Here is a 53,932-nt window from a genome sequence, read left to right as displayed (position 1 = left end):
AGCGGGTTGCTGTCGGCGCCGGGCAGGCCCGAGCCTCGGCGCGTCGCCTCCATCTGCATCAGGCCGCCGATGGCGACGATGTGGCCGTCGGGGATGCGCACGACGGTGTCGCTCTCGTTGACGCTGGCGCTGGCCAGCGGCAGGCGGAAGTTGCCGACCGAACCGAGGTCGACCTGCTTGACCTTCTCGGTCACGTTGGAGACCGAGGGGTGGACGTGCAGCGTGATCATGTCGGCTGCGTCGATCTGCGGCGTCACGTCCAGCGCGACGCCGCTGAAGAATGGCGTCAGCGTCAAGGTCGGGATCTGGTTGACCACGCCGTTGGTGCCGGTGCTGTTTGTGCTGCTGTTGCTGTTGCTGCCGCTGATGCCGGTGATGAAGTAGTCGTCGGTGCCGACCTTGAGCACGGCCTTCTGGTTGTTCAGCGTGGCGATGCGCGGGCTGGACAGGATCTGCGTGTCGCCGTGGCTCTCGATGAAGCTCAGCAGTGCCTGGAAGCCGCCGCGGGACAGCGCCAGGCCGAAGCTGCCACCGCCCGCCGAGGGCAGGGGGATGAGGTCGGGCCAGGCGGGGCTCTGCGTGCCGGTGGACAGCACCGGCAGGCCGCGCGTGTTGCTGACCAGCGGGTTGATGATGGTGCTGACGCCGGTGGGGATGGAGGGGTTGACGCTGGTCTGGCCGATGGCGCCGCGGTCGCCGACGCGCGACCAGTCGATGCCGCTCTGGTAGCCCTCGCGCAGCTCGACCTCGACGATCTTGGCCTCCAGCATGACCTGGCGCTCGACGGACAGTCGCGTCGCCTTCAGCCAGGCCTCGACATGGCGCAACTCCTCAGGCATGGCGCGCACGGCAACCGTGCCGGTCTGCGGGCTCGTGATGACGGTGCGGCCTTCGCCGGCGCCGACCAGAGCCTTCAGCGCATTGCTCGTCTCGCTCCAGAAGTCGGCCATGACCTTGGTGCTGAGCTGGCTGCTTTCCTGCTGCAGCACGGTGTTGGTGCTGCCGGAGACGCCCGCGGCCGTGTTGCCGGTGGAGCCAGCCGGCGCGGCGCCGGAGGAGACGCGCACCTCGCTGCGGCCACTGCGCTGCTGGGCCAGCGCGTTGATCGTGAAGACGCGGGTCTGCAGCGTCGGCGGAAAGACGGTGATGCGGCGGCCGTCGATGGAATAGTCGAAGCCGTAGACCTCGCGGATGGCGTCCAGCGACTCGCGCAGCGTGACACCCTTGAGCGTGACCGACAGCGGACCTGCCACTGCCGGGTGCACCAGCATGCTGTAGCGCGTGTCGCTGACCAGCGACAGGAAGACGTCGCGGGCCGGCGCACCGTTGACGATGAGGTCGAAGCGTGGCTCCGGTGGCAGGGCGGGCGCGGGGGGCGGCGCAGGCTGGGACGGCGCGGCAGGGACGGAGGCCGCCAGCGCGGGCGGGACCGTGCGTTGGGCCTGCAGCTCCTCGCGCAACGCCTGGCTGGGCTGGGCCACGCGCAGCGGCTTGTCCGCGCAACCCGCCAGCAGCACGGCGGCGCTGAGCAGCAAGAGACGGGGGGCGGGGGCCTTCATGGCTTCTCCTTGGATTTCCTGGCGGCGGCGGCCGACGCGGCCGGGGGCGGCGGCGCGGGCGGGCGCTTCTCGACGCCGCCGTACAGCGGCTCGCGGCGCAGTTGGCCGGCCTCGCGCAGCCAGACAGCCTGCTCGGTGATGCGCTCGATGCGCGCGCCGTCGAGTCGCTCGCCGACGCCATGGCGGCGGCCACGCTGCACGACGTAGCCGCGACCTTCGGCGAAGACAACCTGGCGGATGGCCCTGTCGTCCTCGGCGCCGGAGGCGGCCGACGCCGGCACGGCGGCGGCCAGCGCGCTGCGCAGCGCTGGCGGCCAGGCGGTCGGGTCGCGGGTGGGCTCGTCGGCGCGGGCTGGCACGAGCGCCAGCAGCAGCAGCAGCAGCGGCAACAGCGCGGGGGCTCTCATGGATGCACCTTCAGCAGGAAAAGCTCGGCCTGCAGGCGCGACGCTTCGTTGCCGCCGCCCGCGCTCAGGCGCATCTGGCCCCAGCGCAGGCCGGGCAGCTCGCGCTCCAGCGCCTGCAGATAACGCTGGACGTCGTGATAGCCGCCCTGCACCTGCAGCTCCACGCCCTGCCAGCTCAGGCCATCAAGCGCCGGCTGATGCTCGCCGGCGACGGGCGCATCGTCCAGCAGTCGCAAGCGCTCCAGCACGAGGCCCGGCTGCTGCGCCAGCAGGCGCTGCAGCACGACGGCCAGCCCCTCGCCGGCGCTGGCCGAGCCGGCGCGGCGCAAGGCCTCGTCCAGGCGCGCGCGCTCGGTACGGGCGCCGTCGAGCTGGCGACGCAGCCGGGCGACAGGGTCGCTGCTCCCCTGGCTGGCGGCGACGAACTGATCACGCATCTGGCCCAACTCGGCGGCGTGCCGCGCGGCCTCTTCGCGGCGCTGTGCGGTTCGCGCGGCATGCGGCGACAGTACCAGCGTATCGAACAGCGCGGCCAGCACGGCAAGCAGGCTCAGGAAGAGGAAGCTGCGCTCGCGCAGGCTCAGCGCATCGATGCGCTGAGCCTGGCGCTCCCAGGCGGCCCGCAAGCGGCGCAGCAGGGCCTGGTCGGTCTGTGCCTTCATCGTGCACCTCCCGAAGCAGCGCTGGCCGCAGCCGCCGGCGCACTGACGACCCGGAAGGCCCAGACCGGCAGGGGGCTCTGGGCCAGCAGGCCGCCGTGCTCCAGCAGGGGGTGGCTGCCGACGGCGCCCTCCGCCGCACCCCTGCGCTCGACGCGCAGCGCCGAAAGCTCCTGCCCGACCAGCAGCGGGTGCGCGCCGAGCTGGCCCAGCCACGGCCGCAGCACGCTGGTGTCCAGCGTGCCGCCGATGAGCTCGACCCGGCCAGGCGCGTAGTGCAGCTCGCTGAGCCAGGCGGACTCCGGCAGGCTGCGGGCGATGAGGGCGAGCAGGTCGGAATGGCGCTGGCCGGCCATGCGGCCGCCTTCGCTGCCCAGGCTGGCGAGCAGGGCCCGGCGCTGGGCGTTGCCGGCCTCCAGCGGCTGCAGCTGCTGCTGCAGGCTGTTGACGTCCTGCGGCGCGGGCAGCGTCGCATGCGCCACGCTCAGCTGCTGGCGCTCGGCGGCGTAGCGGGCCAGCAAGGCCTGATGGTCGAGCGCGGCCTGCCGGTCGCGCTGTTGCATCCACGCTGCCGCCGCCAGGCCGGCTGCGACCAGCAGCCCGGTGGCCTGCAGCAGCGTCAGCGCCGAAAAGTAGCGCTTCGGGGCCAGCAGGATGGGCGTGAGGAGGTTGATCTGCTGCGGCATCAGAGCTGCCTGGTCTCGGTGCGCAGGGCGGCGCCCAGCAGGGGAATGCAGGCGGCCAGGGCCTGGGCGGCGTCGCCCTCGGGCTCAGGGTGGCCGGCGGCGAAGGCAGCGAGCGGGTCCAGGGCCACGGTGCGCAGGCCCAGCTCGCGCTGGATCAGCGCAGCGACCTCGGGGCCGTTCGAGGCCGAGACGGCGTACAGGCGCGCCAGCGGTAGCTCGGGCCAGCTGCGCTCCCAGACGTCGATGGAGCGCTGCAGCTCGACGACCAGCGGCGACTCCCGGGCGGTGCCGCCTTCGAAGTCACCGCCGGGCTGGTACTCGAAGCCCAGCGGCAGCTCGGGGGCGGGGCCATCGGCCTGCTCGCCACGCGCCCGGGCCAGCAGGGCGGGGTCGGCCTCGATGCGTCGGGTGTAGAAGAGCTCGTCGCCGGCGCAGACGACCAGCAGGCATTGCCCCTCTTCGATGAGAACGGCCGCACAGGCGCGCGCGGCGAGGTCGTCGGCCCGGGCCCGAAGGGCCAGCAGGTTGCGCAACGCCGTCTCCCAGATGTCCACGATGGAAACCTGGTCGGTCAGGCCGGCGGCGCCGTCGGTCAAGGCCTTGATGGCACTGTTGCGCGCCGCGACGACGAAGAGCTGGCGCTGCGCCCGCTGGATGTCGCCGCCGACATGCATGACGTCCAGCGTCAGCTCGGCGACATCCACATCCACCAGCTCTTTGATCTGCCAGCGCGCCGCGGCCTTGAGCTCCTCCTGCGGCACGTTGGGCGTGTCGACCTTGAGGATGCTGTAGTCTGCCGGGTCCAGCAGCGCGATGGCCTCGCCAGCTGGGACGGGCCTTGCCGCGTCGACGAGGCCCCAGCGCAGCAGCCGCACCGGGGCCTCGCCCGGCGCGCCATCGGTCAGCACGAAGGCCTGCCGGCCGCCCGCCAGGCGCAGCAGCAGGCGCTGGGAGCTGCTGCGCGGGGACCAGGGCCAGCGCATCAGAAGTTCTCCCGCTGGTAGAGGACGCCGTCGCTGCCGCGGTACAGCCCCCAGCTCGCTCGGGCGCCGGGGTCGTTGCTGGCGCCGCACCAGTTGCCGCGCAGGCTCGCCAGGTTGGCGCCCTGCGTTGCCGGCGTCGTGGGGGCCCAGCCCGCCTTGGCGAGGCAGGACTGGTCGGGCGGCGGCGAGGCGGCGTCCAGGGCGATGGCGACGTCGACGCTGAGGCGCGCGCCACTGCTCTGAGTCAGCGTGATGAAGCTGCCGTTGACGGGGTCCACGGTGACACTGGCCGGGTTCATGCTGACGCCCAGCGGCTTCGGTCGGAAATTGCCGAAGCTCAGGTTTGCGGCGCTGACGCTGGTGCAGGAATCCAAGGTGTTGGTTCTGTAGGCGGCGAGACCGCTGTCCCAGTACTGGGCCGTCAGCGGCAGGGTCAGCGCGCGGTTGGGGGCACTCATGCCATTTTGCAAGCGCAGGCGGCCGTATCGCAGCCGGACTTGCCCCAGCAGGCTGCGGTCGACGGTGGTCGAGGGCGGGCTGGTGGCCAGGTTCAGCGCCAGCATGCCGACGCCGTCGCCATCCACGGGCGCGATGCCGAACTGGGCCGTGTCGAAGGGGCCGCCGGGGCTGGTGCCGCGGACCGCGTTGGCTGTCAGACGCACGTTGGCCACGCCGCTGCTCCAGCTGCCGCTGCCGGCCGAGGTGGGGAGCCCTGCGCCCTTGAACGACGTCGCGCCGGCGACGCCGGCCAGGTTGAGGTTGACCGGCGTCGCGACGGCCAGCTTGGCGAAGCTGCCCGTGTAGTTCTGCGTGGTCGCGCCGGCCGTGTTCAGCGCAGTCAGCGTGAAGGCCACGACGAAGTTCTCGCCCAGGTAGCTGAAGTCGGAGGCTGGTTTGCAGCCGAGATCGCTGCGCTGCGTGACGGCGAAGCCGCTGGTCACGAAGCCGGCCGGCACGAAGCGGCCGACATTGGCGCTGGGCGTGCCCGTCACGCTGCCGCTGCCCAGGTAGCCGGCGCTGCTGGCCGTGGAGGCCGTGATCTGCATGATGCCCACCTCGCTGTAGCTGAGATTGGCGACGCTGGCGCTGCCGCCGCTGAACTGCCCGCCGGCCAGCGTGGCGTTGCCTAGCGTGCCGGTCGCACCTCCGGCCGGCTGCACCAGGCCGGGCGTCAGCAGCACGCCCTCGGGCGTGTTCTCGCGGCCAAAGTTGGGCGTCGCGACGCCGCCCGATGTGACGGCCGTGATACGGGCTCCGAAGGGCGCGCCGGCCTGCGTGAAGACGGCGTCACCAGGGCCCGCGGCGGCCGGGTTGGGCGCGGCAGCGGCGTTGCTGACGCTGTCGACCGTGAAGCCGCCGGGCCGCGTGACGAAGGCGTTGCTGGCGCCGCTGAGCGGGTCGCCGTTGATGGTGGTGTTGAAGTACAGGGTCGTGCGACCCACGTCGGCGAAGTTGAGCGTGAACGGCGCATTGCCGTTGGCATCGAACGTCATCGCCACGGCCGAGTAGGCCAGCGCCGCGGCGGCGGCGTTGCGCTGGACGGTGGTGGGCAGGCCGGCGTTGACGCTCATCAGGTTGCCGCCGCTGCAGGTCGACGGGTCGTTGCACTGATAGGCCCAGTTCACGCTGCGACTGCCGCTGAGCGCGGGCTCGCAGGCCTGGGTCGTCGTGTTGCTGCGCACGGCGCGCAGGAAGAGGCCGCTGGACGCTGTACCGGCCGTTTGCGTGGGCAGGCTGGCGACGCCGCCGCCGGCACTTGCCGAGATGATGAAGCCGGCCCGGTTGAAGGTGGTGGTGCAGCTGTTGGCGGCGCTGCAGCTGCCGCCGTTGGGACAGCATTGCCGGCCGTTGGCGGCAGGCACGGTCTCCCCGCTCAGCGTCACGGCCACGGCCGTGCCGTCCGCGCCCGCCGGCAGGCTCAGCGTGGTCGTCGCGACGCCGTTGCTGAAGCTGACGACACTGCCGGCCAGCGTGCCGGCGCTGCTGCTCAACCCCGCGCTGCCGTTGACCGTCGTGTCGACGCTGGTGCAGGGGCTGCTGGCGTTGGCACAGGCCTTGACGGTCAGCGTCGTGGGCAGGCAGGTGAGGCTGCTGGTGGGCAGGGACAGCTCATAGTGGTCGGTGCTGCTCGAGGGGCCGCCGCTGCGCAGCGCCACCAGCACCCCAAGGCTGGCCAGCACCGCGTTGCCGCTGGACTGCTTGCTGCCCGACGCCCCGGCGCCGGCCTGGGCGGCATACGAGGTGCCCAGCACCAGGCCGTTGGGGCCGGCGCTGGTGCCGATGTTGACCGCCTGGGTCATGCCGCTGGGGGTGGCGACGCTGCCATTGCCGTTCACGGCCGTGTGGACGGCCACGAGGAGGGCGCTGGCCGTGCTCGTCAGGACGGAGGGCGCCGTGTAGGTGGCGGAGGCGGCGTTGGACTGCGAGGCGCTGGCGTCTATGGGCGTCGTCGTGTCCACGCCGCGGAAGGCCAGCGCGGCGCCCGCGGCGCGGCCCGTGGAGCCCAGCTTCCAGTCGTAGCTGGCCGGCTCCGAGGCGGTGGCCTGCTTGCGGTAGATGGACAGGCCGATGGAGTTGTTGATGCCGTCGTCCTGGCTGCGCACCAGCACCCAGCCGGTGGGCACGCTGATCATGTTCTGGTCCAGCGGCACGCTGCCGGTACGCTGCACCAGCACGGCCAGCATCATGTCGCCCGCGGCCAGGCCGGGAGGCGGGGTCAGCGAGATCAGGTTGGTCGGCGACGACTGGGCCTGGGTGCTGGCGCCGACATAGCTGGGCGCAGCGCGGCTCAGCGTCGCCACCAGCAGCAGGCCGAGGAAGACGAGGAGGGCGGAGCTCTTCATCGGGACAGCGTCCGCAGCAGTTGCCGCTCGACGTAGGTGGGCTCTGCCGTCGCCCCGTTGGGGCAGGCGCCGCCGGCCGGCAGGTTGCAGGCGGTCGCCTGCAGCGCGTAGAAGGCCAGATTCTGGTCGCCGTCGCTGACGGTGCCGCTGGACGGCGTGCGCGTGCAGCTGACGGTGACCGCGAAGCCGGCAAGCTGGTCGGCCAGGGCAATGCTCTTGGTGGCGAAGCAGGCCGGCTGGGGCGTGCCGGCCGGGCCGCTCAAGACTTGCCAACTACCCCATTCCAGCCCCGCCAGCGCGGCCTGGTAGGCCCGCGCGGCCGCCAGCTCACCCGCCGAGCCGAGCTGCTGGCGCTGGCTCAGCGAGGCCAGCGCGGCCCCCAGGGCCGCCAGCGCCACCAGGATGAACAGCATCGTCATTGCCGTGAAGCCGCGCGCCGTGGTCATGGCAGGTTGTCCGCGTGGACGGCATGGTAGAGGCTGACCGTCTCGCCCCTGCGGCTCAGCGAGATCTGCAGCGTGACCAGGGCGTAGCGGGCGGCAACGGCACCGGGGTCGTAGCCGAAGAGGCAGGCTGTCACGTCGCGGGCCAGCACGGCGCTGCTGCCGCCGGAAGGCGGGTCGGGCTGGACGGCGTTGAAGCCGTAGCCGCTGTAGCGCGTCAGCGTGCCGGCCGCCAGGTCGCAGCGGTAGCTGACGGGCGGCTCTATGGCGTAGACACGGAACGGCGGCGCCTGCAGCGGGTTGGGCAGCGGCGCGCCGGTGATGCCGACGCTGCTGGCGTTGCCGGCGGCGCTGGTCGAGGTGCGCACGTTGCTGAGGGTGTAGGCATCGGCGTCGGGGGTGCCGGCGCCGAGGTTGTACCAGGCCAGTTGCTGGCTGGCGTGGCTGAGCGTGAGCGGCGGTCCGACGATGTCGAAGCCCGCGTCGACGACGCCGAACTTCAGCGGGTTGCCTGACTCCGTCGCATAGCGCGCTGCGCCGCTGACCGGGATCAGCTCCACGCTCAGCGCGCTGGCTGAAACGCGGACGCTGTTGGGCAGGGCCCGGCTCAGGTCACGGCCGATGCGGCGCAGTGCGGTGTCGGCCTCGTCGCCGAGCTGGGCGCGCGCTGAGCTCGAGAAATAGGCCGTCGTCGCGGGCGCGATGAAGACGGCCACGATGGCAATCACGACACCGGTGATGGCGATGACCATCACCGACTCGATCAGCGTGAAGCCGCGTTCTGCCCTCATGCTCAGTCCGGCGCGTTGGGCGCGTAGCGGGTGCGCCAGCCCTGCAAGCTCAGGCTGCTGCCGTCCGGCGCGGTGACGGTGACGGTGATCTTCAGTGCCGCGCCGGCGGCGACGTTGTCCAGCGCGGCCGCGGTGACGTCCACCGCGGCGCCGTAGCCGCCCAGGCCGGCGACGGCCGCGTTCGTCACGTCGCGGATGCCGCTCATGGAGAAGCCGGCGTAGTCGTTGACGTTGTTGAAGAAATTGGACGGACCGTAGCGGGTCTGGCCGGCCTCGGGGCCGCTGGCTTCCGGGAGCGTCGCGCAGTCCGCCGCGGAGCCGGCCGTCGCGACCTTCGTGTCGGTCGGGTCGCACCAGGTGAAGGGCATCAGCTCGACCTCGCGCAGCAGCGACTCGGCAATGGCGAGCTGCTGGCGACGGATCATGGGGTCGGCGCTGGCCTGGGTGGCAGCGACGAAGACCTGCAGCAGCGCGCTCAGGGCGACGCCGACCACGACGACGAAGAGCAGCAGTTCGATCAGGGTCAGGCCGCGCGGGCGTCGCCTGAGGTGCATGGCCGGCATGCGCGAAATGCTAGCCGAGCCGGGCACCTTCGAAACCTCAAGGCGTTGGATAAATCAGACCCGTGTCCGTCTCGATGCGGTAGGCCTGGCTGTAGCTCCCATAGGCGACGGTGGCGCTCATCGCCGCGCCCGTGCCGGTGGCCGTCGCGCCGCTGTTGCCGCTGTTGAAGGTCACCGAGCGGCTGCCGCCCTCGGCGATGCAGGGGCTCTCGGTCGCCGGGCAGGGCAGGGTGTCGATGACGGCGCCGCCGGCGTAGGCCCAGCTGACGCCGCTGCCGGTGAGGGTGGCCACGATGGGCCGGCGCTGCTGCAGGGCCAGGCGCAGCATGGCCTGGTGACGGGCCTGCAGGTCGTCGCCAAACGAGCGCAGCCGCCACAGCGTCGTGTCCACCACCTTGGGGAGGGCGAACACTGCCAGGGCGGCCGTGATCACGACGACGAGGATGAGCTCGATCAGCGTGAAGCCACGCGGGTTGCGTGGCATGTGCTCAGGAGATACCGGTGGCGGTGAAGGTTGTGGTCGCCGTGTTGCCGTTGATTGATTGCGTCAGAGTGCACGACACGGTGTTGTCCGCGGTGATGGCGGCCGCGGTGATCGTGTAGCTGCTGCTGGGCAGGCCGGTGCCAGGCGTGCCGTTGTAGCTTTGCATGGTCTTCTCGACGTCGCTGCAGTTGGCCACCGCGACGCCCTTGGTGTTGTTGGCCTTGCGGGAAGCGTAGTTGACCGCGGACCCGGAGCTCAGCGCGCCGGCCACGCCATTGAGGGCGGCCGCCCGCGCATCGGCATCCACGCTGACGAACTTGGGCAGCGCGACGGCCGCCAACACGCCGAGGATGACGATGACCATCACCAGCTCGATCAGGGTGAAGCCGGCTTGCTGAGACTTGTTCATGGGTGCCTTCCTGCGCGGCGCGCTGTGGTCCGGGGGTGGCGGGAATATCGGCTAACGGGTCAGCAATGAGAAGTGAAAAGCGCACAAATTGTGTGGACGCCCCCTGTCGCCTGGAAAACCGTTGCAGGCTTCACGGCCGCGGTCAGCGCCCCATGGCGGCCCGGCTGAGGTTCCACAGCGGCAGGAAGACGCCCAGCGCCAGCATCAGCACCAGCAAGCCGATGACGACCAGCAGTATGGGCTCGATGGCGGCGGACAGTCCCTTGACGGCGTAGTCGGTCTCGCGCTCGTACATCTGCGCGATCTCGGTCATCAACGCGTCCAGCTCACCGGTTTCCTCGCCCACCGCGATCATCTGCAGCACGATGGGCGTGAAGACGCCAGTGGCGGTCGCGCAGCGCGAGATGCTCTCGCCGCGCTCGACGCCGTCGCGCATCTGCTCGATGCGGGCGCCGATGTAGGCGTTGTCCACCGTCTGGGCGACGACGGTCAGGGCCTGGCTGATGGGCACGCCCGCACTGCTGGCCAGCGCGAAGCTGCGCGCGAAGCGGGCCAGCGTGGCCTTGAGGACGATGTCTCCGACGATGGGCAGGCGCAGCTTGAAGCGATCCCAGGCGTAGCGGCCGCCGGTGGTGGCGACCCCGTTGCGCCAGGCCAGTGCCAGCGCGATGCCGCCGGCGGCGACCAGGGGCCACCATTTCACCGTCCAGCCCGAGAAGCCGAGCAGGAGGCGCGTCATCAGCGGCAGCTCGCTCTTGAAGTGCGCGAAGACGTCGGCAAACTTGGGCAGCACGACGAGGTTGATGATGATCAGCGCAACGCCCATCGCGACGACGACCATCAGCGGGTAGCGCAGGGCCTGCTTGATGCGGGCGCGGGTGTCGAGCTCGAACTCCAGGTGCTGGGCCAGGCGCAGGAAGACCTCGGTCAGCCGGCCCGTCAGCTCGCCGACGCGGGTCATCGCGACGTAGAAACTGCTGAACACGTTCGGATGGCGGGCGAAGGCCGTGGCCAGCTCGCGCCCCTGGTCCAGGCTGGCATGCACGTCCCGCAGCAGGCTGACGATGCCGGCATGGCTGGTGGACGCCTCCAGGCCGGCGAGGGAGCGCAGGATGGGCACGCCAGCCTTCTGCAGCGTGTAGAGCTGGCGCGTCAGCACCAGCGTGTCCTCCTGCGTGACAGGCTTGGCGAGCAGCGCCTGCAGCCAGCCGCCGCCCCCCGCGACGCCGACGGCCTCCGGCGTCGCCTCGATGCTGACGGGCACGACGCCGCCGGCCATCAGCTGGGCGGCGACGGCGTCGCTGCTGGCCGCGTCGACGATGCCTTCCACCAGCTCGCCGCGGGTGTTGCGCCCCTTGAACGTGAAGTTGCTCATCCGGCGCTCAGTCGGCATCCACGCTGATGCGCACCGCCTCGGCCAGCGAGGTCTGGCCCTCGCGCACCAGGGCCAGACTGCGGTCGGCCAGCGTCTTGCCCTTGAGGGCACGGCGCGCCGCGGCGAGGAAGGCGCCGGCATCGCTCTTCTGGATGGCCAGGGCCATGTCGGGGTCGATTTCCAGCATCTCGTAGATGCCACGCCGTCCCTGGGTACCGGTGCCGTTGCATTCGGAGCAGCCGCGGCCCTTGACGCTGGCCACCGGGGCGGGCGGCTCCCCGTTCAGGGCCTGCACCTCGTGGATCCAGGCCTGCTCCTGCGGCGTGGCCAGGTGCGGCTCGGCGCAATGCCTGCAGACGCCGCGCAGCAGGCGCTGGGCCAGCACGGCCTGCAGCGACGTGGCCACAATGAAGGGCGGGGCGCCCATGTCCAGCAGCCGGAAGGGCGTGGACACGGTGTCCTTGGTGTGCAGCGTGGACAGCAGCAGGTGGCCCGTGATGGCCGCGCGCAGGCCGATCTCGGCCGTTTCGGCGTCACGCATCTCGCCGACGAGGATGACGTCGGGGTCCTGGCGCAGCGCGGCGCGCAGCACCTTGGCGAAGTCCAGCTCGATGCGGTCGTTGACCTGCACCTGGGTCAGACCGGGCAGGCGGTATTCGATGGGATCCTCGGCCGTGATGATCTTCAGCTTCTCGGCATCCAGCTCGGCCAGCGCGGCATAGAGCGTCGAGGTCTTGCCGGAGCCGGTGGGGCCGGTGACCAGGATCATGCCGGCGTCGCGCGCCAGCAGGTCCCGGAACCGCCTGAGCATGTCCTCGGGCATGCCGAGGTCGGCCAGGCGGCGCAAGGACGTGCCCTGGCCCAGCAGACGCATGACCACGGATTCGCCGTACTGGCTGGGCATGGTGGACAGGCGCACGTCCAGCGTGCGGTCCGACAGGCGCAGAGTGAAGCGGCCGTCCTGGGGCAGGCGCTTCTCGGAGATGTCCAGGCCGGCCATCAGCTTCAGGCGCTGGGCCAGGGCCGGGGCGATGCGCTTGTCGGCCTGGGTGAGCGTCTGCAGGATGCCGTCGACCCGGTTGCGGATCAGCAGCTCGCCCTCCTGGGGCTCGATGTGCACGTCGGAGGCGCCGGCCCGCGTCGCATCCTCGAACACCGATTGCAGCAGCCGCACGACGGGCGCGCCCTCCTGGCCCACGCTGGCCTGCAGCGCGCCGAAGTCCACCGCGTCGCCGATGTCCTTCTCCAGCGCCTTGGCCAGCCCCGAGATCTCGTCGCTGCGGCGGTAATGCTTGTCGTAGACGGCAGCGAGCTGGCTGTCTGCGACGACGGCCATGGCCAGGCGGCGCTTCAGGATCTTGGCCAGCTCGTCGAAGCCGAACAGGTCCAGCGGGTCAGCCATGGCGACGAGCAGGGTGTCGCCGCGCTCTTCCAGCACCAGCGCGCGAAAGCGCCGCGCCGGCGTCTCGGGCAGCAGCCGCACCAGCTCGGTCTTGAGCGGGAAGGTCTTCAGGTTGACGAAGGGCGCGCGCAGCTGGCGGGCCAGCACATGGGCCAGCGCCTCCTCGGAGATGAGGTTGGCCTCGATGAGCAGGCGGCCCAGCTTCTTGCCGGTGGCGCGCTGCAGCTCCAGCGCCTGGCCGAGCTGCTCGGCCGAGATGAGCTGCTGCTCGACGAGGACGTCGCCGAGACGCAGTTTTGGGCGGGGAGCGGCTGCGGCGTCGGCTTCGGTCATGGCTAGCTGTTGCTGGTGGCGTGGACTTCGGCGATGGTGGTGACGCCCTGCAGCACCTTGACGATACCGTCCTGGCGCAGCGAGCGCATGCCCTCGGCCAATGCGGTCTGCTGCAGCTCCTCGGCGCGGGCACCGGTCTGGATCATGCGGCGGGTGTCCCGTGACACGGTCAGCAGCTCGTGCAGGCCCGCGCGGCCCTTGTAGCCGCTGTTGCCGCAGGCGGGGCAGCCCGGGCTGGTGAACTTCATCAGCCGGCCATCCCGGCCATGCTGCCGGGTCCACTCCGCCGTCAGCGCGAGGCGGTCGGGCCGTGCGCCGGCCGGGAAGACGTGGAGGTAGTCGTCCAGCAGCTCGCCGAGCTCGACCTCGGTCATGGGCTCGGCCGTCTGGCAGGCCGTGCAGCTGCGTCGCACCAGGCGCTGGGCCAGCACGGCCAGCAGCGAGTCGGCGAAGTTGAACGGGTCCATGCCCATGTCCAGCAGACGCGTGATGGTCTCGGGCGCGCTGTTGGTGTGCAGCGTGGACAGCACCAGGTGGCCGGTCAGCGAGGCCTCGACGGCGATCTCGGCCGTCTCCTGGTCGCGGATCTCGCCGACCATGATGACATCGGGGTCGGCGCGCAGGAAGGAGCGCAGCGCCTTGGCGAAGGTCCAGTCGATCTTGGGGTTCACCTGCACCTGGCGCAGGCCGGCCTGGGTGATCTCGACCGGGTCCTCTGCGGTCCAGATCTTGCGCTCGGGCGTGTTGATGTGGCTGAGCGCCGAGTGCAGCGTCGTCGTCTTGCCCGAGCCGGTGGGACCCACGCAAAGCACCATGCCATAGGGCCGGGCCACGGCCGCCCGCAGGGCCGCGAGGTTGGCCGCGCTCAGGCCGATGCGGTCCAGCGGCATTGGCTTGCTGCTGGCCAGCAGGCGCATGACGACGTCCTCCAGCCCGTTGGTGGTGGGGATGGTCGCGACGCGCAGCTCCAGCTTGTGCTGGGCCGAGAACCGCCCGAAGTTGATCTTGCCGTCCTGCGGCTTGCGGCGCTCGGAGATGTCGAGATCGCACATGATCTTGATGCGCGCGATCATTGCATTACGGTAGGTGTGAGGCAGCTCCAGGTAATGCTGCAGCACGCCGTCGCGGCGGAAGCGGATCTTGAGCTTCTCGCGGCCCGGGTAGGTCTCGATGTGGATGTCGGACACGCCCTGGCCATGCGCCTCGATGATCATCGAGTTGATGAGGCGGACCAGCGAGTTGTCACTCTGCTCTATGGTCGATTCCTCTTCCCGCGTGGCGCGCTCGCTGCTGTCCCGCTCCAGGCTCTCGATGAGCTTGTTGGAGCTGTCCAGCGCGAAGTCAGGCTGGAAGTCGGGCAGCGGGTCGGTGTTGCTGCGCGGCAGCGCATCGGCGCCGTAGCGGTCGAAGGATGCAGGGATGGCGAACTGCAGCGTGCCCAGCTTGGTCAGCGTCGGCACGACCTTGAGCTGCGTGATGAACTCGACCTCGTCGAGGGCGTCGCGCCGCGTCGGGTCTTCCATCGCGACGATGAGGCGGCCCTCGCGCAGCACCAGCGGCAGCACCTCAAGGCGCTTGGCCACCGCATGCGGCAGCTTGCGGACCGCGTCGGGCTCGATGGCGAACTTCTCGACGTCGACGACCGGGTAGCCCATCTTGCGCGCCAGCGCCGACTGCAGCTGCGCTCGGCTGATGACTCCCTTGCGCACCAGCAACTCGCCCAGTGGCACGGAGCGGTCCTCGCGCTGCTGCATCAGGGCCTGGTCCAGCTGCTGGGGCGTGACCAGGTCCAGCGCGAGCAACGCTTCGCCGATGCGCACCATGGGCATCTTGGCCTGTTGCTCGATGGCTTGCAGCAATTGCTCGGCCGTGACGACCTGCTGCTCGACCAGGATATCGCCGACGCGGCGCCGGCGCAGGCCGGTCTGCTCGACGGCGGCTGCCTTCAGTTGCTCTGGGGTGACGAGTTCGTCCTTGAGCAGCATGTCCCCGATGCGCTCGCCGATCTCGAAATGCGCCAGCACCTCGCGAGGCACGAAGACACGGCGCACCGAGTCGTCATCGCCGGACAGGGGCGGGAACAGGAACAGGCCCAGACCGTCGTGGTGGTGGCCTATGGTCACGCCCTTGAGCTCGTCGCCGCCGTTGAAGACGATGCGGAACTCCGAGCGCGGGCGCTGGTCCACGCTGAGGGGCGAGTTCGCGTCGCCAGCGTCGCGCGGCGGCACCGTCAGCGGGCGCTGCAGCTTGACGGCGCGGAACTGGCTGAACTTCAGCGGCATGCCGTTGCGCGCCGGCGGCACGTTGATCTGCACGACGCGCTCGGCGACGTCCAGGTGCAGCAGCTGGCCGGCGCTTCGGCTGTTGTTCAGGCCGAGGATCTCGCAGGCCTCCTGGCCGCGTTGCACCTGGGGCTGGGGATACGCCGCGTAGGGTGGGCAGGGCCAGGAGAAGCCCGACGCCGACGCCGACGCCGGGACGGGGGCAGGGGCGGGAGCGGAAGGGGCGGCATCGCCGTGGGGCCACGACAGGGGCTGGGACGGGTCGATCATGGGCAAGCGCAGAGGGAGTGCCGGCGATTATGGAGGGCAGTCGTGACTCGCCTCCCCTGGAGAAACACCGTGCAAACGACGCAGGCGCGCGGCGTGCCGATTCGCGAGAATGGCGGCATGAACATCCTGCTCACCGGCTTCGAGCCCTTCGGCGGCGACGCCATCAATCCGTCCTGGGAAGTGGCGCGCTCGCTGCAGGGGCACGTCATCGCCGGCGCGACCGTGCACGCGCGCTGCCTGCCCACCAGCTTCGGTGGCGCGCCCGAGGCGCTCGAGGCGGCGCTGACCCTATTCAAGCCCGATCTCGTCATCGCCCTGGGCCTGGCCAGCGGCCGCACGGAGATCTCGATCGAGCGCGTGGCCGTCAACCTGATCGACGCCCGCATCCCCGACAACGCCGGCGAGCGCCCGCAGGACGTGCCGGTGCGCCCCGACGCGCCCGCGGCCTATTTCTCGACGCTGCCCGTCAAGGCCATACGCAACGGGTTGCGCGCGGCCGGCCATCCGGCCGGGCTGTCGCTCACGGCCGGCGCCTTCGTTTGCAACCAGGTCTTCTTCGAGTTGCAGCATCGGCTGGCAGGCCGCGGGGTCAGGAGCGGCTTCATCCACGTGCCGGCCTTGCCTGAGCAGGCAGCGCGCGCCCAGCCCTCGGTGCCCAGCATGGGCCTGGCGGCGCAGATCGCCGCGATCCAGCTGGCCGTGGCGATCGCGCTGGAAAGCGAGGAGGCCTCGGCGTCGGCCGCGCCGGACGAGGGCGCGCCCACGAGCTGATCACTCGACCGGGTGCTGCCGCCAGCGTGCGCTGGCCAGGCGCATCAGCCGCACCTGACGGGCAAACCGGCGGCAGTTGCTGCAGATGCGGTGATGCAGGCGCAGCGAAAGCCGCTCGGCCAGCGGCATGCGGCGGTCCTCGGCCTGCAGGATGATCTGCGTGGCCGCCCGGCAGGTGATCTTCAGCTTGATCAAGGCGCTTCTCCATGGGATGCCGCGTCGAACCAGCCCGCCTGCAGGCATTCGCGCAGCCGCAGCCGGGCCCGGTGCAGCATGACCCAGAGGTTGGTCGGCGTGATGGCCAGTTCCTTACAGATCTCGTCGGATTCCAGCTCCAGCCATTCGCGCATCATGAAGAGCCGCCCCTGCTGGCCGGGCAGTTTTTCGACGCAGGCTTCCAGTACCTTCATGAAGTCGAGCTGACGCAGCGCATCCTCCGGGTTGCCCCAGTCATGCTGGGTCTCACGCCAATGCCCGTCGGCGGCGAACAGCAGCTCGTCCAGGTCCTCGCGGTCATCGGTACCGGCCGTCGTCGACAGTTCGCGGCTGTTGCGGCGGATCTGGTCGACGAGCTTGTGCTTGAGGATGCCGATGAGCCAGGTCTTGAGCTGGCTGGCGCCCGCAAAGGCCTGCGGCTTCTCGAGCGCGGCGAGCAGCGTCTCGGAGACGGCATCCTCGGCCCAGGCCGGATTGCGCAGCTGCAGCCGGGCGTATTTCAGCAGGGTGGGGCGCAAGGCCTCGATCTGGCGGCAGAAGTCGGTTGAGGCGGCCATGGCGGCGCGCAGTGTAAGGACTGGGCGTGTCTTGCGACTTCATCGCAGCCGCCGCATCATCGGCCGCTTAGTTCACCACCCCTCAGCTTTCGGAGACCTGTCCATGAAGAACCAAGCCCTCATGTCCTCGGCCCTTGCCACCGCCCTGTCCCTGGGCCTCGTTGCCCAGGCCCAGGCCGCCGACGCCGCCAGGGAGAAGTGCTATGGCATCGCCAAGGCCGGCCAGAACGACTGCGCCACCGGCGCCCACTCCTGCGCCGGCCTGGCCAAGGCCGACAAGTCCCCCGGCGAGTGGAAGTACGTCGCCAAGGGCAGCTGCGAGAAGGATGGCGGCTCGACCAAGCCTCCGGCCAAGAAGTGACGACTTGAACCCGCAAGCCGGGGTGCCGGCCACGCCCTGCGTGGGCGTCGGCTGGCGCCAGCCCCACTACGAGGCCCTGCTGGCCCAGCGGCCCGCGCTCGGCTTCATCGAGGTCCATTCGGAGAACTTCTTCGCCGACGGCGGCGTCGCGCTGGCCGTGCTGGAAGCCGGTCGCGCGGCCTACCCGGTCAGCCTGCATGGCGTGGGCCTGGGCCTGGGCTCCGCGGTCGGGCTGGACGACTGGCACCTGGAGCGCCTGGCCCGCCTCGTCGAACGGGTGCAACCTGCCTGGGTGTCCGACCACGCCTGCTTCGCGCGCGTCGGCTCGGGACTGCACGCGGCGGACCTGCTGCCCATCCCGTTCAACGACGAGTCGCTGGCGCTGCTGGCCCGCCATGTGGACGCGGTGCAGCAACGCCTGGGCCGGCCCATGCTGGTCGAAAACATCAGTGCCTACGTGGGCTGGGGCGGGGACACGCTGGCCGAGCCCGAGTTCTTCAACGAACTGACGCGGCGCAGCGGCTGCGGCCTGCTGCTGGACGTCAACAACCTCGTCGTCAACGCGCGCAACGCGGGCCACGGGCCCGAGGCCGCGGCGCGGGAGGCGATGCGCTGGGTCGATGCGATTCGCCCCGGCAGCGTCGGCGAGATGCACCTGGCCGGGCATTGCGAGCGCGAGGACGGCCTCGTCATCGACGACCACGGCAGCCGCGTGCGCGACGAGGTGTGGCGCGTCCACGCGCATGCCATCGCGCGCTTCGGGCCGACGCCGACGCTGATCGAATGGGACCAGGACTTGCCCGAACTGCACGTGCTGCTCGCGGAGGCCGAGCGGGCGAGGGCGGTGCAGCCATGAAGGCCCGGCAACAGGCCTTGCTCGATGCACTGCTGGGCCGTGGCGAGCCGCCCGCCGGGCTGAGCGGCGGCCAGCGCGGCCTGGCCGCCTACCGCGGCAACCTGGTGGCGCTGTCCGACCGGGCGCTGGCCGTGCCCTTCGGCCGGCTGCGCGACGCCCTCGGCGAGGCCGAGTTCGCGGCGCTGGCCTGGACCTTCTGGCGTGCACGTCCGCCCGAATGCGGCGACCTCGGGGAATGGGGCGGAGCGCTGGCCGGCTTTCTCGTCGAACGCGCCGGCGAAGCCTCGGGCCTGCCCGATCTGGCACGACTGGACTGGGCCTTGCACCAGGCCGAGCGGGCTGGGGATGTCGCGCTGGACGCCGACTCGCTCCAGCTGCTCGGCGATACGCCGCCCGAAGCGCTGTGGCTGCGTCTGCGCCCCGGCGTCGCGATGCTGGCGCAGGCGGGCGGCCCGGTGCTGGTCTGGCGCCAGGGCTGGCGTGGGCAGTGGCAGGCCCTGCCGGCGGCCGAGGCGGTCTTCATGCGCTGCCTGCTCGATGGCGCCAGCCTGGCCGACGCGCTTGCGGCCGCCGAGGTGAAAGGTTCCGGCGCCGAGACCGACTTCGACTTCGGCGCCTGGCTGCAAGCCGCGCTGCAGAAGACCTGGCTGCAAGCGGTCGGGACCACACCACCGGAACGGAGCAAGCCGCCATGAACACCCTGATCTCCCGCACGCTGCGCGCCTTCACCGACCCGGGCCTGGCGCCCACGCGGCTGCCGGCGCCCCTGGAGGCGCTGCTGAGCCAGTTGCAGTCCCTGGCCCTACTGGCGGCACGGCTCTATGTGGCCCGGATCTTCTTCATGTCCGGCCTGACCAAGCTGCGCGACTGGTCGTCGACGTTGGCCCTGTTCCACGACTACTACCAGGTGCCGCTGCTGCCGCCCACGCTGGCCGCCTACATGGGCACGACGGGCGAGCTGGTGCTGCCGGTGCTGCTGGTGCTGGGGCTGGCCGGGCGCTTCGCCGGCGCGAGCCTGTTCGTCGTGAACCTGATGGCGGCGCTTTCGCTGATGAGCGAGGATTTCACGCCAGTCGCCCAGGCCCAGCACATGCTGTGGGGTGTGTTGGCCCTGGTGATCGCATTGTTCGGCTCCGGCCGCTGGTCCGTCGACCGGTTTATTCGCGTGGGCGGAAGCTGAGGATCAGCACCGGTGGCACGCGGCCGTCGACGTCGCGGGGCAGCGTCTCGGCCTTCTCGATGGCGCGCAGCACGGCGCGGTCCCAATCGCCGTCGCCGCTGGCCTTGAGCACCTTGGTGCCGAGGATGCGGCCGTCGGGGCCCAGCGCAACCTGCACTTCGGCGGTCGGGTTTGCGGCGCCGTCGTCCGAGTAGATGATGAGCGGGCGGATCTTGCCCTTGATGCGGCCCGCGTAGCCCGCCGACGGCGCGGAGTTCTGCGCTGCCGCCCCGGTCGAGCCCGGCGTACCGCCGGCCATCCCCTGGATGCGGCGCAGGAACTCCTGGCGCTGCGCCTCCCGGCGGGCATCGGCCTCCTTGGCCTCCTTCGCCGCCTTGGCGTCCTGGAGCTTCTTGCGCTGGTCCTGCTCTTCCTTGGCCGCCTTCTCCTTGGCGGCCTTGTCCTTGGCTTCCTTGGCTTCCTTTTCCTTGGCCACCTTCTCGCGCTCGAGTCTGGCGGCGTCCTCGCGGGCCTTCTCTTCCTTGATCTTCCGGGCCTTGGCGACCGCGATCTCGGCTTCGCGCTGCTCGGCGGCGGCTTCCTCGGCCGCGCGCTGCTGCGCCTTCAGATCGGGCTTGGGCTGGGCCTGAGGCTCGGGCTCCGGCGGGGCCTCCTCGCGGGGTGCGGCGACCTGCGGTACGGCCGACCACAACTCGGCCTCGAAGGCAGCCGACGAGTCGCTGCGCCAATGCAGGCCGTAGCTCAACGCGAGGATGAGCAGGCCGTGCGCGATCAGCGCAAGCACGAGGCCGCGGCCCAGGCCGGCGGCTTCAGGGGGACGCAGGGTCGCGACGCTCATCGATCGATCATTGGCTGGACGCGCCGCTCTTCACGGCCAGGCCGACGCGCTGGATGCCGGCGCGCTGCAGCGAGTCCATGACCTGCACGACGGCCTCGTACTTGACGTTCTTGTCGGCGGAGATGACGACGGGGTTGTTCGCGTCGCTCCCCTGGGCCTTCTTGACGCGCTCGGCCAGCCGGTTGACCGGGATGGACTCGGGCTCCAGCTGGTCGACCTTGATCTTGAGCTTCTCGTCGGTGCCGACGATGACCTGGATGACATGCTCGGGCTGCTGGCGGCTCTTGCCCACGCTGGGCAGGTCCACGAGGCCGGTCGTGATCAGCGGTGCGCTGACCATGAAGATGATGAGCAGCACCAGCATCACGTCGATGAACGGGACCATGTTGATCTCGTTCATCGTGCGGCGCCGGCGACCGCCACGGGAGGAGACGGTGGCCATCAGTGCTGCGTCGCGTTGCGTTGCAGGATGTTGGAGAACTCCTCGATGAAGGTCTCCAGCGTGATCGCGCTGCGGTCGATCTGGCGCGCGAAGCGGTTGTAGGCCAGCACGGCCGGGATGGCGGCGAACAGGCCGATGGCCGTCGCGACCAGCGCCTCGGCAATGCCGGGGGCCACGGTGGCCAGCGTCACCTGCGTCAGGTTGGACAGGCCCACGAAGGCGTGCATGATCCCCCAGATGGTGCCGAACAGGCCCACGTAGGGCGACACGGAACCGACCGAGGCGAGGAAGGACAGGTTGCTCTCCATCGCATCCAGCTCGCGATGGAAGCTGGCGCGCATGGCGCGGCGCGCCGCGTCGAGCAGGGCACCGGCGTCGGTGACGCGTTTCTCGCGCAGCTTCAGGAACTCGCGCATGCCGGACGCGAAGATGCGCTCCAGCGGCGCGCCGTCCTGGCGGCTGCCAACCGACTGGTAGAGGTCGTTGAGGTTCTTGCCGCTCCAGAACTCGGCCTCGAAGGCGTCGTTGCGGCGCTTGATCTGGCCCAGACCGATGAGCTTGCCGAAGATGACGCTCCAGCTCGCCAGCGACACGAGCAGCAGGCCCGCGATGACGAGCTGCACCGCGAAGCTGGCATGCAGGATCAGGGAGACGATGGAGAGTTCTTGGTTCATGCAGTGATCGCCGCGACGACGGTGTCGGGCAGGCGTTGGGGTTTCAGGTCGTCGGCGCGCACGCAACCGATGCGGATCTCGCCTTCGCACAGCAGCGTGTCGCCGCGCAGCGCGCGCTGGCGAACGACGAGGCTGGCACGGCCGGCGGGCAGGGGTTCGACGGTGACGGTCAGCAGGTCGTCGAGCCGGGCCGGCGCGAGATAGCGCAGGCTGGTGGCCGCGACGACGAAGATGACGCCGGTATCCTCGCGCAGCTGGTGCTGCTCGACGCCGGCCGCGCGCAGCCACTCGGTGCGGGCGCGCTCGAAGAACTTCAGGTAGTTGGCATAGAAGACGATGCCACCGGCATCGGTGTCTTCCCAGTAGACCCGGATCGGGAACTCGAAGCTCACGCCAGCACCTCGCGCAGGCGGGCGACGGCTTCTTCCAGGTCCTCCATGGACGAGGCGAAGGACAGCCGCATCCAGCGCTGCGGGTCGGCGACACCGAAGTCGCGACCCGGCGTCAGCGCGATCTGGGCCCGCTGCAGCAGCTCATGAGCGAACGTCCAGCTGTCGGGGTGGTGGCGGCTGACGTCCATCCAGGCGTAGAAGGCGCCGTCCGGCGGCACCGGCACGCTCAGGCCCAGCGCATCGAGCGCCGGCACGATGTAGTCGCGGCGCTGTTTCAGCACGGCGCGACGACGCTCGTACTCGCCGATGGATTCGGGCTCGAAGCAGGCCAGCGCCGCAAGCTGCGCCAGCGTGGACGGGCAGATGTAGAAGTTCTGCGCCAGCCGCTCGATGGCCGGCACCAGGGCAGGCGGCAGCACCAGCCAGCCCAGCCGCCAGCCCGTCATGCCAAAGTACTTGGAGAAGCTGTTGACCGAGACGATGTCGTCGCCCAGGGCCAGCGCGCTGTGGCCGAAATGCTCCTCGTAGCTCAGCGGCAGGTAGATCTCGTCGACGACCGTGACGCCACCCTGGCTGCGCACAAAGCCGGCAATGTCGGCCAGCACCTCGGGCGCGATGGAGGTGCCGGTGGGGTTGCTGGGCGAGGCCAGCAGCACGCCGCGCGTGGCCGGTGTCCAGGCCTCGCGCACCTGGCCGGCACCGAGCTGGAAGCGCTCGGCCGCGCCGGTGGGCAGCAGGCGAGGCGTCGCGTCGGTGGCCGCCACGAAGTGGCGGTTGCAGGGATAGCACGGGTCGGGCATCAACACCTCGTCGCCGCGCTCGAAGAGGGCGAGGCAGGCGAGCTGCAGGCCGGCCGATGCGCCGGCCGTGATGGCGATGCGTTCAGGGGCGATGACAAGGCCGAACCGCTGCGCATACCAGCGCGAGATGGCCTCGCGCAGTGCAGGCAGGCCCAGCGAGTCGGTGTAGGGCGTGGGGCCCTGCGCGGCGCGGGCGGCGGCATCGCGCACTGCCGGCGAGGCGCCGAAATCGGGCTCGCCGACATGCAGCCGGATCATGCGCCGTCCGCCGCGGGCGGGATCACACAGCGGACCGGCCGCCGCCTGGGCCGCGGCCTTGGCCAGCTCCATCACGTAGAAGGGCTCGATGCGGGCCAGCCGCGAGGCGAGCTTCATCGGCGCGCGCTGACCTCGACGGGGCGCAGGTCGACGGCCGCGCGATCCAGCACGCCATTGACGTATTTGTGACCATCGGTGCCACCGAAGGACTTGGCCAGTTCGACCGCCTCGTTGATAGCGACCTTGTAGGGGATGTCGATGCAGTGCTTGAGCTCGTAGGCGCCGATCATCAGAATGGCGTGCTCAATGGGCGAGAGCTCGGTGGTCTGGCGGTCCACGTGACGGGACAGGATGGCGTCGAGGTCGGCGGCCTCGTTCACGCAGCCGGTCAACAGCGCGTCGTAATGCTTGACGTCGAGCTTGGCATAGCCTTCCTGCTCGCGGCCGAGGGCGTTGATGGCGCCGACGTCCTCGCCGGTCAGCAGCCATTGGTACAGGCCTTGCACGGCGGCCTCGCGCGAGCGGCGGCGGGCGGACTTGGCGGGGGCGCGCTTGGCGCCGGGTCGATTGCCGGTCTTGGCGGGGGTGGCGTTCACTCGATGTCTTTCAGCAGGTTGGCCATCTCGACGGCAACGCGCGCGGCGTCGCGGCCCTTGGGTTCGGCCCGGGCCCAGGCCTGGGCTTCGTTCTCGACGGTGAGGATGGCGTTGGCGATGGGAGTGCCATGGTCCAGGCCGACGCGCGTGATGGCCGCGCCGCTTTCGTTGGCCACCAGCTCGAAGTGATAGGTCTCGCCGCGGATGATGCAGCCCAGTGCGATCAGCGCGTCGTAGTCATCGCTCTCGGCCAGCGCCTGCAGGGCCAGCGGCACCTCCAGCGCGCCGGGCACGGTCACGTGGCGGATGGCCTCGGCCGGCACGCCCAGCACCGACAGCTCGGCCAGGCAGGCGCTGGCCAGGGCCGAGGTGATGGCGTCGTTGAAGCGTGCCTGCACGATGGCGATGCTGAGCTCGCTACCGTCGAGTGCGCCCTCGAAGCCGGGCCGGCCTTGTTCGGAATCTTGCATCGCGTGCCTCCGTCGTTCAGCAGGAAGGGGGGGCGACGAAGCCGGTCACTTCGAGGCCGTAGCCGGTCATGCTGGGCATGCGGCGCGGGCTGCCCAGCAGCTTCATGCGGTGCACGCCCAGGGCCTTCAGGATCTGGGCGCCGACGCCGTAGGTGCGCAGGTCCATGGCACCCTTGGAGACCGCGACCGGCTCGCTGGATTGCACGCGGGCCAGCACACCGGCGGCATCCTCGCCGCAGTTCAGCAGCACTGCGGCACCGGCCGGGCTGGCCTTGAGCGCCGCCAGCGCAGCCGGCAGGCCCCAGGAGTGGCCGCAGGAGCCGGCCTCCAGCAGGTCCATGACGGACAGCGGCTCATGCACCCGCACCAGCACCTCGTCGCCGGGTTGCCAGGCACCATGGCTGAGGGCCAGGTGGGTGGCGCCCGTGCGGTCGGTGAAGACCTGGCAGTCGAACTCGCCCTGGGCCGTGTTCAGGCGGCGCTGGGCGACGCGCGTGATCAGGCTCTCGTGACGGCTGCGGTACTCGATGAGGTCGGCGATCGTGCCTATCTTCAGGCCGTGCTCCTTGGCGAAGATCTCCAGATCGGGCAGCCGGGCCATGCTGCCATCGTCCTTCATGATCTCGCAGATCACGGAGGTGGCCGACAGGCCGGCCATGCGGGCCAGGTCGCAGCCGGCCTCTGTATGGCCGGCGCGCATCAGCACGCCGCCGTCCTGTGCCTGCAACGGGAAGATGTGGCCGGGCTGGACCAGGTCGCTGGCCTTGGCCTCGGCGGCGACCGCGGCCTGCACGGTGCGGGCGCGGTCGGCGGCGGAGATGCCGGTCGTGACACCGGTGGCCGCCTCGATGGACACGGTGAAGGCCGTGCCATGCTGGGTGCCGTTGCGGCGCGTCATCGGCGGCAACTGCAGTCGCTCGCAATGCTCGCGCGGCAGCGTCAAGCAGATCAGGCCGCGGCCATGCTTGGCCATGAAGTTGATCGCCTCGGGCGTGACGAGGTCGGCGGCGAGGACGAGATCGCCCTCGTTTTCGCGATCTTCCTCGTCGACCAGGATGACCATGCGGCCGGCGGCCAACTCGGCGACCAGCTCGGGAATGGGGGAGATGGGCATAGCGGGCAATTGTAGGTGGCGACCCTAGGTCGGCCGCAGACGCAGGCGCAGATCCTGACCCACGGAGGTGGCCTCGAGCAGTTGCCAGCGACGGGCATGGCCGAGCTCGGCCAGAGGCGCCAGCGCAGCGAGCGGGCGGCCCTCGCCGATCAGCAGGGGCGCCTGGTAGACCAGCAACTCGTCGACAAGGCCGGCATCGAGGAAAGCGCCTGACAGCGTCGGACCGGCCTCGACGTGCAACTCGTTGATGCCCTGGCCGCCCAGCTCGGTGAGCAGGGCAGGCAGGTCGGCACGGCCCGGGCCGATGACGCGGGCCTCGCCGGGCGGCTGCAGCAGGCAGGCGTCGGCCGGCATGCGGCCCCGCGGATCCAGCACGATGCGCAGCGGCTGCCTGGCTGTGGGCACCAGGCGCACGTCCAGCCGCGGATCGTCGGCCAGCACGGTACCTATGCCGGTCAGCACGGCGCCCGCGCGCTTGCGCCAGGCATGGCCGTCGGCGCGGGCCGCTTCGCCGGTGATCCATTGGCTGCGACCGTCCGGCAGGGCAGTGCGGCCGTCCAGCGAGATGGCCGACTTCAGGCGCACGAAGGGGCGGCCGCGCTGCATGCGCGAGAAGAAGCCGATGTTCAGCTCGCGGGCCGCCGCGGCGACGGCGGGCTCGGCCAGCTCGACCCGGATGCCCGCGGCCTGCAGTCGCGACAGGCCCTGGCCGGCGACCTGGGGGTTGGGATCCTCGATGGCGCAGACGACGTTCGCGATGCCCGCAGCAATCAACGCGTCGCAGCAGGGCGGCGTGCGGCCATGGTGGGAGCAGGGCTCCAGCGTGACGACGGCCGTCGCCCCGCGCACGTCGTGGCCGCGGGCGGCGGCATCCCGCAGCGCCATGACCTCGGCGTGGGCCTGGCCCGCGACCTGGGTGTGGCCGGCACCCAGCTCACGGCCGTCGGGCGCCAGGATGACGCAGCCGACGCGGGGGTTGGGGTCGCTCAGGCCGACGGCTTGCTCGGCCAGGGAGAGTGCGCGCAGCAGGGCGGCATGGAGGTCCGGCGGATTCATGTCGCCAGTCTAGCCAGCGCGCCCTCCGTCAAGGCTGCAATTGGATCGTCGAATAGTCGGCGAAGACGCCGTGGGCCGGATCGACGGCGGGCGCCGTGGGGCAGTTGAGGTCGCCGCGCACCACCAGGAAGTTCTGGCGCGTCAGCGAGCCGGCGACCTTGGCGTAGACGGCCGGATGCTCTTCGTTCTCCAGGGCCGTCCAGTCGGCCGTGAAGCCGCCGCCGCTGCCGTTGTAGTCGGCGCTGTAGCGGCAGACGCGGAACTGGGCGGCGCTGGCGCCGGTCGCAAAACCCGTCAGGACCAACTGGCCCGACCAGGTCAGGCGCGAGCCGGCGGGACCGGCCTCCTTCGGGTAGACGACACAGTAGTAGCTGACGTAGGGCGGGCTGCTGGCCGAATCGCTGAGGCACTGCTGGTCCGCTGCCGCGGGAGCCGTGGCGACAAAGCTGTCCAGCACCATGTTGCCGCTGCTCATCACCGGAACACCCTGGGGTGTGAGCCGCGGCAGCCAATAGGTCCCGTTGACGATGCTCAGGCCCAGCTGAAAGCCGCCGGCTTCGGGCAGGCCGGGGTTGGGCGGGCTGGTGTTGGAGAAGCGGACCACGCCGCTGAGCAGATAGCCGACCGTGCCGTTGATGCAGGACTCGACATCGGCGGTGGTGAGCGTGGACACCGGCGTGCCGGCGGGGATTTCGCATTTGCCGATGATGGTGCCATCCAGGTTGTTGAAGACCCAGACCGTGCCAGCCAGCGCGTCGGGGCGGAAGGCGCTGATGTCCTTGCCCAGTTGCTTGGCTCCGGCCGGAATGGCCGGGTTGCGGGCGGACGGCTGGGTCAGCGGGGCCCTGCGAGGCGTGAACCCCACCACTGCGCTGAAGACCGGGTCGACGGAGGCGATGACGGTGTCGAGGTTGACGAACTGCAGGTCCCCGGTCCGGTCCGTCCAGCTCACGTTCACGCGCACCGTCAGCCCCTGCCCGCCGGTAGCGAGGGAGCCGATGTTGCGCTGCACGACATAGGTCGTATTGGAGTCGGGCAGCGTCACCGGCCTCACCGGCAAAGGGGTGACGGTTTCGGCGAGCATTGCGGCGTAGACCCCGGCGGAAGCCGGCGTGCTGGAGGCGCGGCGGAGTTCGGAGAAATCGCGCATCTGGGCGATTTCAGCGCGCGCAATGCGCATGGCTTCGCTGCGCTGCTTGGCGAGATCCGCGCCATAGCGGAGGTTGCTCATCAGGCCCACCAGGGCAAGCATGCCGAAGGACATCACCAGCAAGGCCACGAGTGCCTCGATCAGGGTGACGCCCTGCTGGCGTGTGGATGTGCGGGGCGATGCGGAGGTGGAATGCAGCTCGGACATGGCTCTGCCTCCGTCAGTCGGCGTCGATCAAGCTGCCGGAGACCCGCGCATAGCTGCCCTGGCGGTTGCGGAGCTGATTGGCGATGGATTGCAGGTACTGGATGTCCATGCTGCCCGTCGCGGTCATGTCGCCCTGGACCAGCACCATGCCCGTGATCAGCGACGTGAGCCCCCCGGTGTTGCTCCAGGCCAGGTCGCCGAGCGCCACCAGCATGCCGTTGATCTGCATGGGCCCGCTCAGCACGACATTGCCGTTGACGATGATCAGCGGCGGGTCGTTGACGGCACCGATGACGACGTTGGAGGCGATGGTCATGGGGCCTGCAATCCACAGGATGCGCTGGCCCGCGGCGTAGGCGGCCTGCAGAGCCGGCCCGCAATCACCGGCGGGGCAGGTGACGACGCGCAGCGACGGATGGTTCTGGTAGCGGCTGGGCGCCATGCCCATATAGGTTCGGAAGAACCAGTCGGCGGACAAGCTACTCAGTCCGGCGTCGTCGAAGATGCGCGCCTGTGCGGGTGGGGTGCCGGGCACGCTGTCCATGCGGGCGTCGACGAGGGCCGGCGCAGTCCCGCCCGAGACGACCAGCAGGCCTGAAGATGCTGGATCGGTGTTGTGCAGGCCCAGCCCGCCACTGCCCGTGGTCGTCAGGCTGCCCTTGACCGTCAAGGGGCTGGCGGGAGAGGAGGGCACCGCGGCGATGAAGGCGATGGACGCCGTCTGCACGGACGTGGCGATGGCCTTCGGGCTGCGGCCCTCCGCACCATCGGTCCTGCAGTTGTCGACACTGCTGTCGCTGCAGCCCTGCGAGGTCACCTGGAAGCTGCCGTAGTGCAGGGTCACGTCGGTGCCCAGGGCAAGCCCGAAGCTGGGCACGAGCAGGCCCTGAACGGTCGTGGCGGGCTGGGCGGTCCGGTCGTTGGGCGCCGGGCAGCGGCAGACCAGGGTGTTGCCGGTTCTGGCGCAATCGACCGCGAATTCCAGGGCGGCAGCAGTCTTGCTCTGCACACTGCGATCCACCGATGAAATGGCGAGGTACTTGTCGGCGAACCGTGTCCCGCCGCTGCTCACCGGCTGGCAGCTGGCATCGATGCCGGTGCCATTCAACATGGCCACCGTCCATTCCACGCCGCCCTCGGCCATCTCCTGTGCCAGGCTGGCACGGTAGTAGCTGCCCGAGATGCGCTGCTCGAACATCAGGCTGCGGTTGGCATAGGCAGCCAGCAGGGCCATCACAAGGAACAGCACCATGACCACCACCAGCGTGGCGGCACCGTTCTGTGCCGATCGGCCCACGCCGAATCCGCGCCTCATTGGCAGACCCCGTCGACAAGGTCGGCGCGGATCTTTTCGCTGACCCGCAAGGTGCGCTTGACGTTGCGATCCGACTTGGAAACGGCCTGGATGGTGACGTCCACGCGCCTCAGGGTCAGCGTCGGGCAGGCGCCGCCGGTGGTGCAGTCACACACATCCTCCAGCGAGATCTGCTGCGTGCTGATGACGGGAGTGAAGTTCTCGATCAGCACCGCATCCGGATCGGTGATGGGCTGCCAATTGGACTGACCGAGCTGGAGATAGAGCGTCTTGTTGCTCAGCCGGATGCCAGACTGTTCATTGCTGGCCAGCGCATTGCTCGTGTTGACGGCGGTTGTGCCGGCCGGCGGCCGCGCGTAGCGGTAGAGCAGATCGTTCGTGCCCTGCGGCTGCGTCAGCACGGTGTACGGGCTGGACGCCGCGGGCTTGGCCGGGATCGTGCCCGCGCTGCGCTCCGGCTCCCACACGCCGTTGGCCGGTAGTCCGCGGTAACCCGCGCGACGCAGGTCCTGCTGCAGCAGGTCGGCCGCGACCCGCAGATCCTGCTGCATCTGCACTTCGAGCATCAGCCGGCGATGCTCGGTGATCTGTCGTGTCGCGACCAGGGTCGCCCCTGCGACGACGATCAACCCGACGGTGATGCCCACCATCAACTCGACCAGGCCCAAGCCCCGCTCGGCCAGGCCGCGGCTTGCACGGCGCAGGTGGAGATTCATGCGCATCTTGCGTATCCGGTCATGTCGCCGGCGGGCGTGCAAACCCTTACCCGGCCGGCCGTATTGACCTCTACACGCAAGGTGTATTTCTTCTTCTTGCTGACCACATCGACGTGGAACCCCAGTGCGGCGACGTCCATCTGCATGCGCCCGAACTTAAGCTGGTACGAGGTGCCCGGCCATTTGTGGTCGATCGTGTCCGCCGCGAAGGTCACGTAGTCCGCAGGCAACTGGAACAGGCGCAACAGCTCGGCACCGGCGCCCTGACAGATCAGGGCCGGATCCTGATTGCACTTGCACCTGTTGTTGAAGCCCGTTGCAGACGTCGTGACGGCGGCGCAGCTCATGCTGGTGCCGGGGTCGAATCGCACGGTCAGCACGGAATTGGTCGACGTGGTTTCCGCCTTGGCATAGGTGAGGACGCTCGCGACCTCCTCGGCGGCGGCAATCACGCGACGCCGCTCCAGCAGGTCGGCCATCGAAGGCGCGGCAACCGCCAGCAGGATTGCCAGCACGCCCAGCCCGACCAGGATCTCGACCAGCGTCAGGCCCGACCGGCGAGTCTTCGGCGCAAGAAAACGCTTCTGCATGGTCAATTGGGCCAGCAGAGTGCTCTGGTGTCCCGGTCGGACCCGCTGTTGTCGGGGTCCCCCAACGCGGTATACGTGGGGGTCGCACGGTTCAGGGTCACCGTGAAGCTCTTGCAGGCGGAGTCGCGTGCCTGCTTGCCGCCAGGCACCGGCGTCGCCGTCGCGATATAGCCGGTCGAGAAAGCCGCTGGGTTCCCGACGCCACTCAGGCTGACCTGGTAGTGCGGCGTGATGTCTGAAATGTTGATGTTCAGGGAATTCAGCGACGACGCATAGTTACTGACGTTGCTGCGAAATCGCTCCTGGGCCTGCATGACGGCCGACAGCGCGGCGATGGCGTCGGCCCGCCGGCCGCGCTGCAACTGGGAGGTATAGGCCGGGTAGGCAATGGCGGCAAGGATGCCGGCAACGGCGAGCGCGACCATCAGCTCGATCAGGCTGAAGCCTTGGCGACGTGGGCGACGAGGCATGCGCATCGAATGATTCTCGGCAGGCATCGATGGCGACCCTGGTTCACCCGCGCCGCTCATCCGCCGAGTCGCGCCGCCGGTCGGCGACCACCGCGAATGAGGGGCTCAGGCGAACCTGGGGATATTGCCCATCCCGGCGCCGACGGCGCAGTTGCGCATCCGGGATGCGGCGAGGGCGGCGACCTGACGGATCACCGAACCGCCGCTCAGGCCCAGCTCGATGCCGCCAACCTGCGTTACCAGGCCCAGCTCGATGCCGCCAACCTGCGTTACCAGGCCCTGGCGATGCTGGAGCCCCGGCGTCTGGGCCTGTTGGGCCATCACCCACTCGCCCTCTCCGAAGAGAATCAGGGCCAACCCGGGTCAGATCTCGCGGATCAGCTGCCGGAACTCGTCGACGTCCTCGAAGCTGCGGTAGACCGACGCGAAGCGCACATAGGCCACCTTGTCGATGCGCTTGAGTTCGCGCATGACCAGCTCGCCCAGCCGCGTCGATGCGATCTCGCGCGCGCCGCTGGCCAGCAGCTTCTCCTCGATGCGGTTCAGCGCGGCGTCGATCTGCTCGACGCTGACCGGCCGCTTGCGCAGCGCCAGCTGCATGGAGGCACGCAGCTTGGCGGAGTCGAAATCGGCGCGCCGGCCGTCCTTCTTGACGACCGAGGGCAGGGTGATGTCGGCCCGCTCATAGGTCGTGAAGCGCTTGTCGCACGACAGGCAGCGGCGCCGCCGGCGGACGACGTCGCCCTCATCCGACTCCCGGGTTTCGGAGACCTGGGTTTCGGTGTGAGAGCAGAACGGGCAGCGCACCGTCAGCCGCGGTAGACCGGGAAGGCTGCCGTCAGTGCGGCCACCTTGGCGCGCACGGCGGCCAGATTGGCCTCGTCGTGCGGCTTGTCCAGCACGTCGGCGATCAGGTGGGCCGTCTGGCGCACCTGCTCCTCCTTGAAGCCACGCGTGGTCATGGCCGGCGTGCCCAGGCGGATGCCGCTGGTGACCATGGGCTTCTGCGGGTCGTTGGGGATGCCGTTCTTGTTGCAGGTCATGTGGGCGGCGCCCAGGATGGCCTCGGCTTCCTTGCCGGTCAGGTTCTTGGGACGCAGGTCCACCAGCATGACGTGGCTCTCGGTGCCGCCGGAGACGATGCGCAGGCCGCGCTCGATCAGCGTCTGGGCCAGCACCTTGGCGTTCTTGACGACCTGTTCCTGGTAGGCCTTGAACTCCGGCGTCAGCGCTTCCTTGAAGGCCACGGCCTTGCCGGCGATGACGTGCATCAGCGGGCCACCCTGGATGCCGGGGAAGATCGCCGAGTTGATCTTCTTGGCGATGGCTTCGTCGTTGGTCAGGATGATGCCGCCGCGCGGGCCGCGCAGGCTCTTGTGCGTGGTGGACGTGACGACGTCGGCGTGGGGCAGCGGGTTGGGATAGACGCCCGCGGCGATGAGGCCGGCGTAATGGGCCATGTCCACCATGAAGTAGGCACCGATCTCCTTGGCGATCCTGCCGAAGCGCTCGAAGTCGATGCGCAGCGAGTAGGCGGAGGCGCCGGCGATGATGAGCTTGGGCTTCTTCTCGCGGGCCAGGGCCTCCATCGCGTCGTAGTCGATGGCCTCATTGGCGTCCAGGCCGTAGCTGATGACGTTGAACCACTTGCCGCTCATGTTCAGCGCCATGCCGTGGGTCAGGTGGCCGCCTTCGGCCAGGCTCATGCCCATGATGGTGTCGCCGGGCTGCAGCAGCGCGAAGAACACGCCCTGGTTGGCCTGGGAGCCGGAGTTGGGCTGCACATTGGCGTATTCGGCGCCGAAGAGCTGCTTGACGCGGTCGATGGCGAGTTGCTCGGCGACGTCCACGTACTCGCAGCCACCGTAGTAGCGCTTGCCCGGGTAGCCCTCGGCGTATTTGTTGGTGAGCTGGCTGCCCTGGGCCTGCATGACGGCGGGGGAGGTGTAGTTCTCCGACGCGATCAGCTCGATGTGGTCTTCCTGGCGGCGGTTCTCGTTCTGGACGGCGGTCCAGAGCTCGGGGTCGACCAGGGCGAGGGTGGAGGTGGTGCGGTCAAACATGCTGGTGTTCCGAAGGTCAGGCGGTGAGTCCCAGGCGATCGCGGCAGGCGCGACGTCCAGGGCTGCCCAGGCGAACGGCTGACAGCGGCTCCTTGGAACCGCCTCACGCTCCCCGGTGGTGGCCCACCTCGGGTCAGCTCGTGACCCTGATCGCCAGTCGCGTGAACCGGCAGTGTAAGTCAGCGCAGCAAGGCCACCTGAGCAGATTCGCCAGTGGGCGCCGACGCCGCCTCGCGCAGCGGGCGCGCGGCGGCATTGGCCGGGACAGCGCGGCCGGCGGCCACGGCCTTGAGCAGGTCGTGCTCGGCCATCACGCGGGCGGTGTACCCGGTGTCGTCCGCCAGGTTGGCGGCGCCGACGTAGTAGCGCAGGCCCTCGTCCAGGCTGCCTGCGCGCTGGATGCATTCCTTGAGCACCTGCACGCCCACGCGCAGATTGGTGACCGGGTCGAAGGCCGCGAGCGTGCCGCCGAAGGCCTCGTACTTGTCGTCGTGCACCCGGGTCATGACCTGCATCAGGCCTTGAGCGCCGACGGAGCTCTGTGCGAAGGGGTTGAAGCCCGATTCGATGGCCATGATGGAAAGGATCAGCGTCGGCTCCACCTTGGCGCGCTGGCCCACGGCCCAGGCCTCCTGCACCAGCCGGCTGACGGGCTCGGGCGCCACGCGGTAGCGGCGCGCCAGCCAATGGGCCACGGCGGCCTGCTGGCGGCTGAGCCCGCGCGGGTCGGTGGCGGTGGCACGGGCTATGGCCTCGGGCTCGGCCGGCACCAGCAGCGCGCTGCCGTCGGCCTCAGCGCGCGCCTCCTGGCGGGCGTGCAGCCAACCCAGCGTGGCGGACTCCAGCTTCTCGCGCAGGCCCGCCTGGCTCGTGAACACCAGCAGCACCGCCACCACGGCGAGCCCGAGGAGGGCCAGCGTGTTGTGGCTGACCACGAGCAGGCCGTTGCCGATGTCCTTCACGAACAGCGACGCCGAATCCCGCGTGTGGCGAGCCAGGCTGAACAGGTCTTGACGTGTCGTCATGCGACTCCTTGTGCCGCGCCTACCTCAGGTTGCCGCCGTTGCGAGGCGGTCTGGGTGGAGCGACGGTGATAATTTCCCGGTCGATTGCTCTGGCCTGTGGCATCTCTGTGCCCGGAGGACCCGGCCGGTTGGGCTTCAGTGGAAACCCGAAGCCGCGAATTTTACGAGCCGAAGATAACCCGTCAAGGCTGTTTCAACACTTCTAAACTACTTTTGGTTATGAAATACAGCGACCTGCGGGACTTCATCGCCGGCCTGGAAGGCCTTGGCGAGCTCAAGCGCGTGCGTGAAAAAGTCTCGCCCGTGCTGGAGATGACGGCCCTCAGCGACCGGGTGCTGCGTGCCGGCGGACCGGCCCTGCTGTTCGAGGCGCCGGCCGGGTTTTCCTCGCCCGCCTTGACGAATCTTTTCGGGACGACGCGTCGAGTCGCACTCGGCATGGGCGCTGAGTCCCTGGCCGATCTGAGGGACGTGGGGAGGGTGCTCGCCAGCCTCAAGGAGCCCGAGCCGCCCAAGGGCCTGAAGGACGCCGGAAAGCTGTTGCAGATGGCCAAGGCGCTGTGGGACATGAAGCCCGCCGTTCAGCGCCGCGCGGCCTGCCAGGAAGAGGTGCTGGAGTCCGGCGACATCGACCTGGGCCGCCTGCCCATCCAGACCTGCTGGCCGGACGACGCCGCCCCCCTGATCACGTGGGGTCTGGTCATCACGCGCGGTCCGGCGAGGCCTCGCCAGAACCTCGGCATCTACCGCCAGCAGCTCATTGGCCCCCGCCAGGTCATCATGCGCTGGCTTGCGCACCGCGGCGGCGCGCTGGATTTCCGCGATTTCGCGCTGGCCCACCCGGGCGAGCCCTTCCCCATCGCCGTGGCCCTGGGAGCGGACCCGGCCACCATCCTCGGTGCCGTGACGCCCGTGCCCGATGCCCTCTCGGAGTACCAGTTCGCCGGCCTGTTGCGTGGCTCGCGTACGGAACTGGTCAACACCGGCGTGGGCCGGGGCCAGCCGCTGCAGGCGCCGGCGTCGGCCGAGATCGTGCTGGAAGGCCATATTCCGCCCGCCGCGCCAGGCTTCACCGGCGTCAGCGAGCGCGGCGTGCCGCTGAAGGAGAAGGACGGCTATCTGCATGCGCTGGAAGGCCCGTTCGGCGATCACACCGGCTATTACAACGAGCAGGACTGGTTCCCCGTCTTCGAGGTCACGCGCCAGACCCAGCGCAGCAACCCGATCTACCATTCCACCTACACCGGCAAGCCGCCGGACGAGCCCGCCATCCTGGGCGTCGCGCTCAACGAGGTCTTCGTACCCATCCTGCAGAAGCAGTTCCCGGAGATCGTCGACTTCTACCTGCCGCCCGAGGGCTGCAGCTATCGCATGGCCGTCGTGTCCATCAAGAAGTCCTACCCCGGTCATGCCAAACGGCTGATGTTCGGCATCTGGAGCTTCCTGCGCCAGTTCATGTACACCAAGTTCATCGTCGTCGTCGACGACGACATCGACACGCGCAACTGGCAGGAAGTCATCTGGGCCATCACCACCCGCATGGACCCGGTGCGCGACACCACGCTGGTCGACAACACGCCCATCGACTATCTCGACTTCGCCTCGCCCGTCAGCGGCCTGGGCGGCAAGATGGGGCTGGACGCCACCAACAAATGGCCCGGCGAAACCTCGCGCGAATGGGGTCGCGGCATCAGCCTGCCTCCCGAGATCACGGCGCGCGCCGATGCGCTATTCGGGCAACTCTTCTTGAAGCAGGAAGCTGGCTCGCCTACTGTTTGAGGGCCTTTTGAGGCAAACCCTCTGGCGCAATCTTTGCGCGCCAGGAGCCCCTCGGCAGATCGCCCTGGAGCCCCAAGGTGGCATCGCCACCCACCCCGCCCGGCCTGAAAGCCCGGCGGGGTTTCTATATTCGACGCCTCAACGCCCCGCCCACCAGGCCAGCGCCTCGTAGGCGATGTAGCGCACGCGCTCAAAACCGTCGACGGACGGGCACCAGTCGTCAAAGCTGCTCAGCGCATCCTCGCGCAGCCCCACGGGTGCCGGCAGCACCCGCAGGCCCAGTGGCGCGGCCTCCGCCTCGAAGGCGCGCAGCGCGCGACGCATATGGGTCTCGTGCGTGACGAGGATCACCTCCTTCACGCCCGCCGCCGCCAGCATGGGCAGCGTGTGGGCCGCGTTCTCGCGCGTGTCGCGCGAACTGGCCTCGGCCCAGCGCAGCGGCAGGCGGTAATCCTCGGCGGCCACCCGGGCGACGATCACGGCCTCGGGCTGCCTCAGCTGGCCCGCCGTCCAGCCAATCCCACCCGTGAACCCCAGTGGCCAGCCGCTGCGCCGGGCCAGCCAGACGCCATAGGCCAGGCGTTCGGCCGTGAGTCGTGTCGGGGCGCCGCCACCGAACTCCGGCGCCAGCCGCCGCACGCCGGCACCCAGCACCAGCACGGCACCATCCTGGCGGCCGCGCAGGGCGTCGACCTGGCTCGGCGGCAGCAGCGCGGGCTGCCCGACGACCCGGCTCAGCAGCTCGCCGGCAGCTTCGGTGCCCGACAGCCACACCCCGGTCAGCGCCAGCGCCAGCAAGGCCCCGCCGAAGCGCCGGCCGCGCCTGAGCCGCCAACCGCCCCATGCGGCCAGAAGCAGCAGCGGCGCTGGAGGCAGAACGACCGCCAGCACCAGGGTCTTGAAACCGGAGTAATCGAGGGCGAGGTTCACCCCGGCATCATCGCTGACATCAATAATGCGTCCGCTGTGATGACATCCTTCCGCTTCCCGTTCCGTGCCGCCCGCATCGCCCTCTGGACCCTCGCCGCCCTGTCGGCGCTCGGCACGCTGCTGCTGCTGATCGTGACGCTGGCGCTGCCGGGCTGGGTCACCGGCCGTGGCGCCGAGCTGGCCAGCCAGGCCCTGGGACGGTCGATCCGCATCGAGGAGGCTCATTTCCAGCCCTGGCGCCTCGCCCTCGTCGTGGAAGGCCTCAGCATTGCCGGCCCCGGCGCCGGCCGGCCGCCGCTGTTCACGCTGGCCAAGCTGGACGCGGCTCTGTCGCTGCGCTCCTTGCTGCACGGGCGCGCCGTCGTCGAGTCGCTGACGCTCACCCGGCCCGAGCTGCGCATCGCGCACCTGGCCGAGGGCCGTTACGACATCGACGACCTGATCCAGCGCCTGGCCGCCAAACCCGCAGCCCCCGGCGAGCCCGAGGCGGCCGAGCCCGAATTCGCCGTCTACAACATCGAGCTCGGCGAAGGCCGCATCGTCTTCGATGACCGCCCCGTCCAACGCCAGCACGAGCTCAGCGAGCTGCGCCTGGCCCTGCCTTTCCTGTCCACGCTGCCGGCCGACGTCGAGGCCAAGGTCCGGCCGCACCTGAGCGGCCAGCTCGACGGCGTCGCCTTCGACAGCCGCGCCGAGGCACTGCCCTTCGCCGAGGACGCCAGTGCCCGCCTGTCGTTCAAGTTCGCCGGCCTCGACCTCGCACCGCTGGCTGCCTATGTGCCCGCCAGCGCGCCGCTGCGCCTGGGCAGTGGCCGGCTCGACGTCGACCTGGCCGTGGACTTCGCCGAGCGGCCCAAGCAGCCGCCCGGCGTCAAGCTCAGCGGCGGCGTGCAGTTGCATGATCTCGCGCTGACCCAGCCCGATGGCCAGCCGCTGCTGGGCTTCAAGCACCTGAATCTGCCGCTGGCCGACGTGCAGCCGCTGCGGCGCCAGCTCGGCTTCGGCCAGATCCTGCTGGAGTCGCCCGAGGCCCGCTGGGTGCAGCTGCCGGCGGGGCAGGGCGGGGCAGCAGGGCCCGCGTCCCCGCCCTGGCAGGTCAGCGTCGCCGGCCTCGAGGTCAAGGATGGTCGCTTCAGCGCCGGCAAGGATCTCGTGCTGGACGCCATCCAGCTCAAGCTCGGCACGGCCGCCTGGCCGCTGAAGGCGCCGGCCCAGCTGGATGCCAGCCTGCAACTGGATCGGGCGACGCTGAGCGCCAAGGCCCGACTGGCGCCCGAGCTGCTGGAAGCCGACGCCGAGCTCAACGGCCTGGCCCTTGAGCGCCTGGCTGCCTGGCTACCGCTGCCCGCGGGCGCGCGGCTGACGGCGGAGCTCTCCACCCGGGCCGGCCTGCGCGTCAAGAATCCGCTGGCCGAAGGTGCCGCCGAGCGCGCCGAGCTGACACTGGCCGAGCTGCATGTCGGCGATGCGCGCCTGAGCCTGCCCGGTTCGCCGCGACTGCTGACGCTGGCCTCGGCCCGACTCGACAAGGCCAGTGTCGAGCCGGCCACCCACAGCATCAGCCTGGGCATGCTGTCCCTGGACGCGCCGCGCGCCCAGTTCGCCCGAGAGCGCGACGGCCGCCTCAACCTCGCGGCCTTGCTGCAGCCGGCGGGCGCGGCGACAGGCCCTGCCGCGGGCCCCGGCTGGAAGCTGCAGCTCGCCGGCCTGAGCGTCGAGCGCGGCGCGCTGCGCTGGCACGACGCCGCCGTGCCCGCCGGCATGACGCCAGTGGCTTTGGCCGTCGAGCCGCTGCGGCTGCAGCTGGGCGCGCTGAGCTGGCCGGCCAAAGCCATGGTGCCAGCCCAGCTCTCGGGCCAGCTCGCGGCGCTGGGCGCCAATGACCGGCCGGTGGCGGCCAGCGCCGGCAGCCTGCAGTGGAGCGGCCGCCTCGGCCTGGCGCCACTGTCCGCCAGCGGCAGCCTGCAGACCAAGGCACTGCCCCTGCAGCTGCTCAATGCCTACCTCGACCCAGCCTGGGGCCTGCATCTGCAGCGTGCCGAGTTGGGGCTCAGGACCACGGTCAACGCCAGCCAGCAGGCCGGCGGTGGCTGGTCGGCCAGCGCCGACGGCGATGTGCGCGTGGGCCCGCTGGCCGTGCAGCAGGCGCGCTCCGTGGACGGCGAACGCGTCGTCGGCGAAGACCTGCTGAGCTGGCAGATGCTGCAGCTCGACGGCCTCAAGCTCGCGCTGGCGCCCGGCGCGCCGCCACGCCTGGCCGTGCGGGAAGCCCAGCTCGACGACGCCTATGCCCGCCTCATCGTCAACGAGCAGGGGCGCTTCAACCTGCGCGACATCGGCCCGGCCGACGCCGCCTCGGCGCCGGCGGCAGCGGCGGCGTCAGCCCCTGCGCCGGAGTTCGCCGCCGAGCACATCCGCGTCAACCGTGGCACCGTCGACTTCAACGACCGCTTCGTGCGGCCTCACTACAGCGCCCGGCTGACGGATCTGCAAGGCTCGCTGGGCGCCTTCTCATCCACCAGTCCGCAGATGGCGCCACTGACCTTGCGCGGCAAGATCGCAGGCACCGGCCTGCTGGAGATCGACGGCCAGCTCAAGCCCGGTGCGCCGCTGGCCATGGACGTGGCCGCCAACGCCACCGACATCGAACTCGCGCCGCTGTCGCCCTACGCCGGCAAGTACGCCGGCTATGCGATCGAGCGCGGCAAGCTCTCCACCAAGGTGCGCTACAAGGTCGAGCCCGGCGGCCAGCTCGTCGCCAGCAACCAGATCATCCTCAACCAGCTCACCTTCGGCGACAAGGTTGACAGCCCCGACGCGACGACGCTGCCGGTGCGCTTCGCCGTCGCGCTGCTGAAGGACCGCAACGGCGTCATCGACGTCAACCTGCCCGTCAGCGGCTCGTTGAACGACCCCGACTTCAGCGTCGGTGGCCTGGTCTGGAAGCTCATCCTCAACCTCATCGGCAAGGCGTTGACCTCGCCTTTTGCGCTGTTCAGCGGCAGCGACAACCCGGAGGAAGCCCAGATTGCCTTCCTGCCCGGCAGCACGGAGCTGTCCGCCATCGACCAGCTCGACCGTATCGCCAAGCTGCTGGTCGACAAACCCGGCGTGCAGCTCACGCTGACCGGCTGGGCCGGCATTGCCGCCGAGAACCAGCCCATTCGCGAGCAGCGCCTGGCCCAGGCGCTCAGGGCCGAGAACGCGCTGCTCACCAACCCGGCGCCGGACGCCGCGCTCAGGCGCCTCTACCAGGCCAGCAAGCTGCCCAACAAGCCCAAGAACCTCATCGGCCTGCCCAAGGATCTGCCGCCCGAGCAGATGCGTGGCCTGCTGCTGGGCAGCTACGCCGTCGACGACGAGGCCCTGCGCCAGCTGGCCGTGGCCCGCGCCACCGCCGTGCGGGACGCGCTGCTGGCCCGTGGTGCGCCCAATGCCCGCGTCTTCGTTGCCGCTCCCAAGCTCTGCGATCAGGGTTGCGATGAAACCTGGCGCCCCCATGTCGAGCTGTCCCTCGGCGCACATTGAAAGCCCTCCCATGACCGCAACGAATCTCGAGCGCATCACCCTGGCCGGCGGCTGCTTCTGGTGCCTGGAGGCTGTCTACGAGCGCGTGCGCGGCGTGCACCATGTCGAGAACGGCTACAGCAACGGCCAGGCGCCACACCCCAACTACGAGCAGGTCTGCAGTGGCAACACCGGCCATGCCGAGGTCGTGCGCATCGATTTCGACCCGGGGGAGGTCTCCCTGCGCGAGCTGCTGGAGGTCTTCTTCACCATCCACGACCCGACGACGTTGAACCGCCAGGGCGCCGACGTCGGCACCCAGTACCGCTCCGGCATCTACTGGCACACCGAGGCGCAGCGCGAGCTCGCGGCCGAGCTGATCAAGGAGGCCAGCGAGCACCACGCCGGCCGCGTCGTCACCGAGCTGCAGCCCGAGGCCAACTACCACCCGGCCGAGGCCTATCACCAGCACTACTACGCCCGCAATCCCGACCAGGGCTATTGCGCCTTTGTCGTCGCAGGCAAGGTGGACAAGTTCCTCGCCAGCTTCAAGCGGCTGGTCAAGTGATGCTGGCCTGGCAGGGGCTGTCCCACCACTACGCAGGCGCCGAGGCGCCCATCCGCTACGCCGACTTCACGCTAGGCGCGGGGCGACATCTTCTGCTGCGCGGCGCTTCGGGCTCGGGCAAGTCGACGCTGCTGGCGCTGCTGGCCGGCCTGCTGCGCGTGCAGCAGGGCGAGCTCAGCGTCGCCGGCTCCGGCCTGGCCGGAATGAGCCCGCGGGCGCTGGACGCCTGGCGCGGCGCGACGTTGGGCGTCGTGCCGCAGCGACTGCACCTGAGCGAAGCCCTGACAGTGGCAGAGAACCTTGCGCTGCCGGCCCTGGCGGCGGGGCAGGGCGCCGATCCGGGACGCGCGGCCGAGCTGCTGGCGGCGCTGGACGTCGCCGGACTGGCGGCCCGCCGGCCGCACCAGCTCAGCGTGGGCCAGGCCCAGCGCGTGGCACTGGCCCGCGCGCTGATGCGCCGCCCGCGCCTGCTTCTGGCCGACGAGCCCAGCGCCAGCCTCGACGACGAGCACACCTTGCACATGCTGGCGCTGCTGCTGGACGCCGCCGAGCGGGAAGGCTGCACGCTGGTCATCGCCAGCCATGACGCGCGGGTGGTCGACGCGCTGAACGCCCGCCAGGACGTGGCGGAGGTCATGCTGTGATTCGCCTGGCCTGGAAATACCTGTGGTCCAGCCCGCTGACGACGGCGTTGAACCTGCTGCTGCTGACGCTGGGCCTCGCGGCCGTGACCTTCGTGCTGCGCGCCAGCGCCCAGGTCGAGGCCGGGCTCAGGCGCGACCTGGCCGGCATCGACCTCGTCGTGGGCGCCAAGGGCAGCCCGATGCAGATCATGCTGGCCGGCGTCTTCCACCTCGACGCGCCCACAGGCAACATCCCGCTGGCCACGCTGGAGCTGCTGAAGCGACAGCCGCTGGTGGCCCAGGCCGTGCCGCTGTCTCTGGGCGACTCCTTCCGCGGCTACCGCATCGTGGGCACGACGCCGGACTATGTCGGGCTGTACGGCGCGACGCTGGGGCAGGGCGCCCTGTGGACCCGGCCCATGCAGGCCGTGTTGGGCGCCGAGGTCGCACGGGCGAGCGGGCTCAAGATCGGCGACCGCTTTGCCGGCAGCCATGGCTTGGCCGAGGGTGGCGGCGCCCATGGCGAGCACCCGTTCGAAGTTGTCGGCGTACTGGCCGAATCGGGCAGCGTGCTGGACCGCCTCGTGCTGACGGACCTTGCGTCGGTATGGGAGGTGCATGAGGCGCACCATGCCGGCGCGGCGCATGAGGAGGCCGATGAGGCGCGCGAGACGACCCTGATCCTGGTGCGCTACCGCAGCCCGCTGGCGGCCGTCATGCTGCCGCGCTGGGTCAATGCCCAGGACGGCCTGCAGTCGGCCGCGCCGGCGCTGGAGACGGCACGGCTGATGCGGCTGGTGGGTGCCGGCACCGAGGTGCTGCGCGGCTTCGGTATCGTGCTGCTGGCGGCCGCGGGGCTGTCGGTCTGGGTGGCGTTGCTGCACGCGGTGCGCGCGCGCCAGGGCGACCTGGCCATGCTGCGCATGCTGGGCGCGCCGGCCTCGCGCGTAGCGGCCCTGATCGCGCTGGAGGCGCTGCTGCTGGCGGGCCTGGCCGCCGTGCTGGGCCTGGCGGCGGGGCACGGCCTGGTCGCCGTGCTGGAACGCCTGCTGGCCGAGCGCCAGTCGCTGCGCCTGGGGCCGCTGGGCGTCAGCGAGGCCGAGTGGCTGGTGCCGCTGCTGGCCTGCGGCCTGGCACTGCTGGCCGCGGCCTGGCCGGCCTGGCGGGCCTATCGCCTGGATGTCACCAGCCTGCTGCAAGCTCCGCGCTGAACACCGACAATTCGCTCACCATGAAGTTCAAGCCCCTGCTCATCCTCTGCCTGGCCGCCTCGGCCGTGTTCGCGCAGACCGCGCCCTCCATCGGCCAGGGTCCCGGCTACCACGACCCGCGCAGCCCCTTCAAGCCGCTGGAGGAGCGCGCCGACATCGTGTCGTGGAAGCTGCTGTCCCAGGTCACGGCCAGGGCGGAGAAAAAGAAAATCATCCCGACCTTCCCGGCCGCCGTGCAGGCGCTGGACCGCAAGACGGTCAAGGTGCAGGGCTTCATGATGCCGCTGGAGGCGGGCGACAAGCAGCAGCATTTTCTGCTGTCCTCGGTGCCGACGACCTGCTCCTTCTGCGTGCCCGCCGGCCCCGAGGGCCTGGTCGAGGTGCGCACCAGGAAGCCGGTACGCTATACGCTGGAGCCTGTCGTCGTCGAAGGCCAGCTGGCCGTGCTGACCGACGACCCCTACGGCCTGTACTACCGCGTCGAGGACGGCAACGCCGTCAACTAGGGCGCCAGCCTTTCGCGCAACCAGTCGCTGCCCTGCAGCCGGAAGCGCAGGCGGTCGTGCAGCCTTGAGCGGCGCCCCTGCCAGAACTCGAACAGGTCCGGCACCAGACGGAAGCCTCCCCAATGCGGCGGCCGTTCCGGGTTCAGCCCATGCTGGACGGCGGCCTTGGCCGCATTGGCCACCAGCACCGCACGGGTGCCGATGACGCGGCTCTGCGGTGATGCCCAGGCGCCCAGGCGCGAATCTAGCGGCCGGCTCTTGAAATAGTCGTCTGACTCCCGGGCCGAGGTCTTCTCGACGCGCCCCTCGATGCGCACGACGCGCTCCATCTCCACCCAGTGGAACTGCAGCGCCGCGTAGGGGTTGTGAGCCAGTTCCTCGCCCTTGCGGCTTTCGTAGTTCGTGAACCAGACCATGCCGCGCGCGTCACAGCCCTTGAGCAGCACGATGCGCGTCGACGGCCGGCCATTGACGCCGACCGTCGCCACCGTCATCGCGGTCGGCTCCGACACATCATGGGCGATGGCCTCGTCCATCCAGCGCTGGAACAGGGCCAGCGGGCCGTCCATGGCCTGGGACTCGTCAAGTTCGCCCAGTTCATAGCTCTTTCGAAATTCGCTCAGCTTGCTCATGGAGCGAAGTATGCAGACCTTCCCTTAAGTGAACGTACCAGTTTCAAGCGCAGTGCCACTCGGCATGCTTGTGGCACCGCAGCAAACGGCGCAGACCGAAGCTGGGCAGCGAGGGTTTGGAAGGATCAATTGCAAATGACAAAGCGACGCCCCGCCGTCGTTGTGCTGGCCGCCGGTCGCGGCTCGCGGTTCAGAGGTCCGGGCCACAAGCTCGAGCAGCATCTGGGTGGCTTGCCCAGTGGAGACACCGTACTGGCGCGCAGCCTGCGCCACGCCATTGCGACGCAGCTCCCGGTCGTCGTGGTGACGACGGCGGCGCTGGCGCCGGCCGTGCACAGGCTGGTCGCGGCGCGCGACGTCGTCACACTGCCCGATCGCGATGCCCAGGGTCGCCCCCAGCCCGTCGGCATGGGCCACTCCATCGCCGCCGGCGTCAGCGCCACCGGCGACGCCGATGGCTGGCTCATCCTGCCGGCCGACATGCCGCTGGTGCAGCCCGCCACCATCGTGGCCGTCGCGGAAGGCCTGGAGCGCTTTCCCGTCTGCTATGCCCAGTACCGTGGCATCCAGGGCCATCCGGTCGGCTTCGGCACCGAGCTCTACTCCGAGCTGGTGGCCTTGCAGGGCGACGAGGGCGCGCGGCGCATCGTGGCGCGCTATGCGGCCCAGCCCATCACTGTCGACGATCCCGGCGTGCACGTCGACGTGGACACCGTGGAAGACCTCGCTCGGCTGCAGGGCAGCTAGATGTAGGCGGCTGCCGCGCGGCTCACAGCGGCGCGCACAGGCCGTGCTGCGCGGCCAGGTGGGCCTGGCGCTCCAGCTCCGTGTCGCGGATGCCATGCTCGCGCAAACCCTGAACGGTGCGCAGCAGATAGTCCAGCGTCGTGCCATAGCGGCCGCTGGCGTGGCGAAAGATGTACAGCAGCTCGGGCTCGTGCAGCGGGCCGGTCCAGTTCGGACTCTGGCGCGACAGCGTGAAGGCCAGCGCGCGCAGGCGGCCGGACGGCGTCTCGCAGTTCAGCCAGCGCGGCTCGTAGACGCCATTGGGCATCTCGCGCACCCACAGCCGCGGCAGCACGGCCTCGCCGATCTCGCGCGGGACGCGATAGACCAGGCCGCGGCAGCTGCCACCCGAGATCAGCGCCAGCACCAGCCCCGGCTGCTGCGGCGACCCGCGGTTCACGCGCGAGCGCATGCGCAGCACGCGATGGAAGCCCAGTACGCGCGCGGGCAGGGCCTGGGCATACTCGAACTCCGGCCGCCAGATCAGCGAGCCGTAGGCAAACAGCAGCAGGTCGTCGCCGCTGGATCGCCATTCGGCCATCGTGCGTTGCAGCAGATGCGCGCTGCGGGCCGGCCCATGGGGAATGTGGATTGCCTGTGACGCCATGCGCCCATCTTGTCACGTCGGTACCCAGGCCGTAACCCGCGGGCTCCTTGGGCGAAGTAATATGGTTACTTAAATTCCCAAGGACCGGTTACGTAAACGCGGTCCCAGGAGGCACAGCATGAATTCCACGCTCACCGCAGTCACACAACGCATCCGGGAGCGCAGCGCCAAGCCGCGCGGCGACTACCTGGCCCGCATCGCCCAGCTCAACAACCGCCAGCGCGGCTTCGAGCGCATGGGCTGCGCCAACGTCGCCCATGCCGTCGCGGCGCTGCCATCCAACGACAAGCTGCGCATCGTCGCCGAGAAGGCGCCCCACCTGGGCATCGTCACGGCCTACAACGACATGCTCTCGGCCCACCAGCCCTACGAGGACTACCCGGCCCAGATCCGCGCCGAGGCCCATCGCCTGGGCGCCACCGCGCAGGTGGCCGGCGGTGTGCCGGCCATGTGCGATGGTGTCACCCAGGGCCTGCCCGGCATGGAGCTCAGCCTGTTCTCGCGCGACACCATCGCGATGAGCACGGCCATCGCGCTGACGCATGACGTCTTCGACGCCGCGCTGCTGCTGGGCATCTGCGACAAGATCGTGCCGGGTCTCCTGATCGGCGCGCTGCACTTCGGCCATCTGCCCTGCGTCTTCGTGCCGGCCGGGCCCATGGGCACCGGCATCTCCAACAGCGACAAGGCCAAGGTGCGCGAGCTCTACGCCCAGGGCAAGGTGGGCAGGGACGAGTTGCTGAAAAGCGAATCCGCCGCCTACCACGGCGCCGGCACCTGCACCTTCTACGGCACGGCCAACAGCAACCAGATGCTGCTGGAGGCCATGGGCCTGCACGTGCCGGGCAGCGCCTTTGTGCATCCGCACGACGACCTGCGTGCGGCGCTGACGCGGGAGGCCGTCGGCAGCGCGCTGGACATCAGCGGCCGCCTGGCCGGCAAGCCCGCCAAGCCCATCGGCCAGCTCGTCGACGAGCGTTGCATCGTCAACGCGATGGTGGCGCTGCTGGCCACCGGCGGCTCCACCAACCACCTGATCCACTGGGTCGCCGTCGCCCGCTCGGCCGGCCTCCTGATCGACTGGACGGACTTCTCCGACCTCTCCGCCGTCGTGCCGCTGCTCGCCCGCGTCTACCCCAACGGCAGCGCCGACGTGAACCAGTTCCAGGCCGCCGGCGGCCCCGGCTTCGTCATCCGCGAGCTGCTGGACGCCGGCCTGATGCACGAGGACGTGCTCAGCGTCGCCGGCAACGGACTGCGCCCCTACACCTTCGTACCGCAAGCCGTGGGGCAGGGCGGCGAGGTCGTGCGCGAGCCCATGCCCGCGGCCAGCGGCGACGATGGCGTCGTGCGCACGGCCGCCGCACCCTTCAGCGCCACTGGCGGCCTCAAGCTGCTTGACGGCAACCTGGGCCGCGCGGTCATCAAGGTCTCGGCGGTTCCCGAGGACCGCCACATGGTCGAGGCGCCTTGCCGCATCTTCACGACGCAGGAGGCCATGCTCACCGCGTTCAAGAACGGCGAGCTGGAGCGCGATGTCATCGTCGTCGTGCGCTTCCAGGGCCCGCATGCCAACGGCATGCCCGAGCTGCACAAGCTGACGCCGCCGCTGGCGGTGCTGCAGGGCAAGGGCTTCAGGGTCGCCCTGGTCACCGACGGCCGCATGAGCGGCGCCTCGGGCAAGGTGCCGGCGGCCATCCACGTCAGTCCAGAGGCACTGGCAGGCGGCCCGCTGGCGCGCTTGCGCGACGGCGACATCGTGCGCGTCTGCGCGCTGACCGGCAGCCTGCAAGCCCTGGTCGGCGACGCCGAATGGGCGGCTCGTGACGTCGCCAGGCTCGACCCCGCCGAGGCCGACGTCAATGCCCATGGCCTGGGCCGCGAGCTTTTCGCCGGTCTGCGCCGCAATGTACTGAGCGCCGAGCAGGGCGCCTGCACCTGGCTCTAATGAACTCGGTGCCAGACCGCACGCGCGAAGCGGGTAGCACTGGCATTCACGGATCAAGGAACATGAAGATGATCGATACCCTCAGCCTGGCCAGCCACGGCCCCGTCATTCCCGTCATCGTCATCCAGCGCCTGGAAGACGCCGTGCCGCTGGCCGAAGCGCTGGTCGCCGGTGGCGTCAAGGTGCTTGAGGTGACGCTGCGCACCCCCGTCGCGCTGCAGGCCATGGAAGCCATGGCCAAGGTGCCGGGCGCCATCGTCGGCGCCGGCACGCTGCGCAGTCCGCAGGACGTCACCCACGCCAAGAACGCCGGCTGCCAGTTCGGCGTGAGCCCCGGCTACACCGACGCGCTGGCCGCGGCCTGCAAGGCCGAAGGCCTGCCGCTGCTGCCCGGCGTGTCGACGGCCTCCGAAGTCATGCAGGCCAACGCGGCGGGCTTCGGCTTCCTGAAGCTGTTCCCGGCCGTCGCCGTGGGTGGCGTGAACCTGCTGAAGTCGCTGGCCGGCCCGTTCCCGGATGTGGCCTTCTGCCCGACCGGCGGCATCTCGCTGGAGACCGCGCCGCAGTTCCTGAAGCTGCCAAACGTCAAGGTCTGCGGCGGCTCCTGGCTGACGCCGCAGGACGCCATCGACGCCAAGGACTGGACGCGCATCACCAAGCTGGCCGCCGAGGCCGCGGCGCTGCGCGCCTGACGCTAGGCCGGCGGCAGGTCGAACAGCAGGCAGGTCGTCGACGCGTGGGCATAGAGCTTGCCGTCGTGGCCGACGAGGGTGGCTTCCGATGTCGTCACCTGCCTGCCACGATGCACCACGCGGCCGATCGCACGCACCAGCGGCACCTTGTCGTTCAGGCTGCGCACCAGGTTGACCTTGAACTCCAGCGTCGTGTAGCCGCGGCCCACGGGCAGCGTCGTGTGCACAGAACAGCCCAGGGCGGAGTCCAGCAGCGTCGCGAACCAGCCGCCATGCACGCTGCCCAGCGGGTTGTAGTGCTTGAACAGCGGCCGGCCCTGGAAGGTGGCCTGGCCGTCCTCGACCGAGATCAATGCGAAGTCCAGCGTCTGGCTGATCGGCGGCGGCGGCGCGAGGCCGTCCAGCATGGCCTGCATCTGCTGCAGGCCGGTCTTGCCGGCCAGCATCGCTCGCGAAGCCAGCCCGGTGTCGCGCTGCTGGCGCGCGCGAACTGCGGCCTCCTCGGCCTGCCATTGCGCAAGGATGTCGTCGGGAGAAGATGAACTCATGGTGCGGCTTCAAGCGGGGAAGCCACCGATTCTGCGCAAAGCCGGCGCCCCGCGCTGTCGCCCATGTTCAGGCGGCCAAGCGCTGCTCCACGGAGCCGGCGCGGCGGCCGTGCAAGGTGTTCCTGAGCGCATCCAGCACCGGTCCCTGCCAGGGCAGCAGGTACACCAGCGTCGCCAGCATCGCGCGCCGCCGCGACGACAGCAGCGGCCGGCCACGCTCGTCCAGCAGCAGCACGTTGGAGCGCACATTGAGGGGATCGGCCTGCACGATGGTGCCTTCGATCATCTCGACCCAGTCCCACTCCACCCAGGCGCAGGCATCGGCATAGCAACGGTCCCAGCGCGTGGAGCCGCTCGCCCGGCGCTCGTCGCCGCGCGAGCAATGCATTTGGGTCCGGGCATGCCTCGCGTCGCGGGCGGCGCCGGGCAGGGCGGCCGCGGGCCAGCAGACGCTGCCTTCGGGCAACTGGATCAGGGCTGACATGGACGCCTCCTCTCTGGCGTGTGTTTAGTACGGGAGCGCAGTCTCTGGTCGGCTCGGGGGGGCGAACAAGCTGGCAGACTTGGCAGGTATGGCCAAGCCCGAAATGAACTACCAGCAGCTGATCGATGTCGGGCTGAGCGAAGACTTCGAGAGCTTCGAGCGCCGCCTCGTCGCGACGGCGGATGCCATGGGGTTCCCCATCATTTCGGGCATGTTGATGCGCGGAGTGCTGCAGGACAGTGGCATGCAGATCACCACGTATGGCAATACGCCCGTGGGCTACCTCGAGGCCGCCCGGGATCGGGGCGACGCACTGCGGGATCCAGTGGTGGGTCATCTCATGACCCAGACCGTACCCGTGGTCTACGACCAGGCCACTTATGTCTCGGCGGGCGTGGGTGAGCTGTGGGAGATGCAGGCCCCCTACGGCTACAAGACCGGCATCGCGGTCAAGCTGCATCTGCCGGGTGACAAGCATTTCGTGCTTGGCGTGGATCGCGACGAGTCGCTGCCCAAGGCGGGGGGGCAGCTGATGCACATGGTGGCTGGCCTGCAGCTTCTTGCCGCCCATGCTCTGACCGCCGCGGACCGGTTGCTGAGCCCCAAGCTCAACAAGGGCGAGCTGCCCAAGCTGACCCGACGCGAACTGGACGTGCTGAGCTGGACGGCCCAGGGCAAGACGGCCTGGGAGGTCAGCGTCATCCTGGGCATGAGCGAGAAGACCGTGAACTTCCACCTCGGCAATGCAATGCGCAAGCTGGAGGTGACCTCCAAGCACCAGGCGGTGCTCAAGTGCGTGGCGGCAGGCGTTCTGTAGGCACCGCAAGCTGGCAGACTTGCTAGGTTTCTAGGGGGGTAAAAACAGGGACAGTCCGGGTCAGCGATTTCTTTCCCATCCCACAGGAGCCTCCCATGCAACTCATCGACTTGATCTGCGAAATCCTCGGCGTCCCCCGCTTCGGCGGCTGACCAGCAAGGCAGACGCCTCGACCGAGATGTACGCGGCGATGATGGATTGCGAAGGTGACCAGCTCCAGACCACGAGCTCCGCACCTCCGCACCTTCCATCAAAGCCCCTGCGTCCGGCCTCGACCCCGACCGCATTGCCCGCCAGCGCAAGCATCGTGGCCATCTCCTCGGAAACCTATGCCCGGCTGCTGAGCCTCGCCGACCAGGCACCGCTCGAATGCCTGACGCTGACGCCCCGTACCTTGGCGCGCGCCAAGACACTGGGCTACAACCGGATCGGCCAGATCCGCGGCACGCCGGCGAACCGCCTGCTGGCTGATCTGGGCGAAGAGCGCGCCGACGAACTCAAGCGCGCCCTCTACGACTTCGGCATGCGCCAGCCCAGCGGCGACTGACGGCCCGAACCAATCCCGCACCTCCAGAGACCAGGCCGCACCAGCGGCCTGTCTTGTTTGGGCGACCGGCATGCGAGCATGCAGCCCATGCAAGATCGCGACATTCCCCTGGACGCCTGGCCGCGCCGCGCGGCCCTGGAGCACTTCCGCCGCATGGCCCAGCCGGCCTTCAGCGTCACCGTCCCGGTGGACGTGACCGGCCTGCGCGAGCGCGCTGCCCGACATGGAGCGACGCCCTGGCTGGCCTACCACCATGCAGCGCTGGAGGCGGCAAACGGCATCGAGGCCATGCACCAGACGCTGACGGCCGATGGCGGCGGCGTGCGCGAGTTCGCCGTCATCCACGCCAGCACGACGGTACTGCGCGATGACGGCAGCTTCGGCTTCGTCACGCTGCCGCGCGAACCTTCGCTGGCCGCATTCGCGGCGTGCGCCAAGCCCAAGGTCGAGCGCGTGCGCCGCGCCAGCGGCGACCTGTTCGCGGCCGACGAGCCCGGCGACGTGCGCGAGGAGACGCTGGTCCACATGACAGCCTTGCCCTGGCTGGCCTTCACGGCTTTCACGCATGCCCGCGGCCAGGGCGATGACCGGCCCAAGGTGGCGTTCGGCCGCTTCACAGAGCAGGCGGGCCGGCTGCTGATGCCGGTGGCCGTCGACGTGCACCATGCACTCTGCGATGGAATCCATGTGGGCCGTTTCTTTGAACGGCTGCAGGCGCGGCTGGACGCCGTCTAGGGACACCAGCCTCCGCTCTTCTGGGGATGATGGGGACGAGTGCGGATGCAAAACTGCCTGCATTCCTCCCCCCCTTCGCTCGTGAGGCTCTCCGCATGAACCCGCCGCGTCAACTGGTGCTGCTGTGCGACGGCACCAACAACAACCTCAGCGGCCGCCATTCGGACACCCACGTGGTGCTGCTGGCGGAACTGCTGGGGCTCTACCCGGACCCCGACCGGCTGGTCTATTGCGACCCCGGCGTCGGCAACCCCGGCCAGTTGCCCGGCACGACGGTGGCGGACAAGTTCCGCCGCGCTCGTGAGCGCATCGATGGCCTGGCCTTCGGCCGCGGCCTGTTCGACAACGTCGCCGAGGGCTACCGCTTCCTGATGGCCAACTGGCGGCCCGGCGACCAGATCTTCGTGTTTGGCTTCTCACGCGGCGCCTTCACGGCGCGCTCCATCGCTGGGCTCGTGAACGCCTTCGGCATCATCGACGGCCACCAGGACACGCTGGTCTCCAGCCTGGTCGCCACCTATTTCTCGCGCCAGTCGCCGGAGCGCAAGGCCATTGCCGACCAGGCCGCGCGGCTGTTCGGCCAGGGCAGCACGCCCGCGCAATGGCCCGAGATCCATTTCGTCGGCGTCTGGGACACCGTGGCCAGCGTGGGCCTGCCTCCCTTCGGCCTCAAGATCACCGCCAAGCCCGACCTGGCCGGCAAGCATTTCCGGCATGTGCGCCAGGCACTGGCGCTGGACGAGCAGCGGGCCCAGTTCCTGCCTCGCGCCTATGCGGAGAACGACGGCGCCTACACCATGGTCGGGCAGCAGCCGGGTGACATCAGGCAATGCTGGTTCCGTGGTTCTCACTGCGACGTCGGCGGCGGCAACCCCTACCGGTACAGCGAGCTCTCGCGGGCGCCGTTCGCGTGGCTGGTGGCCGAGGCGCTCGCCTGCGGGCTGAACCTGCCCGCCAATGCCCGCCATCCAGCGCTCGCGACCGAAGCGGACGTGACCCGCCTGATGCCCGCGCTCGATCCGGTCCCACCCACCCGCGACGCGGCGCGCATCAACAGCGAGACCCGCGCCATGCCGCTATGGGCGCTGACCGGCCTGAAAGTGCGCGACACGGCCCGTGCGGCGATGGACGAGCAGGCCAGCCTGCCCGTGAAGATGAGCACCCATCCCTCGGTCTCGCAATGGACGCAAGCCTTCCCGGCGGGCACCGTCTGGCGCGCACCGGGCACGCTGTCCTGGGTCACGATGCTGGCCTGGCTGCTGGTCCTGCCGCTGCTGGCGCTGATGGGCTGGTCCCTCGTCCCGCCGCAAGGCCCGCTCGCGCCACAGGAGCTGCTGCACGCCGCGTGGGACGCCAACCTGCGCTTCCAGCAGTGGCAGCTGGGCCTGCCCCTCGCCGAGTGGTCAGCTGTGGCGAAGGGCTTCGAGCGGCCCGGCACCGCGCTGCTGCTGGACCTGATGCTGATCGCCGCCTACACATGGCTGCTGGCGCCCTGGGTGTGCCGGGCCTTTGCGCGCCATGCTGGCCTGATCCGCGTCGGCGAGCGGCCGCCGGCATGGCTGAACCGCGCCGGCTGGGCGCTGCCCATGGCGGTGGGTGCGGATCTGCTGGAGGACCTGCTGTCCTGGCTGGCGCTGCTGGCGGTCCGTGCCGATTCCTGGATCGCGTCACCGCTGGGGCTGCTGCTGGCCGCCGCCAGCCTCGTCAAATGGGTCGGACTGCTGGGCGTCGCGGCGCTGATCCTGACGTCGTTCAAGCGCCGCCAGGCGGTGCCCGCGCCTCAGGTCGCCGCCACCTGACCGTCCAGCGTCACGATGACGGGCGCGTGGTCGCTGGGCCGCTCGTTCTTGCGCGGCAGCCTGTCGATCTCGCAGGCTGTCACGCGGCTCTTCAGCGCCGCGCTGACGAGGATGTGGTCGATGCGCAGGCCCTGGTTCTTGCGGAAGGCCAAGTTGCGGTAGTCCCACCAGCTCCAGCTCTTGGGCGGCTGGTCGAAGAGGCGGAATGCATCGCTCAGGCCCAGCTGGATGAGCTTCTGGAAATGCTCGCGCTCCTCGGGCGTGCAGTGGATCTGGCCGGCCCAGGCGACAGGGTCGTAGACGTCGCGATCCTCCGGGGCGATGTTGAAGTCACCCATCAGCACCAGCTCCGGGTACCGCTTCATCTCCTCGATGAGCCAGCCGCGCAGGCCGTTCAGCCAGTTCATCTTGTAGACGAATTTCTCGCTGTCTGGCGCCTGGCCGTTGGGGAAGTAGCCGCCGATGACGCGCACGCCGCCCACCGTGCCGGCGATGACGCGGGCCTGCTCGTCGGCAAAGCCGGTGATGTTCTTGACGACGTCCGTCGCCGGCTCACGGCTGATCAGCGCGACGCCGTTGTAGGTCTTCTGGCCGAACCACTGCACCTGCCAGCCGGCCTCGCCGAACTCCATGGTGGGAAACTTGTCGTCGGTGAGCTTGGTCTCCTGCAGCACCAGCGCGTCGACGGGGTGGGCGGCCAGCCAGTCGAGCACCTGCGGCAGGCGTACGGACAGGGAGTTGACGTTCCAGGTGGCGAGTTTCATGAGAATCCTATGCTATTGATTTTTAAGGATATTTTCTCATCAATCTGCACTGGTCTTCTCCTGGCTACCCGTCTAGCCACTCATCTTTGGTGAACTGGGGTGGCTCTGCCAGAGCCACCCTGAAATGTGTCTCAGCACCAAGCACTGAGGGCACCTGTCCGGTCGCTGCCTGTTGCCGAATCAGTCTATCAGGCGGTCCTCCCGCTCCGGCACGAGCTCGGATGGCGTGGAGCCGTCCAGAATGCAGTCGTGGGTGCGAGGGAGGGGGGAGCACGCTGGACGGAAGCGACACAACGGGGCGATGCCGGCTTATCGTTTGCCGTTTCGACTGGATCGTGATGAGTTCGAGCGTGCCGGCCTAGCTGCAGCTCATTGCCGCACAGCTCGACGCGCTCGTCCTAGGTCTGCCCGGCAACGATCATCCGAAATGAGCCGATCATGAGGGCGTGGGTGGCATCGATTGATCGTCCCGCCGAACCCACCTGTTCACCTGCCACGCCGAAGTGCTTGGCTGTAAGGCAGATAACGGCACCGGGCCGTAGATCGAACATCCAGGATCGCTGGGGCAAAACGTTGCGGCTCCAGAGTCGCTCTCTGGGCCGCCCTTGGCTTGGTCTAGGCGCGAACATCCAGGTACAGCCAGGACGGCCAGGCCCAGCCAATGTTCATCGACTCCTGGGTGTTGACGCGAGGTCAGATCCTTCACAGCGACCGTGGCAGCCAATACTGCAGTCGAGAATTTCGTGCTCAGCTGAGCGGCTACGGCATGCGTTCGTCGATGAGTCGCAAGGGCGATTGCTGGGACAACGCGCCGACCGAGAGCCTATGGGGCCGGCTGAAGGT

General features: G+C 69.8%; 58 protein-coding genes, 1 pseudogene and 1 riboswitch (1 of these 60 cut by a window edge). Of the genes and pseudogenes, 19 read left to right on the top strand and 40 right to left on the bottom strand.

Features of this window, described 5'->3' with window-relative positions; genetic code table 11:
* The 14 genes from JOY88_RS11870 to JOY88_RS11805 form a co-directional block, all read right to left on the bottom strand.
* A protein-coding gene (locus JOY88_RS11870; protein WP_293502632.1) for a pilus (MSHA type) biogenesis protein MshL crosses the window boundary here: on the bottom strand, positions 1-1,559 show its 5' portion. Its footprint begins 202 nt before the window's first position; the window shows 1,559 of its 1,761 coding nt (coding positions 1-1,559); it begins with the start codon at positions 1,557-1,559; the stop codon falls past the left edge of the window.
* Positions 1,556-1,966: a hypothetical protein gene (locus JOY88_RS11865; protein WP_293502631.1), complete on the bottom strand. Its 411-nt coding sequence runs from the start codon at positions 1,964-1,966 to the stop codon at positions 1,556-1,558. The genes JOY88_RS11870 and JOY88_RS11865 overlap by 4 nt, the downstream gene beginning before the upstream one ends.
* A complete protein-coding gene (locus JOY88_RS11860) occupies positions 1,963-2,628 on the bottom strand; it encodes a hypothetical protein (RefSeq protein ID WP_293502630.1) in 666 nt (221 codons plus the stop codon). The genes JOY88_RS11865 and JOY88_RS11860 overlap by 4 nt, the downstream gene beginning before the upstream one ends.
* Complete coding sequence (locus tag JOY88_RS11855; RefSeq protein WP_293502628.1) at positions 2,625-3,311, bottom strand: PilN family protein; 687 nt, start codon at positions 3,309-3,311, stop codon at positions 2,625-2,627. The genes JOY88_RS11860 and JOY88_RS11855 overlap by 4 nt, the downstream gene beginning before the upstream one ends.
* Entirely contained in the window at positions 3,311-4,294 is a 984-nt protein-coding gene (locus JOY88_RS11850; protein ID WP_293502626.1) for a hypothetical protein, read from the bottom strand. Before JOY88_RS11850 ends, JOY88_RS11855 begins: the two co-directional genes overlap by 1 nt.
* Positions 4,294-7,137, bottom strand: a complete 2,844-nt coding sequence (locus JOY88_RS11845) for a DUF6701 domain-containing protein (protein ID WP_293502625.1) — start codon at positions 7,135-7,137, stop codon at positions 4,294-4,296. Before JOY88_RS11845 ends, JOY88_RS11850 begins: the two co-directional genes overlap by 1 nt.
* Complete coding sequence (locus JOY88_RS11840; RefSeq protein WP_293502623.1) at positions 7,134-7,583, bottom strand: agglutinin biogenesis protein MshP; 450 nt, start codon at positions 7,581-7,583, stop codon at positions 7,134-7,136. Before JOY88_RS11840 ends, JOY88_RS11845 begins: the two co-directional genes overlap by 4 nt.
* On the bottom strand, positions 7,580-8,371 hold the full coding sequence (locus JOY88_RS11835; protein WP_293502621.1) for a type II secretion system protein: 792 nt from the start codon (positions 8,369-8,371) through the stop codon (positions 7,580-7,582). The genes JOY88_RS11840 and JOY88_RS11835 overlap by 4 nt, the downstream gene beginning before the upstream one ends.
* Before the next feature lie 2 nt (positions 8,372-8,373).
* Positions 8,374-8,934 carry a prepilin-type N-terminal cleavage/methylation domain-containing protein gene (locus tag JOY88_RS11830; RefSeq protein WP_293502619.1) on the bottom strand — a complete coding sequence of 187 codons (561 nt, stop codon included), beginning with the start codon at positions 8,932-8,934 and terminating at the stop codon, positions 8,374-8,376.
* A 37-nt stretch (positions 8,935-8,971) separates the two neighbouring features.
* Positions 8,972-9,418: a pilus assembly FimT family protein gene (locus JOY88_RS11825; protein WP_293502617.1), complete on the bottom strand. Its 447-nt coding sequence runs from the start codon at positions 9,416-9,418 to the stop codon at positions 8,972-8,974.
* 4 nt (positions 9,419-9,422) lie between these two features.
* Positions 9,423-9,827, bottom strand: coding sequence for a pilin (locus JOY88_RS11820; RefSeq protein WP_293502615.1), 405 nt, complete (start codon positions 9,825-9,827; stop codon positions 9,423-9,425).
* 142 nt (positions 9,828-9,969) lie between these two features.
* A complete protein-coding gene (locus JOY88_RS11815; protein ID WP_293502613.1) occupies positions 9,970-11,202 on the bottom strand; it encodes a type II secretion system F family protein in 1,233 nt (410 codons plus the stop codon).
* A gap of 7 nt (positions 11,203-11,209) precedes the next feature.
* Positions 11,210-12,937: a GspE/PulE family protein gene (locus JOY88_RS11810; RefSeq protein WP_293502611.1), complete on the bottom strand. Its 1,728-nt coding sequence runs from the start codon at positions 12,935-12,937 to the stop codon at positions 11,210-11,212.
* A gap of 2 nt (positions 12,938-12,939) precedes the next feature.
* Entirely contained in the window at positions 12,940-15,489 is a 2,550-nt protein-coding gene (locus JOY88_RS11805; RefSeq protein WP_524539215.1) for an ATPase, T2SS/T4P/T4SS family, read from the bottom strand.
* Positions 15,490-15,606: 117 nt separating this feature from the next.
* Here JOY88_RS11805 and pcp point away from each other — a divergent pair, with 117 nt between their 5' ends.
* Positions 15,607-16,260, top strand: coding sequence for a pyroglutamyl-peptidase I (gene pcp, locus JOY88_RS11800; RefSeq protein WP_293502609.1), 654 nt, complete (start codon positions 15,607-15,609; stop codon positions 16,258-16,260).
* Here pcp and JOY88_RS11795 read toward each other — a convergent pair whose 3' ends face one another.
* Both JOY88_RS11795 and JOY88_RS11790 read right to left on the bottom strand, forming a co-directional pair.
* Complete coding sequence (locus tag JOY88_RS11795) at positions 16,261-16,455, bottom strand: anti-sigma factor family protein (RefSeq protein ID WP_293502607.1); 195 nt, start codon at positions 16,453-16,455, stop codon at positions 16,261-16,263.
* A complete protein-coding gene (locus tag JOY88_RS11790; RefSeq protein WP_293502605.1) occupies positions 16,452-17,033 on the bottom strand; it encodes a sigma-70 family RNA polymerase sigma factor in 582 nt (193 codons plus the stop codon). Before JOY88_RS11790 ends, JOY88_RS11795 begins: the two co-directional genes overlap by 4 nt.
* Before the next feature lie 103 nt (positions 17,034-17,136).
* On the opposite strand from JOY88_RS11790, the gene bufA1 reads away from it, so the two are divergent.
* The 4 genes from bufA1 to JOY88_RS11770 are packed head-to-tail and all read left to right on the top strand — an operon-like array spanning position 17,137 to position 19,430.
* Positions 17,137-17,394, top strand: a complete 258-nt coding sequence (gene bufA1, locus JOY88_RS11785; RefSeq protein ID WP_293502603.1) for a BufA1 family periplasmic bufferin-type metallophore — start codon at positions 17,137-17,139, stop codon at positions 17,392-17,394.
* Positions 17,395-17,398: 4 nt separating this feature from the next.
* On the top strand, positions 17,399-18,250 hold the full coding sequence (bufB, locus tag JOY88_RS11780) for an MNIO family bufferin maturase (RefSeq protein WP_293502601.1): 852 nt from the start codon (positions 17,399-17,401) through the stop codon (positions 18,248-18,250).
* Positions 18,247-18,945: an HvfC/BufC N-terminal domain-containing protein gene (locus JOY88_RS11775; protein WP_293502600.1), complete on the top strand. Its 699-nt coding sequence runs from the start codon at positions 18,247-18,249 to the stop codon at positions 18,943-18,945. The genes bufB and JOY88_RS11775 overlap by 4 nt, the downstream gene beginning before the upstream one ends.
* The gene (locus JOY88_RS11770; protein ID WP_293502599.1) at positions 18,942-19,430 is read left to right on the top strand and encodes a DoxX family protein; all 489 of its coding nucleotides are present in this window, start codon (positions 18,942-18,944) and stop codon (positions 19,428-19,430) included. Before JOY88_RS11775 ends, JOY88_RS11770 begins: the two co-directional genes overlap by 4 nt.
* Here the strand turns inward: JOY88_RS11770 and JOY88_RS11765 are convergent.
* From JOY88_RS11765 to JOY88_RS11680, 18 genes are all read right to left on the bottom strand, one after another.
* Positions 19,408-20,268, bottom strand: coding sequence for a cell envelope integrity protein TolA (locus tag JOY88_RS11765; protein WP_293502597.1), 861 nt, complete (start codon positions 20,266-20,268; stop codon positions 19,408-19,410). The two genes, JOY88_RS11770 and JOY88_RS11765, sit on opposite strands and share 23 nt — an antisense overlap.
* 7 nt (positions 20,269-20,275) lie before the next feature.
* Positions 20,276-20,710 (bottom strand): protein TolR, encoded by a 435-nt coding sequence (gene tolR / locus JOY88_RS11760; RefSeq protein ID WP_293502595.1) that lies wholly within the window; start codon positions 20,708-20,710, stop codon positions 20,276-20,278.
* Positions 20,710-21,384, bottom strand: a complete 675-nt coding sequence (gene tolQ / locus JOY88_RS11755; RefSeq protein WP_293502593.1) for a protein TolQ — start codon at positions 21,382-21,384, stop codon at positions 20,710-20,712. Before tolQ ends, tolR begins: the two co-directional genes overlap by 1 nt.
* On the bottom strand, positions 21,381-21,776 hold the full coding sequence (gene ybgC, locus JOY88_RS11750) for a tol-pal system-associated acyl-CoA thioesterase (RefSeq protein WP_293502591.1): 396 nt from the start codon (positions 21,774-21,776) through the stop codon (positions 21,381-21,383). The genes tolQ and ybgC overlap by 4 nt, the downstream gene beginning before the upstream one ends.
* Entirely contained in the window at positions 21,773-22,951 is a 1,179-nt protein-coding gene (locus JOY88_RS11745) for a pyridoxal phosphate-dependent aminotransferase (protein ID WP_293502589.1), read from the bottom strand. Before JOY88_RS11745 ends, ybgC begins: the two co-directional genes overlap by 4 nt.
* The gene (gene nusB / locus JOY88_RS11740) at positions 22,948-23,430 is read right to left on the bottom strand and encodes a transcription antitermination factor NusB (protein WP_293502587.1); all 483 of its coding nucleotides are present in this window, start codon (positions 23,428-23,430) and stop codon (positions 22,948-22,950) included. The genes JOY88_RS11745 and nusB overlap by 4 nt, the downstream gene beginning before the upstream one ends.
* Positions 23,427-23,900 carry a 6,7-dimethyl-8-ribityllumazine synthase gene (gene ribH, locus JOY88_RS11735; protein WP_293502585.1) on the bottom strand — a complete coding sequence of 158 codons (474 nt, stop codon included), beginning with the start codon at positions 23,898-23,900 and terminating at the stop codon, positions 23,427-23,429. Before ribH ends, nusB begins: the two co-directional genes overlap by 4 nt.
* A gap of 16 nt (positions 23,901-23,916) precedes the next feature.
* Positions 23,917-25,014, bottom strand: a complete 1,098-nt coding sequence (ribBA, locus tag JOY88_RS11730; protein WP_293502583.1) for a bifunctional 3,4-dihydroxy-2-butanone-4-phosphate synthase/GTP cyclohydrolase II — start codon at positions 25,012-25,014, stop codon at positions 23,917-23,919.
* 24 nt (positions 25,015-25,038) lie between these two features.
* Entirely contained in the window at positions 25,039-26,070 is a 1,032-nt protein-coding gene (gene ribD / locus JOY88_RS11725; RefSeq protein WP_293502581.1) for a bifunctional diaminohydroxyphosphoribosylaminopyrimidine deaminase/5-amino-6-(5-phosphoribosylamino)uracil reductase RibD, read from the bottom strand.
* 28 nt (positions 26,071-26,098) lie between these two features.
* On the bottom strand, positions 26,099-27,427 hold the full coding sequence (locus JOY88_RS11720) for a type IV pilus modification PilV family protein (protein ID WP_293502579.1): 1,329 nt from the start codon (positions 27,425-27,427) through the stop codon (positions 26,099-26,101).
* A 13-nt stretch (positions 27,428-27,440) separates the two neighbouring features.
* A complete protein-coding gene (locus JOY88_RS11715) occupies positions 27,441-28,742 on the bottom strand; it encodes a PilX N-terminal domain-containing pilus assembly protein (protein ID WP_293502577.1) in 1,302 nt (433 codons plus the stop codon).
* Positions 28,739-29,458, bottom strand: coding sequence for a PilW family protein (locus JOY88_RS11710; RefSeq protein WP_293502575.1), 720 nt, complete (start codon positions 29,456-29,458; stop codon positions 28,739-28,741). Before JOY88_RS11710 ends, JOY88_RS11715 begins: the two co-directional genes overlap by 4 nt.
* A complete protein-coding gene (locus JOY88_RS11705) occupies positions 29,455-30,048 on the bottom strand; it encodes a pilus assembly FimT family protein (protein ID WP_293502573.1) in 594 nt (197 codons plus the stop codon). The genes JOY88_RS11710 and JOY88_RS11705 overlap by 4 nt, the downstream gene beginning before the upstream one ends.
* A gap of 2 nt (positions 30,049-30,050) precedes the next feature.
* Positions 30,051-30,524, bottom strand: coding sequence for a type IV pilin protein (locus JOY88_RS11700; protein WP_293502571.1), 474 nt, complete (start codon positions 30,522-30,524; stop codon positions 30,051-30,053).
* 99 nt (positions 30,525-30,623) lie between these two features.
* A complete protein-coding gene (locus JOY88_RS11695; protein ID WP_293502569.1) occupies positions 30,624-30,875 on the bottom strand; it encodes a hypothetical protein in 252 nt (83 codons plus the stop codon).
* Positions 30,876-30,881: 6 nt separating this feature from the next.
* Positions 30,882-31,325 (bottom strand): transcriptional regulator NrdR, encoded by a 444-nt coding sequence (gene nrdR, locus JOY88_RS11690; RefSeq protein WP_293502568.1) that lies wholly within the window; start codon positions 31,323-31,325, stop codon positions 30,882-30,884.
* Positions 31,326-31,327: 2 nt separating this feature from the next.
* Positions 31,328-32,581, bottom strand: a complete 1,254-nt coding sequence (gene glyA / locus JOY88_RS11685; RefSeq protein ID WP_293502567.1) for a serine hydroxymethyltransferase — start codon at positions 32,579-32,581, stop codon at positions 31,328-31,330.
* A gap of 57 nt (positions 32,582-32,638) precedes the next feature.
* Positions 32,639-32,752, bottom strand: a riboswitch (ZMP/ZTP riboswitch).
* Positions 32,753-32,760: 8 nt separating this feature from the next.
* The gene (locus tag JOY88_RS11680) at positions 32,761-33,606 is read right to left on the bottom strand and encodes a lytic transglycosylase domain-containing protein (RefSeq protein ID WP_293502566.1); all 846 of its coding nucleotides are present in this window, start codon (positions 33,604-33,606) and stop codon (positions 32,761-32,763) included.
* A 219-nt stretch (positions 33,607-33,825) separates the two neighbouring features.
* Between JOY88_RS11680 and ubiD the strand changes: the two genes are divergently transcribed.
* A complete protein-coding gene (ubiD, locus tag JOY88_RS11675; RefSeq protein ID WP_293502565.1) occupies positions 33,826-35,385 on the top strand; it encodes a 4-hydroxy-3-polyprenylbenzoate decarboxylase in 1,560 nt (519 codons plus the stop codon).
* A 138-nt stretch (positions 35,386-35,523) separates the two neighbouring features.
* Here ubiD and JOY88_RS11670 read toward each other — a convergent pair whose 3' ends face one another.
* On the bottom strand, positions 35,524-36,315 hold the full coding sequence (locus JOY88_RS11670) for a YdcF family protein (protein WP_293502564.1): 792 nt from the start codon (positions 36,313-36,315) through the stop codon (positions 35,524-35,526).
* Between the two features lie 39 nt (positions 36,316-36,354).
* On the opposite strand from JOY88_RS11670, the gene JOY88_RS11665 reads away from it, so the two are divergent.
* From JOY88_RS11665 to JOY88_RS11645, 5 genes are read left to right on the top strand one after another with little or no spacing between them, the layout of a single operon-like run.
* Positions 36,355-39,843, top strand: coding sequence for a DUF748 domain-containing protein (locus JOY88_RS11665; RefSeq protein ID WP_293502562.1), 3,489 nt, complete (start codon positions 36,355-36,357; stop codon positions 39,841-39,843).
* Positions 39,844-39,853: 10 nt separating this feature from the next.
* Positions 39,854-40,390 carry a peptide-methionine (S)-S-oxide reductase MsrA gene (gene msrA / locus JOY88_RS11660; protein ID WP_293502560.1) on the top strand — a complete coding sequence of 179 codons (537 nt, stop codon included), beginning with the start codon at positions 39,854-39,856 and terminating at the stop codon, positions 40,388-40,390.
* The gene (locus JOY88_RS11655) at positions 40,390-41,034 is read left to right on the top strand and encodes an ABC transporter ATP-binding protein (protein WP_293502558.1); all 645 of its coding nucleotides are present in this window, start codon (positions 40,390-40,392) and stop codon (positions 41,032-41,034) included. The genes msrA and JOY88_RS11655 overlap by 1 nt, the downstream gene beginning before the upstream one ends.
* Positions 41,031-42,224: an ABC transporter permease gene (locus JOY88_RS11650; RefSeq protein ID WP_293502556.1), complete on the top strand. Its 1,194-nt coding sequence runs from the start codon at positions 41,031-41,033 to the stop codon at positions 42,222-42,224. The genes JOY88_RS11655 and JOY88_RS11650 overlap by 4 nt, the downstream gene beginning before the upstream one ends.
* A 20-nt stretch (positions 42,225-42,244) precedes the next feature.
* Positions 42,245-42,730, top strand: a complete 486-nt coding sequence (locus JOY88_RS11645; RefSeq protein ID WP_293502554.1) for a DUF3299 domain-containing protein — start codon at positions 42,245-42,247, stop codon at positions 42,728-42,730.
* Here JOY88_RS11645 and pdxH read toward each other — a convergent pair.
* Positions 42,727-43,362, bottom strand: coding sequence for a pyridoxamine 5'-phosphate oxidase (gene pdxH / locus JOY88_RS11640; RefSeq protein ID WP_293502552.1), 636 nt, complete (start codon positions 43,360-43,362; stop codon positions 42,727-42,729). The two genes, JOY88_RS11645 and pdxH, sit on opposite strands and share 4 nt — an antisense overlap.
* A 135-nt stretch (positions 43,363-43,497) precedes the next feature.
* Here pdxH and JOY88_RS11635 point away from each other — a divergent pair, with 135 nt between their 5' ends.
* Positions 43,498-44,109, top strand: coding sequence for a nucleotidyltransferase family protein (locus JOY88_RS11635; protein WP_293502550.1), 612 nt, complete (start codon positions 43,498-43,500; stop codon positions 44,107-44,109).
* Between the two features lie 22 nt (positions 44,110-44,131).
* Here the strand turns inward: JOY88_RS11635 and JOY88_RS11630 are convergent, their stop codons facing one another.
* Positions 44,132-44,755, bottom strand: coding sequence for a gamma-glutamylcyclotransferase (locus tag JOY88_RS11630; RefSeq protein WP_293502548.1), 624 nt, complete (start codon positions 44,753-44,755; stop codon positions 44,132-44,134).
* 118 nt (positions 44,756-44,873) lie between these two features.
* Here JOY88_RS11630 and edd point away from each other — a divergent pair, with 118 nt between their 5' ends.
* Both edd and JOY88_RS11620 read left to right on the top strand, forming a co-directional pair.
* Positions 44,874-46,703 (top strand): phosphogluconate dehydratase, encoded by a 1,830-nt coding sequence (gene edd, locus JOY88_RS11625; RefSeq protein ID WP_293502546.1) that lies wholly within the window; start codon positions 44,874-44,876, stop codon positions 46,701-46,703.
* Positions 46,704-46,771: 68 nt separating this feature from the next.
* Positions 46,772-47,395: a bifunctional 4-hydroxy-2-oxoglutarate aldolase/2-dehydro-3-deoxy-phosphogluconate aldolase gene (locus JOY88_RS11620; RefSeq protein ID WP_293502544.1), complete on the top strand. Its 624-nt coding sequence runs from the start codon at positions 46,772-46,774 to the stop codon at positions 47,393-47,395.
* Between the two features lie 2 nt (positions 47,396-47,397).
* On the opposite strand, the gene JOY88_RS11615 is transcribed toward JOY88_RS11620, so the two are convergent.
* Both JOY88_RS11615 and JOY88_RS11610 read right to left on the bottom strand, forming a co-directional pair.
* Entirely contained in the window at positions 47,398-47,943 is a 546-nt protein-coding gene (locus JOY88_RS11615; RefSeq protein ID WP_293502542.1) for a PaaI family thioesterase, read from the bottom strand.
* Positions 47,944-48,010: 67 nt separating this feature from the next.
* Positions 48,011-48,427: a DUF4902 domain-containing protein gene (locus JOY88_RS11610; protein ID WP_293502540.1), complete on the bottom strand. Its 417-nt coding sequence runs from the start codon at positions 48,425-48,427 to the stop codon at positions 48,011-48,013.
* Positions 48,428-48,515: 88 nt separating this feature from the next.
* Between JOY88_RS11610 and JOY88_RS11605 the strand changes: the two genes are divergently transcribed.
* From JOY88_RS11605 to JOY88_RS11590, 4 genes are all read left to right on the top strand, one after another.
* Positions 48,516-49,244, top strand: coding sequence for a helix-turn-helix transcriptional regulator (locus JOY88_RS11605; RefSeq protein ID WP_293502538.1), 729 nt, complete (start codon positions 48,516-48,518; stop codon positions 49,242-49,244).
* Between the two features lie 286 nt (positions 49,245-49,530).
* The gene (locus tag JOY88_RS11600; RefSeq protein WP_293502536.1) at positions 49,531-49,791 is read left to right on the top strand and encodes a hypothetical protein; all 261 of its coding nucleotides are present in this window, start codon (positions 49,531-49,533) and stop codon (positions 49,789-49,791) included.
* A gap of 87 nt (positions 49,792-49,878) precedes the next feature.
* On the top strand, positions 49,879-50,526 hold the full coding sequence (locus JOY88_RS11595) for a CatA-like O-acetyltransferase (protein WP_293502534.1): 648 nt from the start codon (positions 49,879-49,881) through the stop codon (positions 50,524-50,526).
* Between the two features lie 95 nt (positions 50,527-50,621).
* The gene (locus tag JOY88_RS11590) at positions 50,622-52,325 is read left to right on the top strand and encodes a T6SS phospholipase effector Tle1-like catalytic domain-containing protein (protein ID WP_293502532.1); all 1,704 of its coding nucleotides are present in this window, start codon (positions 50,622-50,624) and stop codon (positions 52,323-52,325) included.
* Here JOY88_RS11590 and xth read toward each other — a convergent pair.
* Entirely contained in the window at positions 52,307-53,089 is a 783-nt protein-coding gene (xth, locus tag JOY88_RS11585; RefSeq protein ID WP_293502530.1) for an exodeoxyribonuclease III, read from the bottom strand. The two genes, JOY88_RS11590 and xth, sit on opposite strands and share 19 nt — an antisense overlap.
* Before the next feature lie 691 nt (positions 53,090-53,780).
* Here xth and JOY88_RS11580 point away from each other — a divergent pair.
* Positions 53,781-53,932 (top strand): annotated as a pseudogene (locus tag JOY88_RS11580) (DDE-type integrase/transposase/recombinase); the annotation flags it as partial.

Origin of the sequence: Roseateles sp. (assembly GCF_019237615.1) — a bacterium.
In the GTDB taxonomy this organism is placed as follows: Bacteria; Pseudomonadota; Gammaproteobacteria; order Burkholderiales; family Burkholderiaceae_C; genus Pelomonas.
Note: the sequence above shows the minus strand (reverse complement) of the source record. Positions and strands in the feature narration are given on the sequence as shown.

Bases quoted from the DNA above. Each gene is read 5' to 3' on its own strand.
- JOY88_RS11605 (WP_293502538.1), top strand. From the start codon at position 48,516: ATGGCCAAGCCCGAAATGAACTACCAGCAGCTGATCGATGTCGGGCTG.
- xth (WP_293502530.1), bottom strand. From the start codon at position 53,089: ATGAAACTCGCCACCTGGAACGTCAACTCCCTGTCCGTACGCCTGCCG.
- pcp (WP_293502609.1), top strand. From the start codon at position 15,607: ATGAACATCCTGCTCACCGGCTTCGAGCCCTTCGGCGGCGACGCCATC.
- tolR (WP_293502595.1), bottom strand. From the start codon at position 20,710: ATGGCCACCGTCTCCTCCCGTGGCGGTCGCCGGCGCCGCACGATGAAC.
- JOY88_RS11815 (WP_293502613.1), bottom strand. From the start codon at position 11,202: ATGAGCAACTTCACGTTCAAGGGGCGCAACACCCGCGGCGAGCTGGTG.
- glyA (WP_293502567.1), bottom strand. From the start codon at position 32,581: ATGTTTGACCGCACCACCTCCACCCTCGCCCTGGTCGACCCCGAGCTC.
- JOY88_RS11615 (WP_293502542.1), bottom strand. From the start codon at position 47,943: ATGAGTTCATCTTCTCCCGACGACATCCTTGCGCAATGGCAGGCCGAG.
- JOY88_RS11770 (WP_293502599.1), top strand. From the start codon at position 18,942: ATGAACACCCTGATCTCCCGCACGCTGCGCGCCTTCACCGACCCGGGC.
- JOY88_RS11840 (WP_293502623.1), bottom strand. From the start codon at position 7,583: ATGACCACGGCGCGCGGCTTCACGGCAATGACGATGCTGTTCATCCTG.
- JOY88_RS11790 (WP_293502605.1), bottom strand. From the start codon at position 17,033: ATGGCCGCCTCAACCGACTTCTGCCGCCAGATCGAGGCCTTGCGCCCC.
- JOY88_RS11590 (WP_293502532.1), top strand. From the start codon at position 50,622: ATGAACCCGCCGCGTCAACTGGTGCTGCTGTGCGACGGCACCAACAAC.
- JOY88_RS11635 (WP_293502550.1), top strand. From the start codon at position 43,498: ATGACAAAGCGACGCCCCGCCGTCGTTGTGCTGGCCGCCGGTCGCGGC.
- JOY88_RS11865 (WP_293502631.1), bottom strand. From the start codon at position 1,966: ATGAGAGCCCCCGCGCTGTTGCCGCTGCTGCTGCTGCTGCTGGCGCTC.
- JOY88_RS11630 (WP_293502548.1), bottom strand. From the start codon at position 44,755: ATGGCGTCACAGGCAATCCACATTCCCCATGGGCCGGCCCGCAGCGCG.
- JOY88_RS11805 (WP_524539215.1), bottom strand. From the start codon at position 15,489: ATGATCGACCCGTCCCAGCCCCTGTCGTGGCCCCACGGCGATGCCGCC.
- JOY88_RS11820 (WP_293502615.1), bottom strand. From the start codon at position 9,827: ATGAACAAGTCTCAGCAAGCCGGCTTCACCCTGATCGAGCTGGTGATG.
- JOY88_RS11665 (WP_293502562.1), top strand. From the start codon at position 36,355: ATGACATCCTTCCGCTTCCCGTTCCGTGCCGCCCGCATCGCCCTCTGG.
- JOY88_RS11850 (WP_293502626.1), bottom strand. From the start codon at position 4,294: ATGCGCTGGCCCTGGTCCCCGCGCAGCAGCTCCCAGCGCCTGCTGCTG.
- JOY88_RS11715 (WP_293502577.1), bottom strand. From the start codon at position 28,742: ATGAGGCGCGGATTCGGCGTGGGCCGATCGGCACAGAACGGTGCCGCC.
- JOY88_RS11620 (WP_293502544.1), top strand. From the start codon at position 46,772: ATGATCGATACCCTCAGCCTGGCCAGCCACGGCCCCGTCATTCCCGTC.
- tolQ (WP_293502593.1), bottom strand. From the start codon at position 21,384: ATGAACCAAGAACTCTCCATCGTCTCCCTGATCCTGCATGCCAGCTTC.
- JOY88_RS11830 (WP_293502619.1), bottom strand. From the start codon at position 8,934: ATGCCGGCCATGCACCTCAGGCGACGCCCGCGCGGCCTGACCCTGATC.
- ubiD (WP_293502565.1), top strand. From the start codon at position 33,826: ATGAAATACAGCGACCTGCGGGACTTCATCGCCGGCCTGGAAGGCCTT.
- ribD (WP_293502581.1), bottom strand. From the start codon at position 26,070: ATGAATCCGCCGGACCTCCATGCCGCCCTGCTGCGCGCACTCTCCCTG.
- pdxH (WP_293502552.1), bottom strand. From the start codon at position 43,362: ATGAGCAAGCTGAGCGAATTTCGAAAGAGCTATGAACTGGGCGAACTT.
- JOY88_RS11705 (WP_293502573.1), bottom strand. From the start codon at position 30,048: ATGCAGAAGCGTTTTCTTGCGCCGAAGACTCGCCGGTCGGGCCTGACG.
- JOY88_RS11745 (WP_293502589.1), bottom strand. From the start codon at position 22,951: ATGAAGCTCGCCTCGCGGCTGGCCCGCATCGAGCCCTTCTACGTGATG.
- JOY88_RS11835 (WP_293502621.1), bottom strand. From the start codon at position 8,371: ATGAGGGCAGAACGCGGCTTCACGCTGATCGAGTCGGTGATGGTCATC.
- JOY88_RS11825 (WP_293502617.1), bottom strand. From the start codon at position 9,418: ATGCCACGCAACCCGCGTGGCTTCACGCTGATCGAGCTCATCCTCGTC.
- ribBA (WP_293502583.1), bottom strand. From the start codon at position 25,014: ATGCCCATCTCCCCCATTCCCGAGCTGGTCGCCGAGTTGGCCGCCGGC.
- ribH (WP_293502585.1), bottom strand. From the start codon at position 23,900: ATGCAAGATTCCGAACAAGGCCGGCCCGGCTTCGAGGGCGCACTCGAC.
- JOY88_RS11860 (WP_293502630.1), bottom strand. From the start codon at position 2,628: ATGAAGGCACAGACCGACCAGGCCCTGCTGCGCCGCTTGCGGGCCGCC.
- JOY88_RS11680 (WP_293502566.1), bottom strand. From the start codon at position 33,606: ATGACGACACGTCAAGACCTGTTCAGCCTGGCTCGCCACACGCGGGAT.
- JOY88_RS11610 (WP_293502540.1), bottom strand. From the start codon at position 48,427: ATGTCAGCCCTGATCCAGTTGCCCGAAGGCAGCGTCTGCTGGCCCGCG.
- bufA1 (WP_293502603.1), top strand. From the start codon at position 17,137: ATGAAGAACCAAGCCCTCATGTCCTCGGCCCTTGCCACCGCCCTGTCC.
- JOY88_RS11655 (WP_293502558.1), top strand. From the start codon at position 40,390: ATGCTGGCCTGGCAGGGGCTGTCCCACCACTACGCAGGCGCCGAGGCG.
- JOY88_RS11775 (WP_293502600.1), top strand. From the start codon at position 18,247: ATGAAGGCCCGGCAACAGGCCTTGCTCGATGCACTGCTGGGCCGTGGC.
- msrA (WP_293502560.1), top strand. From the start codon at position 39,854: ATGACCGCAACGAATCTCGAGCGCATCACCCTGGCCGGCGGCTGCTTC.
- JOY88_RS11710 (WP_293502575.1), bottom strand. From the start codon at position 29,458: ATGAATCTCCACCTGCGCCGTGCAAGCCGCGGCCTGGCCGAGCGGGGC.
- JOY88_RS11595 (WP_293502534.1), top strand. From the start codon at position 49,879: ATGCAAGATCGCGACATTCCCCTGGACGCCTGGCCGCGCCGCGCGGCC.
- JOY88_RS11700 (WP_293502571.1), bottom strand. From the start codon at position 30,524: ATGCGCATGCCTCGTCGCCCACGTCGCCAAGGCTTCAGCCTGATCGAG.
- JOY88_RS11645 (WP_293502554.1), top strand. From the start codon at position 42,245: ATGAAGTTCAAGCCCCTGCTCATCCTCTGCCTGGCCGCCTCGGCCGTG.
- JOY88_RS11810 (WP_293502611.1), bottom strand. From the start codon at position 12,937: ATGACCGAAGCCGACGCCGCAGCCGCTCCCCGCCCAAAACTGCGTCTC.
- JOY88_RS11720 (WP_293502579.1), bottom strand. From the start codon at position 27,427: ATGTCCGAGCTGCATTCCACCTCCGCATCGCCCCGCACATCCACACGC.
- edd (WP_293502546.1), top strand. From the start codon at position 44,874: ATGAATTCCACGCTCACCGCAGTCACACAACGCATCCGGGAGCGCAGC.
- JOY88_RS11845 (WP_293502625.1), bottom strand. From the start codon at position 7,137: ATGAAGAGCTCCGCCCTCCTCGTCTTCCTCGGCCTGCTGCTGGTGGCG.
- JOY88_RS11855 (WP_293502628.1), bottom strand. From the start codon at position 3,311: ATGCCGCAGCAGATCAACCTCCTCACGCCCATCCTGCTGGCCCCGAAG.
- JOY88_RS11765 (WP_293502597.1), bottom strand. From the start codon at position 20,268: ATGAGCGTCGCGACCCTGCGTCCCCCTGAAGCCGCCGGCCTGGGCCGC.